Annotated in this window: 22 protein-coding genes and 1 tRNA gene; 17 read left to right on the top strand and 6 right to left on the bottom strand. The window is 46.3% G+C overall.

Features of this window, described 5'->3' with window-relative positions; translation table 11 throughout:
- The first annotated feature begins 426 nt into the window (after positions 1 to 426).
- From CWC03_RS07695 to alr, 5 genes are all read left to right on the top strand, one after another.
- Positions 427 to 978 (top strand): RNA polymerase sigma factor, encoded by a 552-nt coding sequence (locus tag CWC03_RS07695; RefSeq protein ID WP_138581259.1) that lies wholly within the window; start codon positions 427 to 429, stop codon positions 976 to 978.
- Positions 971 to 1,450 (top strand): hypothetical protein, encoded by a 480-nt coding sequence (locus tag CWC03_RS07690; protein ID WP_138581258.1) that lies wholly within the window; start codon positions 971 to 973, stop codon positions 1,448 to 1,450. The genes CWC03_RS07695 and CWC03_RS07690 overlap by 8 nt, the downstream gene beginning before the upstream one ends.
- 10 nt (positions 1,451 to 1,460) lie before the next feature.
- Positions 1,461 to 2,399 (top strand): DUF4097 family beta strand repeat-containing protein, encoded by a 939-nt coding sequence (locus tag CWC03_RS07685; protein WP_138581257.1) that lies wholly within the window; start codon positions 1,461 to 1,463, stop codon positions 2,397 to 2,399.
- A 123-nt stretch (positions 2,400 to 2,522) separates the two neighbouring features.
- Complete coding sequence (gene dnaB, locus CWC03_RS07680) at positions 2,523 to 3,902, top strand: replicative DNA helicase (RefSeq protein WP_017217222.1); 1,380 nt, start codon at positions 2,523 to 2,525, stop codon at positions 3,900 to 3,902.
- Positions 3,903 to 3,921: 19 nt separating this feature from the next.
- Entirely contained in the window at positions 3,922 to 5,004 is a 1,083-nt protein-coding gene (gene alr, locus CWC03_RS07675) for an alanine racemase (protein ID WP_138581256.1), read from the top strand.
- 4 nt (positions 5,005 to 5,008) lie between these two features.
- Here the strand turns inward: alr and CWC03_RS07670 are convergent, their stop codons facing one another.
- From CWC03_RS07670 to CWC03_RS07655, 4 genes are all read right to left on the bottom strand, one after another.
- Entirely contained in the window at positions 5,009 to 5,440 is a 432-nt protein-coding gene (locus tag CWC03_RS07670) for a secondary thiamine-phosphate synthase enzyme YjbQ (RefSeq protein WP_138581255.1), read from the bottom strand.
- Positions 5,441 to 5,463: 23 nt separating this feature from the next.
- Positions 5,464 to 5,934 (bottom strand): chemotaxis protein CheX, encoded by a 471-nt coding sequence (locus tag CWC03_RS07665; RefSeq protein WP_010607100.1) that lies wholly within the window; start codon positions 5,932 to 5,934, stop codon positions 5,464 to 5,466.
- An 80-nt stretch (positions 5,935 to 6,014) separates the two neighbouring features.
- Entirely contained in the window at positions 6,015 to 6,449 is a 435-nt protein-coding gene (gene zur / locus CWC03_RS07660; protein WP_010368795.1) for a zinc uptake transcriptional repressor Zur, read from the bottom strand.
- A 124-nt stretch (positions 6,450 to 6,573) separates the two neighbouring features.
- Entirely contained in the window at positions 6,574 to 9,036 is a 2,463-nt protein-coding gene (locus CWC03_RS07655; protein WP_138581254.1) for an EAL domain-containing protein, read from the bottom strand.
- Positions 9,037 to 9,356: 320 nt separating this feature from the next.
- Between CWC03_RS07655 and ggt the strand changes: the two genes are divergently transcribed.
- The 12 genes from ggt (at position 9,357) to CWC03_RS07595 (ending at position 53,236) form a co-directional block, all read left to right on the top strand.
- Positions 9,357 to 11,051, top strand: a complete 1,695-nt coding sequence (gene ggt / locus CWC03_RS07645) for a gamma-glutamyltransferase (RefSeq protein ID WP_138581253.1) — start codon at positions 9,357 to 9,359, stop codon at positions 11,049 to 11,051.
- Positions 11,052 to 11,162: 111 nt separating this feature from the next.
- On the top strand, positions 11,163 to 13,178 hold the full coding sequence (locus tag CWC03_RS07640) for an amidohydrolase family protein (protein WP_138581252.1): 2,016 nt from the start codon (positions 11,163 to 11,165) through the stop codon (positions 13,176 to 13,178).
- 686 nt (positions 13,179 to 13,864) lie between these two features.
- Complete coding sequence (locus tag CWC03_RS07635) at positions 13,865 to 23,791, top strand: non-ribosomal peptide synthetase/type I polyketide synthase (protein WP_138581251.1); 9,927 nt, start codon at positions 13,865 to 13,867, stop codon at positions 23,789 to 23,791.
- Complete coding sequence (locus tag CWC03_RS07630) at positions 23,791 to 33,618, top strand: non-ribosomal peptide synthetase (protein WP_138581250.1); 9,828 nt, start codon at positions 23,791 to 23,793, stop codon at positions 33,616 to 33,618. The genes CWC03_RS07635 and CWC03_RS07630 overlap by 1 nt, the downstream gene beginning before the upstream one ends.
- The gene (locus CWC03_RS07625) at positions 33,618 to 45,674 is read left to right on the top strand and encodes a non-ribosomal peptide synthetase (protein ID WP_138581260.1); all 12,057 of its coding nucleotides are present in this window, start codon (positions 33,618 to 33,620) and stop codon (positions 45,672 to 45,674) included. Before CWC03_RS07630 ends, CWC03_RS07625 begins: the two co-directional genes overlap by 1 nt.
- Positions 45,675 to 45,706: 32 nt before the next feature.
- Positions 45,707 to 46,675: a TauD/TfdA family dioxygenase gene (locus tag CWC03_RS07620; RefSeq protein ID WP_138581249.1), complete on the top strand. Its 969-nt coding sequence runs from the start codon at positions 45,707 to 45,709 to the stop codon at positions 46,673 to 46,675.
- Positions 46,676 to 46,756: 81 nt separating this feature from the next.
- Complete coding sequence (locus CWC03_RS07615; protein WP_102057604.1) at positions 46,757 to 48,133, top strand: serine hydrolase domain-containing protein; 1,377 nt, start codon at positions 46,757 to 46,759, stop codon at positions 48,131 to 48,133.
- Positions 48,134 to 48,399: 266 nt separating this feature from the next.
- Positions 48,400 to 48,960: a YcjF family protein gene (locus CWC03_RS07610; protein ID WP_010607109.1), complete on the top strand. Its 561-nt coding sequence runs from the start codon at positions 48,400 to 48,402 to the stop codon at positions 48,958 to 48,960.
- Between the two features lie 80 nt (positions 48,961 to 49,040).
- Positions 49,041 to 49,217, top strand: coding sequence for a hypothetical protein (locus CWC03_RS23425; protein WP_017217212.1), 177 nt, complete (start codon positions 49,041 to 49,043; stop codon positions 49,215 to 49,217).
- Positions 49,218 to 49,367: 150 nt separating this feature from the next.
- On the top strand, positions 49,368 to 51,029 hold the full coding sequence (locus tag CWC03_RS07605; protein ID WP_138581248.1) for a cyclic peptide export ABC transporter: 1,662 nt from the start codon (positions 49,368 to 49,370) through the stop codon (positions 51,027 to 51,029).
- Positions 51,026 to 52,105: a prohibitin family protein gene (locus CWC03_RS07600; RefSeq protein ID WP_138581247.1), complete on the top strand. Its 1,080-nt coding sequence runs from the start codon at positions 51,026 to 51,028 to the stop codon at positions 52,103 to 52,105. Before CWC03_RS07605 ends, CWC03_RS07600 begins: the two co-directional genes overlap by 4 nt.
- A gap of 69 nt (positions 52,106 to 52,174) precedes the next feature.
- Positions 52,175 to 53,236: a DUF6765 family protein gene (locus tag CWC03_RS07595; RefSeq protein ID WP_138581246.1), complete on the top strand. Its 1,062-nt coding sequence runs from the start codon at positions 52,175 to 52,177 to the stop codon at positions 53,234 to 53,236.
- Between the two features lie 43 nt (positions 53,237 to 53,279).
- Here CWC03_RS07595 and CWC03_RS07590 read toward each other — a convergent pair whose 3' ends face one another.
- Together CWC03_RS07590 and CWC03_RS07585 are read right to left on the bottom strand one after the other, a co-directional pair.
- Positions 53,280 to 54,026 carry a hypothetical protein gene (locus CWC03_RS07590; RefSeq protein ID WP_138581245.1) on the bottom strand — a complete coding sequence of 249 codons (747 nt, stop codon included), beginning with the start codon at positions 54,024 to 54,026 and terminating at the stop codon, positions 53,280 to 53,282.
- Positions 54,027 to 54,447: 421 nt separating this feature from the next.
- A tRNA-Ile gene (locus CWC03_RS07585) sits at positions 54,448 to 54,524 on the bottom strand.
- Positions 54,525 to 54,526: the final 2 nt, after the last annotated feature.

Below are 54,526 nucleotides of genomic sequence, written 5' to 3'. Positions count from 1 at the left end.
AATTGAATTAATTCTCTAATCAATTTGAAGGGTGAAATAGCATATTAGCTTCGTTAAAAATTTCTCATTTAGAACAACTAAATAGCAAAATTTTTGCCTTGCCTATATGGATATAGGTACCTTAGCGGTAGCAGGACGCGAGAGCGGTGCTACTAAAGCTATTTCCCCGCTTCAAGATAGATCATTTACTTAATACAACTGGTATAAAAGCGCTGAGTAACTTTCCTAAGTGGAGCGTCAGGCTCCACTTTTTACGGCCAAATAAAAAAGTAAAATTTTTTCCAACCCGTTTAAACCATTTCTGATTTCGCCCGCGTCTAAATAAGTACTTTACAAAAGAGTAGAAATTGGCAATTGAGCGTTGGTGACTTTGTTTGTTCCATTCGATATGCGAAGATGAAGGTATCAACCCAAAGGAACAGACGCATGATAATTAATGCCAAAGCGGCATTTACACAAGAACAAACCGATGCGCTAGTGGCTAGGTGCCAGCAAGGGGACCAAGGTGCATTTCGCGAACTATTTGAGCAACATCACCGTCGCGTGTATGCATTGTGTCTTAGATTGCTCGCTGAGCCCGCTCATGCAGAAGATGCATGTCAGGAAGTTTTTGTGCAATTGTGGCAAAAGATAGACCAATTTAAAGGACAATCACAATTTACGACTTGGCTTCATAGTGTGACCAGTAATATTGCTATCAGCTATCTTAGAAAGCAAAAAAACTGGTTACAAAAGGTCGTAAGCTTTGAACAATCCGGACTGGATGAGCAAGGTGCTGAGCAGCTAGGAGAGCTAAACGGCCTAGATAAACTCATTGTCAGATTGCCGGAACGTGCCAGGTTGGTCTTCGTATTACATGCTGTCGAAGGGTATCGCCACGAGGAAATTGCCAATATGTTAAACATGGCCGTAGGGTCGAGTAAATCGCAATATCACCGAGCACGTAACTTATTACAGGAGTGGTACAACAATGACTAAACCATCTTTTGATGAATTTATGCATACCGCACTGAATGACGAACAGTCGCAGCCAAAGCCACAACGTGACTTATGGCAAGGCGTTGAGCGTGCAATCAATCAAGCACAACCGATGCAGCCGCCAAAACAAAGTAATTGGCAAAAGTTATCTGGTATTGCGGCGTGTACTATTGCGGGTTTACTCGCTTGGCAAGTGATTATGAATCAGCCTAAGCAAGACTCACTAGCTAATATTAGCGCTTTTTTTGAGCAGCAAAAGCAGTCTTTACTGGTTCAATATGAAACGCAGCCAGCGCTGACTTCTGATTGGCAGACACAATTGCAAGAGCTCGAGCAGGCGGAACAAGCGATTAAGTTGTCTTTAAAGCAAGATCCTGAGAACGCTGCGCTGTTAAAAATGTTAGCTCAGGTTTATCAGCAGCAACTCGACTTAATCAATAAGGTTCACCAACCTCGTTGGCAACAAATTTAGGAGAATTAGGATGAAAGCATTAATTATTAGCCTAGCGGCGCTACCTGCGATAGTGTTCGCCGGAGAATCTATCGATAAAGAACTGTCGGTTCCTGCAAATGGTAAAGTTATCATCGAGAATCAGCGCGGTGATGTAACGATAAAAACATGGGATAAAAACGTTTTTAAAGTGACTGGCGAGTTAGACGATAAAGCCGAGGGTTATAAACTAGAAACCTCTGGCGAGGTGACTGAGTTTATCGTGAAGATGCCAAGACGCTATAAAAGTTGGGGCGGTGGTGATGGTTCTACACTCACCATTTATATGCCCCGTAGTAGTGAGTTAAACTTTGAAGGGGTGGTGGTTGATGTTGAAGCTGCTGATTTAACGGCAGGCGCCCGTATTAAAACGGTCAACGGCAATATTAAAGCGAGTAAAATCAGCGGTAAAATTGCATTAGAAACCGTAAATGGTGATATTGATAGTCGTGACTTAGATGGCAATATTCAGTTTGAAACCGTCAATGGGGACATTGAGGATATCGCTTCGAGCGGTAAGCTCAGATTTAACGCGGTTAATGGCGAAATTAAAACGCAAACCACTGCAACCGAGCTGCGCTTAGAAAACGTTAATGGCGAAGTCGAGTTAAAAATGGCAGAGTTAAAAGACCTACGCTTATCTACCGTTAACGGCGAAATAGCAGTATATGCAGCAAAGTTACTGGATAATGCCAATATAAATATGGACAGCGTTAGCGGCGATATTGAACTTTATTTCCCTACGGATGTGTCAGCAAGGTTTGAAGTCAACGCGCATTCTGGCGGCCATATCACCAATGAGCTAAGTTCAGATCAAGTTAAAAAAGCCAAATATGGTCCAGCTCGTTCACTTGAATTTGTGCTTAACGGTGGTAATGCAGATGTAGAAATCGATACCGTTAGTGGCAATATTGAGCTAAAGCGTAACTAGTGAAGCAATAGAGCAATAAGAACAACAAAAGGCCAGAGTTTCCCCAAACTCTGGCCTTTTGTTATTTGCACTTATGGGTAGACCAGATACAATAGAGGGCCTTCAATTTCTCAATGTTGTGATATGGCTAAACCAGATATACAAGTCGATACCTTAAAAGTTCCACCGCACTCAATTGAAGCTGAGCAATCTGTGCTCGGTGGCTTGATGCTAGATAATGAAGCCTTCGACCGTGTTGCGGAATTGGTGGTCTCTCATGACTTTTATACCAGAACCCATAAGCTGATCTTTGAAGCAATGGAGAAGCTGGTAGAGCTTAGTCAGCCTATCGACTTAATCACGATATCTGAGAATCTAGAAAAGAATAATCAGTTAGAAACCATAGGTGGTTTCTCCTATCTTGCTGAGATTGCTAAAAACACGCCAAGTGCTGCAAACATTGATGCATATGCGAGTATCGTCCGTGAGCGTGCGGTTGTTCGCGAAATGATTGGTGTGGCGAATGAAATAGCAGAAGCTGGTTTTAATCCTGAGGGACGTGATAGCCACGAGCTGTTAGATTTAGCTGAGAGCAAGGTATTTAAGATTGCTGAGCAGCGCACTAAAAGCACCGAAGGTCCGCAAAGTATTCATAGCATCCTAGAGAAAACCGTCGATAAAATTGAAGAACTTTACCAATCTCCACAAGATGGTGTTACTGGGGTAAGTACAGGCTATGGCGACCTAGATAAGATGACGGCAGGACTACAGCCTTCTGATTTGATCATTGTCGCAGCGCGTCCGTCGATGGGTAAAACCACCTTTGCGATGAACTTGGCTGAGCATGCCGCGATGACGCAAGATAAGCCGGTACTGATTTACTCGCTAGAGATGCCTTCAGAACAGATCATGATGAGGATGCTCGCTTCACTTGGTCGTATCAACCAAACTAAAGTACGTACCGGGCAATTAGATGATGATGATTGGGCACGCCTGTCGTCTACCATGGGCTTACTGATGGAAAAAGGCAAGATGTACATTGATGATGCGTCCGGCCTTACGCCAACAGACGTGCGTTCACGCGCGAGACGAATTGCACGCGATCACGGTGGGATCAGCATGATCATGGTGGATTACTTGCAGCTTATGCGCGTACCGAGCCTTTCGGATAACCGTACGCTTGAAATTGCCGAGATTTCTCGTTCATTAAAGGCACTAGCCAAAGAGCTGCAGTGTCCAGTTATCGCGCTTTCTCAGCTTAACCGTACGCTAGAACAACGTGCAGATAAACGCCCAGTAAACTCCGACTTACGTGAATCGGGCTCTATCGAGCAGGACGCCGACTTAATCATGTTTATTTATCGTGATGAAGTTTACAACGATGATAGTCCAGACAAAGGCACGGCCGAAATTATCATAGGTAAGCAACGTAACGGTCCGATCGGTAAGGTTAGGTTAACGTTCCAAGGTCAATACTCTCGCTTCGATAACTATGCAGGTCCAGCCATGGACGACGAATATTAACTGTCAATTGAGTAGTGAAATGCGACTAGCGAGTGCTGAAATAGATTTAACCGCGCTGAGAGAAAACCTACAGCTAACGCAAAAACTGGCGCCAAACAGTAAGATTATGGCGGTACTTAAGGCCAATGCTTATGGTCATGGTTTGGTTAAAATAGCGCAGCATTTGCAAGATGCGGATGCATTCGCTGTGGCGAGAGTTGATGAAGCGCTCGCGCTTAGAACCGGTGGAATCACTAAACCAATTGTCCTGTTGGAAGGTTTTTTTCACCCTTCTGATTTACCTATTTTACTTGCTAATAATTTGCAAACCATAGTGCATGACATTTCTCAGCTTGAAGCCATTGAGCGTGCTAGTTTAGATGCGCCGCTCACAGTTTGGTTAAAAGTTGATACCGGTATGCATCGCCTCGGTGTTGAGCCTGAAGAGTTTGAAGCGTTTTATGCCCGCCTTAAGCGCTCAAAAAATGTTGCTGATAAAATCCACTTAATGACACACTTTGCTTGTGCCGATGATATCAAAGACAATAAAACCGAAGTACAGCAAGTACTATTTAAGTCTTTAGTTAGCCAAAGTCACGCACCATTGTGTTTGGCAAACTCCGCGGGGGTCATTGGTTGGCCTGAATCTCATGGCGATTGGATCCGTCCAGGCCTAATGCTTTATGGCGTTTCGCCTATGCTTGCGCGTGTTGGCCAGCAACATGGTTTAAAGCCTGTCATGCGTCTGACCACTAAAGTTATTGCCATCAAGCGAGTGAGAGCGCATCAGGCGGTAGGTTATGGCGGACGTTGGCAATGTGAACAGGACACCTATCTTGCCGTTATTGGTGTTGGCTATGGAGACGGTTATCCCAGACACGCTAAAATTGGCACTCCAGTGGTTATTGGTAACCAGCGTTACGGCATAGTTGGCACCGTGTCTATGGATATGATCAGTGTGAATATTGGTGATAATCCCAATGGTATTCAAGTGGGTGACGAAGTGGAAATGTGGGGACCAAACCTGCCAGTAGAAGAAATAGCGCAATGTGCAGGTACTATTCCATATGAGCTGCTGTGTAATGTCACCCCAAGAGTAAGCTACGAATACATCGAAGGCTGAGCGGCTAACCTTTTCTGTCACCTTGAAGCGTTGCGATGACGCGTCTTGCACCGCCATGGTCACGATGCTCACCGAGATAAATACCTTGCCAAGTACCTACACGCAGGCAGCCCTCAAAAATGGGGATCGTTACTTCACATCCTAAGGTGCTGGATTTAATATGTGCTGGCATATCGTCGTCGCCCTCATAATCATGGCGGTAGTAGCTTTGCTTCTCAGGTACAAAATGATTAAAGTGGCTTTCCATATCCATACGTACCGTTGGGTCGGCATTTTCGTTAATTGTTAGGCTGGCGGAGGTGTGTTGTATAAACAAGTGCAACAGCCCTATACGATAGTCACATAGTTCAGGAAGCTGCGAGATAATCTCATCGTTTACCAAGTGAAAGCCTCGCTTTCGAGGCTTCAAGGTAATTTGTTTTTGAGTCCAACTCATAAAGTAACGTGTGTTTTTAGCTGTTAGGCGAGTTTGTCGAAGCTGACTTCGATATTGGCATTACCGTCAGGAGAGGTGAATGGCATAATAAGTTTAGGACCATCGCATTTATGGGTGATGGTATGACCCGGGCCTGAAACGACAACTGGTGTCGCCATATCAAACTCGTAACCTTTTTCGCCGAGTAGATTTTTAGCACCGCCAGTGACCATATTGGTGATTTCCCCAACCATATCAGTGACGTCTTCATTTATGGAGTCTGGGCGTTCACCAAGCATACGCTCCATAATGGTTAGCGCTAGGTTCTCTTCAAAGGTGATCGAAAATGACCCTTTTGTTTGGGGGCCAACCATGCCAATCAGACCCGAAACATCACCTTGTGCGACTTCGTCTTTTTTCACTTTTGGCTTGCCAGGCGTCAATTCTGTTTGCGCCATAGTAGCCAATACATTGATTAGAGATGATAAAAAGGGGTTGATGAATTCTACATTCATATGGACTTTCCCTTACGCATTTTTAATAAATTAGTGTCGCTCTTAGTGATAAGTGTAGTGGGCTTTTTTGCTCACTGCACTTAATCTTTACACTTTTCGCAACGGCCATGAGCCTCGATGGTTTGCTCTGTAACCACAAACCCAGTTTCTGCAGCGAGGCTGTTTAGTTCATGCGAAATCGTGTTTGAGTGTAACTCTTGAACGTTACCGCAGCTATCACAGATCAGTAACTGCACTGGATGTGTGTGATCGAAGTGGTGGCAAAGCATAAACGCATTAGTACTTTCAATTTTGTGGATAAAGCCCAACTCAGAAAGAAAGTCTAAGGCACGATATACGGTAGCTGGTTTTGCAGCCGCTTCCGTCAACTTGAGCTCTTCAAGTAAGTCGTATGCACCAACACCACCTTGTTTAGAGGCAAGTAGTCTAAATACTTTTTCTCTAATAGGAGTAAATCGTGCTCCACGGTTGTCACATACTTGCTTGGCTTTGCTAACTAGTAACTCTATATTCATGATTCAAAATCCTTACACTGCCTTGCAATACTAACATATTATTTTTATTAGTCTTGTGTTTACCCTGATTTATTATCTTAAGTGGATATTCGGGAGCGATGTTACTTTCACACGTTATTTTTTGCTAAGAAGAGCGCTTAACTGATTCGATCTTAGTATGGTAAAAGGTTTCAAATTGTGCTGCAGAAAGCGGCTTGCTGATCAGATACCCTTGACCAAAATCACACTCCAGCTGCTGTAATAAACGCAATTGGTCCAGCGTCTCCACGCCTTCGGCGACTACCTTCATCGATAAATTATGCGCCATGGCAATAATGGTTTTAACTAGTGCTTTAGACTCTTGAGTGATAAGCATATCGCTGATAAAACTGCGGTCGATTTTGAGGAAATCGAAGGGATAATGACGGAGATAATTCAGTGACGAATAGCCCGTACCAAAATCATCCAAAGATAATTTCAATCCTAACTGATGTAATTGAGTTAGGGTCTGTTTTACTTGCGCCTGCCCAGAGATTAGTACGCCTTCGGTGATCTCCAACTCGATAAAGCGATTGGCAATTGGGATATCTTGTACCAATAGTTCTATCTGTTTTAAGAGGCTTGGATCTTTAAACTGCCTTGGTGATAAATTGATTGCGATGCGGATGCCGGGAGCTAAGTGTTGCTGCCATTGGTGTGCTTGGTTAATAGCCGTTGAGAGCACAAACAACCCGATGTCTATGATCAAACCGCTTTGTTCCGCAACGGGAATAAACTCCGCAGGAGAGACATTACCCAATGTTTTACTGTGCCAGCGGAGTAAAGCTTCTGCGCCAAATACATCACTGTCTTTAATATAAAACTGAGGTTGGTAAAACAATTCTAACTCGTTTTCATTCAGTGCTACGCGCAGTGCCTCCTCAATTTCAATACGTCGAGACAGCTGTTGACTCATCTTTTGATTAAATAGACAGTAGTTGTTGCGACCATTACTTTTGGCATTGTACATTGCGGTATCAGCGCAGCTAAGTAGCTCTTGGGGAGAGTTCGCGTCCAAGGGATAGATAGCAACGCCGATACTGACTGAAATATTAAAATCTTTATCGCCAATAATAATGGGGTGGTGAAAAAGTTTGATGAGCATATCGGCAACAGAGGAAATGTCTGAGGTATGTTTAAATCCGCCCATTAACACAATAAACTCGTCGCCACTGAGGCGTGACACGGTGTCTTGTTCACGTAGCGATTGCTTGAGCCTTTCTCCTGAAGCAAGGAGAACTTGATCGCCCATTTCGTGTCCGAGAGAGTCATTGATCCTTTTAAAATCATCCAAATCAATAAAAAATACTACTGCAAGTTCATCGTTTCGTTCGGCGTCAAGTAGTTGTTGTGCTAGCCGTTCCATGGCTAAAAAACGATTTGGTAAATCAGTTAATGTATCATAAAAAGCGTGGTGTAAGATGACTTCCTCTTGGCGCTTTTTCTCTGTGATATCACGCACTGCGATAACCAACTGATCGGTCCCAGGGATCGGAGAGAGCCTAGCTTCGAACAGTTTCGCTTGATCAGCAATAGTTAGTGGATACTCTATTTGGGTTAATTGATGTTGCAGGTTGGTAGACTTGATGGCTTGGCTAAATTGTTTTGCTGCGTGAGAAGGCAGCACCTCCGTCATTTTCTTGCTTATAAAATGCTCAGGTGACGTATACAAGTCGTCTGATTTTCCAGTATGACATTCTAAGATAGTACCATCCGTATTAATGATAAAGAAAAGATCTGGTAATGCCTCAAAAACGCTATTAATAAGTGCGTGACGGCGCTGTAATTCTTGGGTGATTTGTAATTGTTGTTGCCAGTTTTTCTCTAACGTTTGTGCCATCACATTGAATTGTTTTGCAAGGGCTCCAAGCTCGCCATGTCCCACGATTTCGGCTCTACTGCTCAAAGATTTAGAGGATAAGGCATCACCTACTTGGATCAACCTTTTGATTGGTTTGTGAATGAAATAATGGGTGAAGCTTAGTAGCGCAATAATGATGAGTATTAAAAATACCGTCAAAATACTCGCCTTCGTTATTAATTGTTGCTTTAACGAGAGAAAAATGGTGCTTACGTCATAAATTGCAATCAGCCTAGCTAAATTATCGGACTCAGGGACAGGCACTTTAGGTGAAATGGGAATGGCTGCGAGAAAGTGCTGCTGGTTAGGATCAAATGCCACAGTGAGATCAAGTGTTCGTAGTGTTGCAGTGGCTTGCTCCTGGCTGATAACCTGATTAAATATTTGTAGTCCAATCGCTGAATGTTGAGTTTCGTTGATGAGCGTTTTTCCTTGAATAAGGAAAAGCGCTTTGTATTTACTGTCAGAATAATAATCTTCAAGGGTCAGACTGATTTGGTTATTGCTGCCTTCCACAAATTCAGTGTATAGATGTCTACCTAAATGGGATAAATCTTGTCTTAGCTTTGCCTCATAGGTATTGAGAAGCGTGTCTCGCTGGCTGATATATGAAATAGATATAATAAGTGACGAGATCACCAAGCCACAGAGTACCGTGCCCCAAGTTAGTATTTGTTTTAAATTGATAGAAATAATCCGATTACTCATAAATAACCAATTCAATTACCCCGATTCCGATTAGGCTTTTATTTCAATGCTATTACCTATGCTATGGATCTTGCTCTTGCGCGAACGAACGCGTTTATTTTTTCTGCAGAGTGATTTATCACTAGTGTAGTTCAGCCGTAAAATCCTGTATCAAATTTGAGCGAATATTATTGTGGTAGATCAAGCGCTATAGCGATGGAATGTTGAGTTTTCGCATTAGGTCCAATCTCGTTTTCTTTCGCTTTGATCGCAAATGAATTGCTGTAAGCGAATTGGCTTTTTATATTGGTTAAAAAGAAAACAACAAAAAGAGAAAAGTGATGAATAAGGTAGTTAAGTGCACACTGGTTAGTATGCTTTGTGCTTCTGTAAGTTCAGCGGCTCTGGCTTATGATAGGATCACGGGAAAAGCTTTTGCTAGCCGCTCTGAGGTTATTGCAACTCAAGGCATGGCGGCAACTTCTCAGCCGCTGGCAACACAAGTCGCGATAGAGGTGTTGAAGCAAGGCGGAAGCGCTGTAGATGCTGCAATTGCAGCCAATGCTATGCTTGGCCTAGTAGAGCCTACAGGTTGCGGGATCGGTGGCGACTTATTTGCTATTGTGTGGGACGCGAAGCAACAAAAGTTATTTGGTCTCAATGCTTCAGGGCGCTCACCAAAAAGTCTTTCGCTTGCAAAGTTACAACAACAGGGAGATACAATTCCAAGTTATGGGCCACTTCCTGTTTCTGTGCCCGGAGCGGTCGATGGTTGGTTTGAACTGCACGACAAATTTGGCAAGCTGCCAATGAAACAGTTACTTCAACCCAGTATCGACTACGCTAGAAGCGGCTTTCCAGTTTCTGAGCTGATTGCCTATTATATGCAACGCTCGGTGTCGGCTCGTGAGCAATATCCTGGATTTAAAGAAGTATTTATGCCTGAGGGAGAAATGCCTAAAAAGGGAGAGATATTTAAAAATCCCGCACTCGCAAATACCTATGAGTTACTTGCAGAGAAAGGCCGCGATGCCTTTTATAAAGGCGAAATTGCTAAAGAAATCGACCGCTACATGAAGGCCAATGGTGGATACTTAAGTTACCAAGACTTGGCTGAGCACCACAGTGAGTGGGTTGACCCTGTAAGTGCTGATTATCGTGGCTACACCTTATGGGAACTACCTCCCAATGGTCAGGGCATTGCCGCCCAGCAAATTCTCAATATTTTAGAGGGCTATGATATCAAGGCAATGGGGTTCGACAGCCCAGAGTATATTCATACCTTTGTTGAAGCAAAAAAACTTGCCTTTGCGGATAGGGCAAAATACTACGCCGATCCAGACTTTAATGAGATACCAGTCGCGACGCTTATTTCGCAAGCATATGCAGATAAAAGACGTGCATTGATTGATCCAAATAAAGCAGCTAAACGCGATCATGCAGGTCCTATAGAAGGGGATACCATTTATCTCACGACTGCTGATAAGGAAGGGAATATGGTGTCGCTGATCCAGAGTAATTTCCGTGGTATGGGATCGGGTATGACTCCAGCTAAGCTTGGCTTTGTCTTGCAAAATAGAGGCGAGCTATTTGCGTTAGATAAAAACCACTACAACGGTTATGCGCCCGGTAAAAGACCATTTCATACCATTATTCCTGCCTTTGTCACAAAAGATGGTAAACCATGGATGAGTTATGGCGTGATGGGAGGCGCGACTCAACCGCAAATGCATGCGCAGATCCTGATTAACATGATTGACTTTGGTATGAATCTACAAGAAGCGGGCGATGCGCCTCGAATTTTGCATAGTGGTTCATCGCAACCAACCGGTGAAATCATGATTGATGGAGGGTATGTCAGTCTCGAGTCGGGCTTTTCGATGGAAACCCGTAGAGAGTTGATAAAAAAGGGCCACAAATTACAACAAGCAGTTGGTCCTTATGGCGGTTATCAAGCGATTATGCGAGACGGTAAAACTGGAGTGTACTACGGTGCATCCGAAACAAGAAAAGATGGCCAAGCAGCGGGTTATTAACAGCCTGACTGGGTGGTGAAATTAACACGAATTATAACAGTTAAAGCATTTCGCTTTTGTTATCTTGATGTAATATCATTGTTGTTAAACGGAAATTTAAGGAATAAGAAGATGACAAAAATAATAACAAAGCGAAGTGCCTTGTCGACACTCGTTGCGGCGCTTTTAACTACCCAAAGTTGGGCGGTATTTGCTGACACTATTACCAATAATGTTTACTCAGAAAAAGGCTTAGCTGGTACGCTAACCCAAGAAAAAATCGACGAGCAAAACTATAAAGCCAAAATTGAGTTCGGCTGGAACAACCGTCGGATCTTAATTGATGAAACCTTAAAGTTGAATGAAAAAGGACTACCCATCAATTTTAGTCTTAAAGGGCGTTCTGCTTTTGGCTCCGCAATTGATGAAACGTTTAGCTATAACAGAGGCATTGCGCAGTGGAAAAGTATAAATGAATCAGGTATTAAGGCTGATGCGACACTCGATTTCTACGTACCGTCTAATAATCGCCTTGCACTAGATAACGCGACGATGCGTTATGTTCTAAAAAATAATAAATACGAATTAGATGTTTACCCTCAAGGCAAAATGCTTATCGAAAAAATGAAGACGATGAAGTTGGGGGAACAAACCGTTCATCTATTAGTAACGAGTGGCCTTAGTCTTACTCCTAATTTTGCATGGTATGACGACGATGGTAACTACTTCGCACAAAGTTGGGGATCAATGTATGTCTTGCGTGACGGCTATACCAAATCACAGTTCGAAGAACTTGAGGCTATTCAAAAACAAGCCGAGCAGCAGCATTTAGAAAACCTCGCAAGTAAGCTGACACACGATGTCCCTGCATTACTTATTGAAAATGTTGCCGTCTTTGATGGTGAGCAGAAAAAACTGCTGAAAAACCATGATGTGTTGATTAAAAATGGCAAGATTGTAGAAATAACTAAACATATTAAAAAACAAAATGGCGTAGCTAGCCTTGATGGAAAAGGGAAAACCTTGATCCCAGGGCTTTGGGATATGCACGGTCATTTATCAAAAGATAACGGTATTCTTAATATTGCGAACGGTGTTACCAGCGTTAGAGATATGGGGAACGATCATGACAATATTATGGAAATTGAAGCGCTCTTTAATACCAACCAGGTGCTGGGTTCTCGCGTGTACCGTGCTGGCTTTATGGATAAATACAGCGAAAACTCAGCTGGCTTAAGTGTAAAGTCACTGGAAGAAGCGCTTGAGACGGTCGACTTCTTTGCCGATAATGGCTATGTTCAAGTGAAGCTATATTCTTCTATCGATCCGAACTGGGTAAAACCTATCTCTGAGCGTGCGCACAGTCGTGGATTGAGACTTAGCGGTCACGTGCCCGCGTTTATGACGGCAGAGCAAGCCATTGCAAATGGCTATGATGAGATTCAGCACATTAATATGCTGTTCCTGAATTTCCTTGCGGGTGAAGAAGTGGATACCAGAACACAAAAGCGGTTTTCACTGATGGGAGAGCAAGCGTCAGGTTTATCACTCGATAGTCCAGAGATGAATGCGTTCATTAAGCTACTAAGCGATAAGCGCATCGTTGTGGATCCGACGGTATCTACATTCAGAAGTTTATTGATGACAGAAGATCAAAAGATCAATCCAGAATATGCTGCTATTTCAGAGCATATGCCAATTGCATTCGCTCGTGGTTTAAAAGGAGCTGAGATGCATGTTGATGAACAGTTTAAGCTAAGTTACAAAGAGTCGGGTGAAGCGATGCAAAAAATGCTGAAAAAGCTCTATGATGCTGGTGTGCCAATGGTACCTGGAACGGATAACATTGCAGGCTTTACCTTGATCCGTGAGCTAGCGCTTTACGTCGATGCGGGCATTCCTGCGGCTGACGTGCTGAATATGGCAACGCTAGATAGTGCCAAATTGATGGGCGTCGCACATCAAACCGGTTCAATTGCCGAGGGTAAAGTAGCAGATTTAGTGTTGATCGACGGCGATCCTCTTAAGGACATTACAGCACTGCAAAAAGCGGCATTGGTGATCAAAGGTGAGCAAGCGTTTAAGCCTGCTGAAATTTACCAAGCGATTGGCGTGAAGCCGTTTACTACCTCACCTTCGCTAAAGTAATCGTTTGATGCTATAAAACCAGTGCAAAAATATGAGACTTGCACTGGTTTTATTTTCGTAGCCTTGATACCAGGCTAGATTGTATTTCTGATTTTTACCAAAAGTGTTTCTAAAACAGAGGCTTGTTTAATAAGCAAACACATCGTTCTGACTCTCCTATAACTACCTAATAAAAAATTCCTAAAAATGGTTCAGTGTAATCTTGTGTAATGGATTAATTTACTTTTTTGTTAATATGGCGGTTTATTTATCAGTTTCTTGTGCTAGCCTTTTTCAGTACAGATCATGAGTCGTTGATGTGAAGTCACACAAGTTGTGTGTGATTTACCAGCTTCAGTTTGGTCTTTTTTATAACTCTATTTGAGACTTTGATGTCGTCACCCCCGTGTACAAAGGTGGTAAAAAAGTTGCCATATTCAAGCGTTAAAGTGACAGTGAGTAATTACAGCAATGCTGTAAGCAAATAGCAAAAGGTGCTGTTGATTAACTTGGCTCGCGGTTTTGCGGTTAGTTAACCTTTATAGATATACCCTACAAACGTTTTCCTACTTAAGTGGGTACTGTGTTTGTTGCGGTTAAGTAATTGATTGGTTTTTTACAACGTTACTGATGGTTAACTGTCGCAAGCCAAATTGATACTGCTCGCGCTGTTGCCAAAGGAATCCCAACCAAGTTATGGGGATGGCATGAATACAAATATTGTTACTATACTCGCGGGTTTAGCGCGTACTCGATCTCAAGATATTGCCTATCAGTATTTTTACGATGAGGCATTACCAAGTAAAACCATTTCCTACCAAGAACTGCATGAACGTGCAGCATCCATTGCTGAGACATTGAGTGAATATTTTGAATCGGGTGACAGAGCGTTGTTACTGTACAACTCTGGATTTGAATTTATTGAAGCCTTTTTTGCTTGTTTATACGCAGGGATCATTGCGGTACCGGTTTATCCACCCAAGAAGAATCAAAACGTTGATCGTCTGCGCGCTATCATTGAAGACGCAGGTGCCAAAGGTGCGCTTACCAGTGAAAAGATCAATGAAATCGCCAAGCCATTGCTTGATTCTGAGCCAAGCCTAGCGCAGTTAGCACTATTTACTACCGATAACATTGCACTTAAATCGACCACTCAACAGTGGCCTCGAGCGGACATTCATGGTGGGCAACTGGCATTTTTGCAATATACCTCAGGCTCGACGGGCACACCCAAGGGCGTGATGGTATCCCACGACAATATTCTTGATAATCAGTCGCTTATGAAAGAAGCGTTTGGTCATGATAGCAACTCTGCGATTGTAAGCTGGTTGCCTCATTTCCATGATATGGGACTGATTTTTGGCATTATGCACCCAATTTACATCGGTGCGACAGCTGCGCTGATGAATCCGGCTTATTTCCTGCAAAAACCACTGCGTTGGTTAAAGCTGCTTTCCCAAACCAAAGCTTTAACGTCAAGCGCGCCAAACTTTGCCTATGACCTGTGTGTGGACACCGTTAAAGATGAAGACCTTAAAGACTTAGATTTGTCCTATTGGCGCTCGGCATTAAATGGCGCAGAGCCAGTGCGTGCCAGCACGTTAGAGCGCTTTTATCAAAAGTTTAAAGTATGTGGCTTACAAAGAGAGAGTATCTCACCTTGTTACGGCATGGCAGAAACCACCTTATTTGCAACCGGTGGCCGTCTTCTAGAAAAGCCAAGAATATTACGTATTGATGCGACCAAGCTACAGCAGGGTAAAACCGAACTAGTCGCAGATGAAGACGTAGTAGATGTATTTTATGCATTAGATGTGGCTGATGACCAGCAGCCTTATTACGCCGTATCTTCTGGCGTGAGTTGGGGCGAGCATAGCATTGCGGTTGTTAACCCAGAGTCTTTTGAAGTCTGCAATGATGGTGAAACCGGAGAAATTTGGGTAACTGGCCCAAGTGTAGCAAAAGGGTATTGGAATAACCCAGCGGCAACCGAGGCTACGTTTCATGCCAGAATTAAAGGTGCTGACCAGCGAGATTATCTTCGTACTGGTGATTTAGGCTTTATCCAGCGCGGGGAATTGTTCGTTACAGGACGCGCCAAAGACGTACTTATCTTCCGCGGTAAAAACTACTACCCGCAAGATATAGAGCTTACGGTTACAGAAGCAAGCGATAGTTTAGAACAAAATGGCGGCGCAGCGTTTTCGGTCGCCGCTAATGGTGATGAAGAGCGTTTGGTGATAGTACAACAGGTAAAGCGTACTGCACTAAGAAAGTCAAATGCTGAGCAGGTATTACAGCAGATCACCGCTGCGATCGTTGAGCACCACGGCATTACGCCTTATGACATCGTATTGATAAAACCCGGTCGCATTCATAAAACATCGAGCGGTAAAATTCAGCGCCAAGAGAATAAGCGTAGTTACCTAGCAGGTAACTTTGAAGTCATTGCGCGCGCCCGTGAAGAAGCTACGCCACAACAAGCTGAGGCGCCATCGTCCTCGTCGTCACTACAGCAAATTCAGCGGTTATTACAAGATTTAGTCGCACAAGAAATAGATAAGCCCGCGCGTAGTTTGGATATCGACGCGCCATTCTTGGCGTTAGGTGTAGATTCGATGAAAGCGGTACGGATCTCAGGGGAGTTAATGGAAGTACACCAGCTAGATCTTGAGCCTACGGTACTTTACGAATACCCTTCAATTCGCGAACTAGCCCAGTATTTAAGTCAGTTTAGTACGCTAACTCAAGCTCTAGGGCAGACTGAGCTTAACGAGTCGAAAGGTACTAATGAGCAAGCGAATAAGAAGCAAGCCTCCCGCCGAACTGCACATATTGCGGATACAGATATTGCCGTGATTGGCATGGCCTGTCGTTATCCTTCAGCAAATGGATTAGATGCATTTTGGCAGCTGTTAAGTCAGCAGGGCGATGGGATCACCACGCCAGATCCTAAGCGTCAGCAGCTTTGCCCTAACCTTGAAGCTGACCGTCTCGGTGGCTATCTAGAGAATGTCGATGAGTTTGATGCTGCATTATTCGGGATCTCGCCACTCGAAGCTAAGCATATTGACCCCCAACATAGATTACTGCTTCAAACGACTTATCACGCCATACAGCATGCTGGTTACCAACCAGTCACGCTCGCAGGTAGCGATATTGGCGTGTACGTTGGTATATCGCAAAATGACTACTTTTTATTGTCGCAACAACAGCAAAAAAGTAACGCGTATTTAGGCACAGGCACAGCGCTGAGCATTGCTGCAAACCGCATTTCTTATAGTTTTAATTTTACCGGCCCAAGTGTGGCAATTGATACGGCGTGCTCGTCATCGCTGGTGGCGCTTCACCATGCAATTCAAGCGCTAAGAAATGGAGAAACAAACGCGGCATTGGTGGCGGGCGTTAATCTTATTCTGAGCGATGATGTGACTAAGGCCTGTGAAAACGCACAGATGTTAGCAGCAGACGGCCATTGTAAAACCTTTTCGCAGGCAGCGGATGGCTATGTGCGAAGTGAAGGAGTTGGGGTGGTGATGCTAAAGCCGCTACAACAAGCCATGGCAGACAACGACCCGATTGTTGGTGTACTCAAAGGCAGTGCAATTAATCAAGACGGCCGCAGCAATGGCATTACCGCGCCAAATAGTGCCGCGCAACAGGCGGTGATCAATGCCGCCCTTGATAATGCCAAGATGCAGGCGGGAGATATCCACTATGTGGAAACCCATGGTACGGGTACGGAGCTTGGCGACCCTATCGAGATCACAGCATTAAACCGCACGTATGGAGAACACCATAGTCGTCATGATCCAGTTATTCTCGGTGCGGTAAAAGCGAATATTGGTCACCTTGAGTCCGGTGCGGGTATTGCTGGGCTTATCAAAACGCTACTGTGTTTACAGCATGGGCAAATTCCTGCGCAGCGTTATAGTGAGGTGTTAAATCCGCATATTCCATGGCAAAAGCTCCCGTTTATGGTGCCGCAAAACATGCAGACATGGCCCGTACAACAGGGGAGAATCAGAGCCGCTGGATTAAGCTCTTTTGGTTTTGGTGGTACTAATGCCCATGTGATCTGCGCACAGGCTCCAGCGCCTAAATCCGACACACAAGCGGAAGTAACACCGCCTTCGTTTTATCTATTGCCTCTGGCTGCTAAATCGAAAGCAGCATTGCAGCAACTTGCTGGTCACTATAGTGAACGATTGTTGAGTTCGACTCCTCAAGCATTTGATGACTTCTGCGCACAAAATGCCGAGCAAGTGGCGCTTAAAGGTGTGCATAAAACGTTCATCGGTGTAAGTAGAGAAGCACTGATTTCGCAACTGAATAGTCCCATGATTGTTGAACAGTCCTCGGCAAATACTCCACCAAAAGTTGCGTTTTTGTTCACCGGACAAGGTTCGCAATACCCCTTAATGGCTCACGCTTTATATCAACATCACGCAGTGTTTCGCAGGCACTTAGATGACATTGATAGTTTGGTTGGCGAGCGCTTTGGTGCTCGCCTGTTGGATGTGTTATTCGATGAAAAGCATAGTGAACTACTTGCACAAACCCGTTGGACGCAAGTGAGCTTGTTTGCCGTTGAATATAGCTTGGCAAACTTATTGATGCATTATGGAGTAAAGCCATCTCAGCTGCTCAGTCATAGCGTTGGTGAGTATGCAGCGGCTTGCATTGCGGGTGTGTTTTCGCTTCGTGATGGCGTTGAGTTGATTGCAGCGCGTGGTCAGCTAATGCATGAATTACCGATAAAAGGCAGCATGATCGCCGCAAGATGTAATGAAATAACCGCACAGAATTGCTTGAGCGAGTATCAGGAGCAAGTGGTGATCTCAGCCTTCCATGGTGAGGCTGGGGTCGTATTCTCCGGTGCTGATGAAGCAATCACAGCCCTCAGTGATGTGCTTGCAGCACAGCAAATTAAAGTAAAAGCGCTGCATACGGCAAACGCTTTCCATTCTCCACTGATGAACCCCATGCTAGACGCCTTTAGGAAAGTCGCTGAACAGGTTAGATTCCAACAGCCTCGGCTGCCTTTTGTTTCATCCATGACGGGGCAAGTAGAGACCGCACGCATTGCAACAGCTGAGTATTGGGTTGAGCAAACTAAGTCACCGGTTCGCTTTGTTGACTGTGTAACTGCGCTTGAGTCACTAGAGCATGGCTTAGCGATTGAGCTTGGTCCCAAACCTATTTTGAGTGGCTTACTACAAGAAAACAGTAATAACAAAGCGCTCAATTATACCCATGTATTGCACCCCAAAGGCGATGACTGCATGAGGTTCGCCGAGTGTTTAGGCACATACCTTGATTTAGGCGGGGCGCTCGAATGGCAACAGGTGTATGGCAATCGCCCGAGCGCTAGAGTGAGTTTGCCGCAATATCCATTTGATTGCAGCTCATACTGGGTTTTTGGTACTGAACAATCACAGCCCGAAGCTCTGACTGTGGTGGATACAAGTGACCGTGATGCTCAGATCCGCAGCTTTGTGCTCAATACCTTAGCGGGACTCTTGTCGATGCCCGCTGATGCTATCCAAACTAACCTCCCGTTGCTAGAAATGGGGGTTGATTCGTTGATGATTATGCAGGCCGTTAGAGTATATGAGCGGGAATTCGGTTTAGAGTTTAGTGTTCGTCAATTTTATCAAGAGCTCAGCGATGTCGATAAGTTAGTGGCCTATATTCAACGCCATAGTGACTATCTCAAAGCGCCGCAGGGTTCACAACAAGCTGGTAGTTTGCCATCACCTGTATCGATAACGACTGATACGCCAAAAGGTAGTGTAGTAGAGGCTGACAACCACACGCTTGTCGCTATCTATCAGGCGCAATTGCAGGCGGCAAGCACGGTAACCAACGCCGAAGCGAGAGCCGCGTTAGAAGCTGTGGTGGGACAGCAGTTACGCCATATTCAGGGCGTAAAAATTGAAAACAGTGCGGTCACTACGACAGCAACTGTGGTATCAAAACCCCAGCTGAGCAGCGCTCAATCTGTGTTGCCAGGCGCGCAGCAAAAACAAGTGCAGCGTGCCAATAGCAGCCCAGCTATACGCCAACATCTTGCTGTATTGAGTGACTCTTACATTGCGAAAACACACAGTTCAAAAGCGCTAGTGAGCGAATATCGCGCACGCCTTGCGGATTGCCGTGCTTCGGCGGGTTTTAGACTGTCGAGCAAAGAGCTACTTTATCCGGTGTTCTCTAAGCGCTGTGAGGGCGCATATATCTGGGATATTGATGATAATCGCTATATTGATATCACCATGGACTTTGGTACTAACTTATTTGGTCATAATCCTGACTTTATCAAAGCAGCACTGGCGCAACAGCTTGAAGCGGGTATGCAACTGGGGCTTGCAAGTCCTGATGCGCCCGAGGTCGCCGCACTTATCTGTGAGCTGACTGGGCTTGAGCGGGCATCGTTTTGTAACTCTGGTACAGAGGCGGTCATGACGGCGCTCCGCTTGGCAAGAACGGTGACCAAGCGCGATAAAATTGTTCAGTTCTCAGGTGCGTACCATGGTCACTATGATGGTACTTTAGCAACTGAGTCGCCAGAGCAAGGCGTAGAGGCAATGTGTGCTGGAGTGCGTTATGGCGCAATCGCCGATAACCTTGTCTTACCTTATGGTGATGATGAAGCGCTTGAGATCATTACCCGAGAGGCGCAACATATTGCCGCGGTGATTGTTGAACCGGTACAAAGCCGTCATCCTGAAAATCAGCCTTGGGCATTTTTACGTAAACTACGTACGCTCACTGAAGCACATGGTATTGCCCTTATTTTTGACGAAATGATCACTGGCTTTAGAGCACATCCCGGTGGTGTTCAAGGTTTGCTTGGCATTAAGGCCGATATGGCAACCTACGGCAAAATCGTCGGTGGTGGTATGCCTATCGGTGTGGTCGCAGGGGCCGCTACCTACCTCGATGCCATTGACGGAGGCAATTGGCAATACGGAGATGACTCTTACCCTTTGGCCGATACTACCTTCTTTGCTGGGACTTTTTGCAAACATCCAATGACTATGGCAAGCGCCAAAGCGGTGTTGCAAGCTATTCAGTCGCAAGGTCCGGCGTTACAACAAGGGATCAACGACAAAACCGCGGCATTTAAAGCACATCTCAATGCGTTTTTTGAAACCCATGACGTGCCTATTCGAATAGAAGCGTTTGCCTCATTATTCCGTTTTCGCTTTTCGCAAAATCTTGATGTGTTTTTTTATGAGATGCTAGATCGCGGTGTGTTTATCTGGGAAGGACGAAACTGCTTTTTCAGCGCCGCCCATACAGATGAAGACATTGCAGCGGTGATAAATGCAGTTGAAGCCAGTGTACTTAGCTTAAAACGTGCGGGTTATTTTGGTGAAGCGAGCCAACGTGATGACGATGCTGCATTTCCACTTAGCCATAGCCAGCAACAGCTATTAGCGCTGGCGTTGACCTCAAGCGATGGAGCGAGCGCATATCAATTACAAGCGACGGTAAAGCTCTCCGGTAAGCTCGACTTAGCGCGGTTGCAACAAGCCGTTACTGCGCTCTGCCGCGACTTCCCAATCTTGCGTTTTGGTGTTGATAGTGAGCGCTTAATGCAATATTGCCGAGTGGAAAAAGCCGAGCTGCATGTTGAATCATGGAGCGAAGACGACCAAGCAGCATTGCAGGCGCGGTTATCCGCGCTGCGTTATCAACCGTTTGACTTTGCAAAAGACCCACTTTGTAGAGTGACGCTGTTGAGTGATGGCAAAGTGCAGCACTATCTAAGTGTGATGGCTCATCATGTGATCTGCGATGGACTTTCACTACAAATGGTATTGGCTGCAATCGCTGAGCGCTACAATCAAGATGCAAAACAAAATGAAGTGGCAAGCCGAGCGGTTTCCTTTAGACACTACGTTGATAGTTTGCAGGCATATTCGCATTCACCGGAAGCTGCAAAAAACCAAGCTTTTTGGCATCAATGCTTAGCGAGTTCAACACCACTTGAGTTGCCAAAATCAACGACGGTGAGTGCGGCTTCATACCAAGTTAATCAGCTCACATTACCCATTTCGTCGAGTGCAATCCGAAACACTGAGGCCCTTGCTCAGTCTTCTCGCTGTGGGCAATTTGCAACCATGCTTGCACTTTATTGTTTGTGGCTGCACAAGTTAAGTGGGCAAACGGTGATAAGTGTCGGTGTGCCGGTATCAGATAGGCAACGACTGGCATCACAGTTTGAGCCTGAGTTACTCGACCAAGCGTTACTGGGCTATTGCACCAATATCTTACCGATTGTGGTTGATATAGCTGGCCTTAGCACTATCGGTGAGCTAGTACAGTGGGTGCAAAATATTTTACTTGATGCTTTTGATCACCAAACCCACCCGTATGCAAGCCTTGCTGATGACCAGCTTATTCTACCTAGCACCTTGTTTAATCTAGATAAAGTTACCACTTTGCCGAGCTTTAACGGGCTGCAAGTTGAGGTGCAACCAAGTGTCGCTAAATTTGGCCAATTTGAACTGACGACAAATATGACCTGTATTGCGGGGCAGTGGTCACTGTTAGTGGAATATCACACTGCGCAATTTGATACTGAATTAATGACTCAGTATGTGGCTAAGTTTGTCCATTTGCTATCGCAGGTTCAAGGCAGCACACCGATAGGGGCTCAAAATGAGCTGATACAAAGTAGCGATGATGTGTATCGATTGGTTGAGTTGCCACTGCAACAAGAAAAACCGGTCAAAGTCGCGACGAGTTTCATTGAAACGTGGCAGCACAATGTGTCGCGTTGCAGCAAGCGTACAGCATTGGTAACGGATGATGTGAGTCTCAGTTATGAAGCGCTAGATGCGCGTGTTAATCAGCTCGCTCACTATTTGATGAAGCAGCAGGTAACGCCCAATAGTATTGTGGCAGTAGCATTACCACGTCGGGCGGAGCTGTTGATAGCACTTATGGCGGTGATGAAAGTAGGGGCGGCATTTTTACCACTTGATCTTACCTTTCCTGACGAGCGCATCGCGCATATTTTGCATGATGCCAAAGTGAGAGTTGTGCTGTGTGATGCCACCGGTGCGGAGTCTGCGTTATTCAACCATGGTGGTTTAAAGCGAGTTTGCATGGATAGCGATGCGGAAGAAATTGCCAGAAGTTCGACTCGCAGCCCAAGCTTGCTAATTCAAGCTCAGCAGCGAGCGTACGTGATTTATACCTCAGGTTCTACGGGCCGACCCAAAGGCGTTGAAGTCAATCACGGGGCATTTGCTAATTTGCTTGCATCTATGTGTCGTGAGCCGGGGCTGGTGGCAGATGACCGCTTATTGGCTATCACCACGGTGGCGTTTGATATTGCCTTGCTAGAATTGTTTGGACCATTACTGGTTGGTGCGTCTGTGGTGCTGGCAAGTGATGAAAGTATTAGCGATCCTGCTGTGCTTGGCGCGCTTATCGAGCAGCAACAGGTAACTGTGATGCAGGCAACGCCAACGTTATGGCAATTACTGCTAAATGCGGCGCCAGCATGTACCTCTGGCATCAAAGTGTGGAGTGGCGGCGAGCCTTTACCTCAGGCACTGGCCGCGCAGTTACTTAGTCACAGCAAAGCGGTTTATAACTTATACGGGCCAACCGAAACCACGATTTGGTCGGCGGTGGCACATATCGACAATGCCGCAGCGGTAACCATTGGTAAAGCGATACAAAATACCAGCTTATTTGTGCTCCCAACCGAGTGTCATGGTGAAGGGTTGCCTTTACCCGATGGCGTATGGGGTGAGTTATACATTGGTGGCAGTGGCGTTGCTATGGGCTATTTACATCAAACGGAGCTGACCGAGCAGCGCTTTATCAATCATCAATTTACAGCTTCCATTAGCCGCCGTTTATACAAAACGGGAGACAAAGCGAGACGGTTAGCTGATGGCCGTTTTGAAGTAAAAGGGCGCTTAGATAACCAAATTAAGCTCCATGGTCACCGTATAGAGCTTGGTGATATTAGCCATCACTTGGGGCGGATACTCAATAGTAGTGAAGTCGATGTTTGCGTGCAAACACTAGCAACAGGCTCTTGTCTATGTGGGTATATCGTTGATGATGGTGAGCTATCTACCGAGTGGTCTTCGCCTCGGCTGCGCCAAGCGCTCGGTGAGTGGTTACCAAGTTACATGGTGCCAGAGCATTTTGTCTGGTTAAGTCAGTGGCCGATGACGCCAAATGGTAAGCGCGACCGAAAAGCACTGCCAAAGCCAGTGGCAGAAAGAGCCTCAGAAATATGCACGTTGACTCCCCGCACTGAAACAGAAAAACAGCTGCACCAGCACTATATCTCGCTACTCCCTGTTGAGCAGTTGGGCGTCACAGCACGTTTTGTGGATAGCGGTGGCAATTCGGTGATTGGTATGCAGTTGGTATCGAGACTCAACCAAGCTTTCAATATTAAATTGACCATTGGCGACATCTTTGAACATGCCTGTATTGCAGAGCTTGCCGAGTGTATAGAAGCGCTAAAACAAGCTCATGATGCTATTTCGGTGGATACGCAAACGCCAAACGTAGAGAAAGTCAGTGATATTGTGAGCGATCGCGATTTGAGTGCTGCTCTGAGTGATAAATCTATGACGGAGATGGACTTGTAATGATGGATAACTTTGCAATGAAACAGTGGTTAGATGAGCTTGACCGTCAACAGATTTATGTTTATTTACAACAGGATAAATTAAAACTTAGAACACCGCTTAGGCAGGTTCCTGAGGGTATTCTGGATAAGATAAAGACGCACAAAACTGCGCTTATCACCTACCTTCAGGGGCAACAAAAGCAATCTACTGCACTATCTGTTGCGCAGCAAAGAATGTGGTTTATTGATAAGTATGAAGGAGGCACCGCGGCATACAATATGGCTGGGCTAGTTAAATTATCGCAGCCATTTTTAGTCACGGACATTGAACAAGCATTGAGCCGCTTGGTAGCCAAGCACGATATTTTAAGAGCACGATTTACCACGGTTGAAGGGAAGGTGGTGCAGCAAATTGAACCTGCTGAAGCGATGAAAATTGCTGTGATGACCGTGGATGAAGAAGCGCTACCCAATCAGCTAACAGAGTCGATTAAACAGGCTGTGCGGTATCAGTTTGATCTTGCCAACGAGTCGCTGCTGCAAGTGACGGCTTTAGTGAGTAACTCTCACACTGCTTGCCGCTGGTTACTCGTTAACATGCATCATATTATTAGTGATGGCTGGAGCGTGAATGTATTTATCAACGCACTGCTGTATGAGCTAACGGAGATGTATCTTGACACCCCAGCATTACAGTATGTTGACTATGTACACTGGGAGAAACAATTAAGACAATCCCCAGACTATCAACAGCAATTGGCTTATTGGACTGAGCAGTTAGAGGTATTTACACCATTTGAATTGCCCACCAGCTATCCAAGAAAAAAAGAAAAGCAGTACCAAGGTGGCACGGTTCGTTGTACGTTTAATACGGAGCAAATACAACAATTAGATAAAGCCTGCCAGCGCGACGGCGTAACACATTTTACCGCCTTGCTTGGGGGGTTTTACATCTTGCTTTATCGCTACAGTGAGCAAGCCGATATTACCGTAGGGGTGCCGGTTGCAAATCGTCAGCAAAGCGAGTTTGAAGCTATGCTTGGCTGCTTTATTAATACCTTGCCATTGCGAATACAGATAAACGGTGAACACTCCATAAGTGAGGCGATTAAGGCACTACAAGGTCAAGTATTGCAAGGGCTTAGTAATCAAAACGTTGCCGTGGAAGATATCATTGAAGCGCTAGAGCTACCCAAATCCGCAGCGCATTCCGCCTTGTTCCAAGTGTTATTTAACTACAATGGTGTAGCCAGTAATAAGGTGTCGGTAAATAACCAATTAGAAGCCGAGTTAATTGCTCTTGATAATGGCACTGCGAAATTTGACTTAACCCTATCTGTTGATGATACGGATGATGCCCTTGTGTGTGACTTTGTTTATGCAACGGGGCTTTATGACCATGCGCTTATTCAGCAATTTGCCGATGATTATTTGGCACTCGTCCAGTGCTACTGTGCTAAAGAGGCGCTGCCGATTGATGACTTGGTGCTCAAATCAACGAACGTACCGACAAAGGCGGCGGATATCAATCACAACATCAGCCAACCGGCGCTTGTGCCGCAAGCAATCAGAGATATAGCGCAAACCCAAGGTGAGGCGATTGCAGTGGTGGTGCCAAGTACCAATGGCGAAGCATCACGGACCCTGACGTATCAGCAGTTGTATGCCCAAAGTTTGCAAATTGCCAACAACTTAGATGTTCCAGCGTCAATCATTGCGCTGATAACAACGGGCGATATGAGTGACATTGTCACTATGCTTGGCGTAATGCAAAGTGGCCGCGCGTATCTACCTATTGATGGCAATATGCCCACTGCCAGAGCGCTACAAATGCTAGCGCAAGCTAATTGTAATACGGTGGTGGTAAGTGTCGAAACGCCACTTTGCCAAGCGCTACGAGATGCGGACATTCAGACGCTTGACTATAGTGAGCTGAGCCAAAACAAAGAAGCGCCGCAGCAAACTTATTCACCAAGTTTTGATGATAGCGCGTATGTGTTGTTTACTTCTGGTTCTACTGGTGTGCCCAAAGGGGTTGAGATCAGCCATGGCGCGCTGAGCCACTATTGCAGCAGCATCGCGGCGAGATTGAGTTACAACCAAGATACGCGAGCGGGCGTGGTCACAGGGCTTGCCACGGACTTATGCTTAACGGCTGTCTATCCGGTGCTTATTCATGGCGGCACTGTGGTGCTGACTCTTGCAAGCCAAGCGCCGGAACCGGCTGAAATCGCAGCCAAGTTAGTGGCTGAGCAAGTTAACTTGATTAAATTAACCCCTTCTTTTGCCGCGGTGCTTTTGCCTCAGTTTACTGAGCAAAAGCCCGCTATTTCGCAGTGGGTGTTAGGTGGAGAAGCATTGGGTGAGCAGCTTGTTGATAGCATTCGCACGCTAACGCCCTCGGCGCGTATTTTCAACCATTATGGTCCGACGGAGGCCTGTGTTGGAGTGGTTTGTCATGAAGTCACAGACAGCAAGCTAACCGGCCACAGTTACCCAATCGGTACGCCTTTGGCACATGTTACTACCTGCGTACTCAACAAACAGGGGAAGCCAACACCCGCTGGCATGCCCGGTGAGCTCTATATTGGCGGGCCGAGCCTCGCCAAAGGGTATATAAATGCGCCTTCAGAGACCGCAGCTCAGTTTACAAGTAGCTTGCAACATAGTGCCCAATGCGCCCGTTTTTACCGCAGTGGTGATAGCGTTAGGCTGAATGCGAGCGGCGAGCTTGAATTTCTCGGTCGAATTGACAAACAAGCGAAAATTCGCGGTTACCGCGTTGACCTTAATGAAATAGAAGCTGCACTGGTAGCGCTTGATGAGGTATCGCAGGCTGCAGTCGTGGTGCGCAAGCTCGGCAAACAAGATGCCTTGGTTGCTTTTGTGGTAAGTATTGATGGCAGCCAGTGCGCCGCAACTAATCTGCGTGAGGTGATCCGCCAAGGCTTGAAGCGTCGCTTGCCTGAGCCGATGATCCCAAGCTGGATAGAGCTTTGCCAACACTTACCCACCCTGAGTAATGGCAAGGTAGACCGCCAACAATTACAGTCTTTGGCATTAACTTCTCAAAGCAAAAGTAGTGAGGTGACAAGTGCGTTGCAGCGACAGTTAATCGCGCTCTATCAAACCTTAACAGGCGCACCAGAAGTGGGGCTGCACGATAGCTTTTTCAGCATCGGTGGTCACTCTTTATTGGCAATGCAATTACTCAATGAACTAAGAGCCCAGCTCTCGGTGGAGGTGAGCTTAAAGCAACTGTTTGCCAATCCTAGCGTATTTGAACTAAGCGAGATACTGGCTAACTCTCAGTCACAGTCGTCTTTACCAAGTCTACAACCTGCGCCATCACAGCCTAGTTATCCTTTGTCATTTGCACAGCGGCGCTTGTGGTTTGTTGACCAACTGCAAGGGCACAGCAACCAGTATAACCTACAGGGAATATTTCAATTGCAAGGCAAGCTGAATGCTGAGGCTTTAGAGCAAGCCTTTATTGCTGTGATTAAGCAACATCCAGTCTTGGCGTTTAATTACCATCAAAATGCGCAAGGAGAACCGCAGCAAAGCATTAACCTTGATGCTAGATTTACCCTGGTTAAGCACGACTGGACTGATAAATCCGCTGAGCAACAAGCACATGCGTTAGAGCAGGACATCGCAGAAGATTACGCAACTAGCTTCGATTTAAGCCATGATTTGATGTTACGCGCCAGTCTTTATCAGCAGCAAGCCATGCAGGCTACCCTTGTGATCACCTTACATCATATCGCAGCCGATGGTTGGTCTATTGCGTGTTTGAGTGAGGCTTTAGGACTGGCTTACAAAGCCGCGCTCAGCGGCGAAACCTTAGCACTACAAGAGGTGCATTACGTTGATTATGTGATGTGGCAACAGCAGCTGGAACAGAGTTCGCTATGGCAACAGGAGCTCGATTATTGGCGTATGCAATTACAAGGTCTGCCCAAGGTGCATGAACTACCGCTTGATTACCGCAGAGAAGCAACAACCTCTGCGCGCGGCGCGTTAGTGATTGAGCCCATACCTGCGGCGCTAGTCAGCGCGCTTCGAGCGTATCAAACTCGCTCAGGGCAAACCTTATTCGTGTTACTGCAAACGCTATTTTCCTTGTGGTTAAGCCGCTTTTCTCAACAGCGCGACGTGGTTGTCGGGACGCCGGTATCAGGGCGTCACCTTAAAGCATTTGAAAGTATGATTGGTAACTTTATCAATACCTTAGTGCTTAGGAGCAAGTGGAGCGAAGACACCAGTTTTACCCAAGCGCTACAGCAAACCCAAGGCTTACTAAACGACGCGTTGCAACACCAACATATTCCCTTCGATGTGTTAGTGGATGAGCTAGACATTGAACGCTCAAGCGCCCAACATCCGCTGCATCAAATCGTGTTTCGGGTAAATAATCAGGTAAATGAAAACCTTACGCTAGAACAATTGGAAGTGACGCCGTGCCAAAGTAAAGTACGCGGTGCCAAACTAGATTTAGAAGTCGCAGTGATAGACGAGGGGGATGTACTCACCGTTGAATGGCTTTATGACTGCAATTTATGGCAAGAAGCGAGTGTAGTTAGTTTCCATCAACAGTTTTGTTATGTGTTATCGCAGTGTCTTGCTGAGCCAAATATCCCGTTGTCAGCATTGTCATTGTGGCCCGCTGAGCAGCAGTTAGCGCTATTAAAACAGCAGCAAAGTGTTGCAGTAGAAGTGACAGAGCAACAGCCATGGGTGGCTCAGTTTAGTCAGGCGGCTCTTCAGGCTCCACTACAGACTGCGGTGCGCATGGGGGAGTTCTCTTGTAGTTATCTCACCTTAGAAAAATGCGCGAATCAACTTGCTAATAGCTTATTAGAAATGGCATTTGCTGAGCAAAGTCGCATTGCTATTTTACTGCCGTCTTCCAGTTACATGGTGGCTGCGGTACTGGCAATATTAAAAGCGCGCCACACTTATGTGCCCATTCATCATGACACGCCAACCGATACCTTAGCCTACATCATGAATGATGCAGACATCGTATTGACGCTGGCGCTAAGTGAAGATGCCGAGCACTTGATTGAAGCTGGGAGTGACTTTTTGTTGCTTGATGATTTGTTCGAAGCCGAAGGGAACTTTGCATTTTACGATACTAGTTTGTTGCTAGATGAAGACGCAGCAGCATTTAACGAGGCCGAGCTTGCTTATGTTATTTATACCTCAGGTTCAACGGGGCAGCCAAAAGGGGTGCCCATTAGTCATGGCAACCTCAATCATTATCTGCGCTTTGCGTGTCAGCGCTACCTGCCACAATCCGGAGGCATAACCAAGGCAGTGCTCAGTACACCACTGGCATTTGATGCGACGGTGACCGCCTTAGTGCCTATCTTAATGCGAGGCGGTGAACTTGAGTTGCTTCCCACAGACGCCGAATTGTTGCCTGCCTTACAAGCGCAGATTTTTGCAGCTAACGAAGCCAAGTTATTCAAGTTAACACCGGCTCACCTACGCGCGGTATTTGCATTAAGTGACGCACAAACTCGCAGTGTTATTGCCCACCGATTTGTGGTTGGCGGTGAAGGGCTGAGCGCAGCTTTGGTTGATAAGCTGATGGATAAGCTCCCTAACGCCCAATGGATAAACGAATATGGCCCAACAGAGGCAACGGTCGGCTGTAGTATCTATGCTGTAAGCCGTGAGTCGCGCCACCTGTTAGCGGGCCACGAAGAAGTGCCTATTGGTCATGCTATCGATAATATGACCCTTGCGGTGGTTGACGAGTTTGGCCAGCTGGCTTTACCTAATATGCCCGGAGAGCTTTGGCTAGCGGGAGATGGGGTGTGTGAAGGCTATATTAATCTCGCGAGTGTGACGCAAACACGTTTTGTTGAGCAGGCAATGCCTGCATCTGGTACTTTAAGCATGCGTTGGTATCGCAGTGGCGACAAGGCAAAGTGGCAGGCGAACGCGCGCGGAGAGGCTGACTACCTTTGTTATTTGGGGCGGTTAGACGAGCAAGTAAAACTGCGAGGCTACCGTATTTCTCTTATGGCAATCGCCCATCAAATCGACGCGTTGGCGCAGGTAAAGAGCTGCGCTGTGAGTGTTGATGAAGCACAAGAAAGCCTAGTGGCTCATGTGGTTTTAAATGGTGAGGCTAAGCTCACACTCGTGCAGTTGCGCCAAGCTTTAGCGCAGTCGCTGCCCAGTTACATGTTACCTGCCGCGCTGGATATCGTTGCTGATATTCCACTGACTGCAAACGGAAAAGTAGACAAGCAAGCATTACAGCTTGCCTATCAGGCACAGGCGAAAAGCCATGAGGTCGCCGAGGTAATTGATGGATCTAAGCTCACAGATATACAGCGTTATTTACTTGAGTTATATCGTGAACTATTACCGAGCCCAGTACAGGGTATTAACGACAGTTTCTTTGACTTAGGCGGGCATTCGCTGCTGGCCATTAAAGTGATCAGCCGAGTGCGAAGTGAGCAGCGGCGAGATATCACCTTACCACAACTCTTTGATGCACCGAGTATTGCAGCGTTTTCTGAAGTGATAACCGCAAGTTCGATGATTGCGCACAGTAATACCATTGAGCCGGTATCAAGGGCCCAAGCGTTACCCCTTTCTTTTGCTCAGCAGCGTTTGTGGTTAATCGATCAGTTACATGAGCAAAGTCTGCAATACCATATGCCAGCGAGCTATTGGTGTGAAGGAGCCTTAGATATTGACGCTTTAACACAAGCGTTAAGCGCGATTGTTGCACGTCATGAAGTACTCCGTACGGTCATTGTTCCTGCAAGTGGTGATCACGGTGCTGTGCAGCAAGTTCGTGATCAAGTAGCCTGTCCTGTGGAATTAGTAGATTTGTCTGGGCTGAATAACGCAGAGCAACAGCTGCGTTGGCAAACATTGCAGCAGCAATCGTTTAATAAGCCTTTTGATTTATGCCAAGACACTATGCTGCGCGTTATCTGTGTACAGTTTAGTCACAACCAATTTGGACTTTTGTTTAACATGCACCACATTGCCAGCGATGGTTGGTCAATGGCGCTGCTGGCTAAAGAATTTGTGGCGTTTTATCGGCACTTTAGCGAAGCGCCAGCGTATCCGTTGCTAGAGCAATACGCTAAACCGCTGGCGGTGCAGTATGCAGATTTTGCCTACTGGCAGCAACAACAGCAAGATAGCTATCAGGCGGATCTTGCCTATTGGCAAACTCAGTTGCAGCAGTGTCCTGTTGTTCATGAATTACCGCTGGACTTTGAGCGACCACAAGTTCAGTCCCTTGATGGCGAATGTATTCGTCATACCCTTACGACGTCGCAAGTTGAGGCGATAAAAGCGCATTGCCAAGCACAAGGGGTGACCTTGTATATGTGGCTGCAAAGTGCCTTTTCGCTGTTGATGCTTCGTCTTAGTCAAACGCAGGATATTGTCATTGGTTCGCCCATTGCCGGACGTGAGGTGAAAGAGTTAGAGGGGTTACTGGGCTGCTTTGTGAATACCTTGGCTATTCGCGCTCGAAAAGTGGGGTCGCCGTCATTTAACGACTGGCTAAGTGAGCAAAAACAGGTGATCTTGGAAGCCTTTGCCCATCAGAGTTTACCCTTTGAGCAACTTGTTGATGTCATTAATCCACCGCGTAGCTTAGCGCATTCGCCCGTGTTACAAATACTCTTTGCACTACAAAATAACGAACAAAGTGACTTCAAGCTACCTCATCTTAAAATCGAGCAACAGCTTGATCTTAAGCCTGCAATGAAGTTCGACTTAGAAGTCAATGCACAAGAATCTGGCAGTGAGATAACGGTGCAGTGGAATTATGCCAAAGCCTTGTTTAAACACAGTAGCGTGCAGGCGATGGTTGATGCTTTTGTAACCTTAATTGATGCTGCGCTGACAAGCCCTGAGCAAAGCGTAAATACCTTGCCATTAGTTGAGAGTAAAGCAATCAGTGAGCTAGAGCCTGCCACGCAAGCGCAGCCGCAATCTCCTTGGTTTATCAGCGATAAAATACGAGACCTTGCTCAGCATAGTGCACAGCAAAATGCTGTACGAGATATGACTGGCAAGCGGTTAAGTTTTGGCGAATTGGAGTCACAAAGTAATCAACTAGCGCGTTACTTGATTGAACAAGGCGTAACGGCAAGGTCGCAGGTCGCAATAAACTTAGCGCCAAGCTGTGAGCAAGTTGTGGCACTGTTGGCAACCTTAAAAGTTGGGGCCGTGTATGTGCCGCTTGACCCCAATGCACCGAGTCAGCGTCAGCACTATATATTGCGTGACAGTAAAGCGACTTGCCTTATCACCACCTCAGCGCTACTTCCAAATAGCACAGATCTCAGCTGCCGTGTGATGCTAATAGACACCGAGCAGGATTGGCAGAACATGCCTGTAGAGGCGCTTGCGCCATTAAGCGATATTGATGCGCCAGCTTATATGATTTATACCTCAGGCACCACGGGGCAACCCAAAGGCGTGATGATAAGCCATCGAAACTTGCACCTTTATCTTGAGCACGTGAGCCGCAGTTATCTCCAAGGCGATATACACGAGAGTGTTGTCAGCACACCTTTAGCATTTGATGCGACAGTAACGAGCTTATGGGGCGCGCTGGTTAATGGTCTTGGCGTTGTATTGTTAAGCGATGGCGGGCAGTTAATCACAGAGCTAAGTGAGTGTTTAGCGCGCGAAGAGGCGCTGCTGTTCAAGTTGACTCCAGCCCATTTGCAAGGCGTGCTGGCACGATTACAACCGAGCAATGCTGCGCACCATATTGTGGTGGGGGGAGAAGCCCTATCTAGCAGCGTGGTGGCTCAAGTTGGAGCACTGGTGCCACAGGCTCATTTTTACAATGAATATGGCCCAACAGAAGCAACGGTTGGGTGCTGTGTGTATCGCTGTAATGGTCAAGATGCGGTTTCGCTTGCACAGCAATCGCAGCGCTTTGTGCCAATCGGTAGTGCCATTCAAGGCACTCATTTGGTGGTGCTGGATCAGCATCAACAGCCCGTGCCTATGGGCATGCCCGGTGAGCTATACATTGCAGGCGATAATGTGGCTCAGGCGTATTTTGGGTTGCCAGAGCTCAGCGCCAGTAAATTTGTGTCATTGTCTTTGAACAATGACTCACAGCGTTATTATCAGACGGGCGATCAAGTGCGCTGGCTGCTAGATGAACAGGGCTGCCCTAGTGCGCTTCAGTTTATTGGTCGTCGAGACAACCAAGTTAAACTGCGTGGCTATCGCATCGAACTTGAAGAAATTGCGGCTCAGCTTGAGCACCTAGATGCAGTGCAACAAGCACATGTGTTACTTAACGAAAGTAAAGACAACTTACAGGCCTGTGTGGTGCTAACTACACCATCGCACAGTGATGCCATTTATGAGCTTGAACAGACGCTACATACTCAGATATTAGCCTCGTTAGCAGAGGTCCTACCAAGTTACATGTTGCCTTACAAGCTGTATGCACTGGCTGCTATGCCACTTACCAATAACGGCAAAGTAGATGCAGGAGCACTTGCACAACTGGTGCAATCGCAACTGGCGCAAGTGCTTACAGCACCTTTAGCTCCTATGACTGAACTACAAACGCTGCTGGCAGAAATTTTTGCTCAAGTGCTCAATACTCAAGTTCGAGATATTAACAGTAACTTCTTTGAGTTAGGGGGGCACTCTTTATCAGCAAGCCAAGCGGTTGCCTTAATTGAGCAGGCGCTTGAGGTGCCCATTACCTTAAAAATATTGTTCGAGCGGCCAAGCGTAAGCGCACTTGCAACTTGGTGTGAGATCCATCGTGCAGCCAAAGCGGCGGACGAAAACGGTCAGTCTGAGGAGATGTTTTTGTGATGAATGAACAGCAAAGACAGATAGAGGCATTGATCGCAGAAGCATTAGCAGCTGGCGTGACCTTGTATGAAAAAAACGGTGGCTTGGCATTTAAGCAAACCGCTGGGTTTCCTCCACAGTTAAAACAGCAGGTGGTTGAATATAAATCAGAGATCATTGCCTATTTTCAGCAACAAAGCCATGATGTGGCGAGCTCATCGCCGAAAATAGTCGCGCAGCCAAGCGCGGGGAAAATCTTACCGCTGAGCTTTGCACAAGAAGGGTTGTGGTTTATTGAACAACTGCAAGGTAGCAAGCAGTATTATATGCCCGCCGAGTTTTTGCTACGCGGCAAGCTTAATATTCAAGCAATGCGCAGCGCTGTGCAAGATGTGGTGCTACGCCACGACATACTGCGCGCTAGGTTTGTAAAAAATGAACAAGATGGCAAACCTCAGCTGCAAATAACGGATGATATTAGTACGCCGTTCGAGTGGCTTGATGCCAGTGTAGTAGCTGAGGAAACAAGGCAAGCCTACATTGCTTCGCGCATCGCAGCACATCAGAACAAGCCTTTTGATTTGGCTCATGATTGCTTGCTTCGCGTGCTGGTGGTAAGTAATGGCAATGAACATCACCTTGCATTTAATATGCACCATATCGTCTCTGATGGGGCGTCAATGGCGCTACTTGCACAAGAGATAGAAGCTGGCTATTGCAAACACCTAGGTGCACCTTATACACCGCTTGCAACGATGCAGGTGCAATATAGTGATTTTAGCCAGTGGCAGCGAGCACAGCTAACGCCAGATCGCATCGAGGCACCACTGGCGCAACTAAAACAGCAATTTGGCGAATTAGCGCCGTTGCAATCATTGCCTTGTGATTTTGTTCGTCCTGCGGTGCAGTCGTTAACGGGGAAGGTATATCGCCAAGCGCTTGATGCGTCGTTATTTGCGGCGATTTCGACACAAGCGAAGTCGCTCCAACTGACCCCCTTTATGTGGCTGCTCAATACCTTTATGTTGTTTATCGCAAGGCTTACGCAATCGCAGCAGGTAGTTGTGGGCACGCCAGAGCTTGGTCGCCATCACCCCGAATTAACACCGTTAATTGGCTTGTTCGTTAATACCTTAGTGATGCATGCAAAGCTCGAAAGTGATATGCCATTTAGCCAATGGTTGCAGCAACAAAAAGACCTCAACCTAGCGGCGTTTGAATACCGCGATATTCCTTTTGACAAAGTGGTGGAAGCGGTTGGTGCTCCACGAGATTTAAGTCACCATCCGCTAGTGCAAATATTATTTACACTGGAAACCCGTGATGAGCGTGCTTTTACGCTTCCGGGATTATCTGTTCAAGAAGTGCAAAAACAACAGGCGGATAGCATAGCGGTAAAATGCGACTTAGAACTCAATGCCGTAGTTGATGAGCAGGCACTTTATTTACATTGGAAGTTTGATAGCCATCTTTACACAGCAGAGACCATCAAACATTGGGCAGATTGCTTTCACACGCTGCTTCAAGCTTGTGTTACAGCCCCTCATACCGCAATTGGTGAACTTGCTTTACTGAACCAAAAACAGCAACAAGCTTTAATAACGGGCGCTCAATGCCAAGGAGCAACTTGGCCTGAGCAAGACACCATCACCAGTTTATTCACGCGCTATGCCGAGCGCTTTGCCACACGCACTGCCGTGCAAGATAGCACGACTGTGCTGAGTTATCGTGAGCTTAATGATCGAGTCGATGCGCTGGCGGTAATGCTGTTACAGAAAGGGGTCACGCCACGAACTATGTTGGTTGTGAGTGTATCACGCAGCGTTGAGATGATAGTGACCTTGCTGGCAGTGCTTAGAGTCGGTGCTGCCTATGTGCCAGTAGATCCCGACTACCCGCAAGAACGCATTGAGTATATTCTGGGAGACGTGCAAAGCCCATGGCTGCTTTGTGACAACGCTACGCAGGCACAGTTTAGTCAGCTTTCATACCAGCTAATTAATGTGTCACAGGCAGAGCATCAGGCCAGCCGCGAAGCCCTCAAGCAGCTTGATGCTATTCAGATTGAGCCGCAAGACTTGGTGTATATGATCTATACCTCTGGCACCACAGGGAGACCAAAAGGTGTACAAATTGAGCATCGTCATGTGGTGCGCTTACTTCATGTAGAGCCCAACTTATTCGATTTTAATGAGCAAGATGTTTGGACCTTGTTTCATTCCTTCTGCTTTGATTTCTCTGTGTGGGAGATGTATGGCGCGTTACTCTTTGGTGGTCATCTTGTGGTTGTGGATAAAGCGACTGCGCAAGACACTCAAGCTTTTGCTCAGTTGTTGGTTGATGCCCAGGTTACGGTCTTAAATCAAACACCAAGTGCGTTTTACGCACTACAAGCCACGCTACTCAATGACAGTCAACTGGCGAGTCAATGTGCAGTGCGGTACGTGATTTTTGGTGGTGAAGCGTTGCAGCCAAGTAAGCTACAGCCTTGGGCACAGCACTTACCAAATTGCCAGTTAATCAATATGTATGGCATTACCGAAACCACGGTACATGTTACGTTTAAGGCGATGGAACTGGCGGATATGACACTTGGCACCAGTAATATAGGTCGTGCTATTCCGACCACCAGCTGCTATGTACTCGATGACAAGCAAAGGCTCTTGCCGCAAGGTGCCGTGGGCGAGTTGTACGTAGGTGGCGAGGGGGTTTGTCGGGGGTATTGGCAACGTGACGAGCTAAACGCCACTCGCTTTATTCAAAACCCATTTAGTGAAGCACCTGATCAGCGGCTATATCGCTCGGGCGATCTCGTGCGCTTAATGGCCAGCGGTGAGCTGAGCTATGTTGGTCGAATTGACGACCAAGTAAAGGTTCGGGGTTATCGCATTGAATTAGGCGAAATTGAAAACCAGTTGCGCCATCATCCCGAAGTGGCTGAGGTCACTGTGCTGTTAAATCGGCAAGACCCAGAAAATGTCTGGATCTGCGCCTTTGTGGTGTTACACAAACAGGTCGAGTTCGACGACATCACTTTGGTCATGCAGCAGTTTTTAAAACAAAATTTACCCGACCATATGTTGCCTGCCAAAGTGCAATCGGTGGCAGCTATGCCACTGACCAGAAATGGCAAAGTAGATAAAAAAGCACTATTGCAGCAACTTGATACAAGCGTTAACGAAAACACTTATGAAGCACCGGTTGGCGAGCTTGAAACCCAACTTGCAAGCTATTTTGCCGAGATACTGCAGCGCGACTCAGTTGGTCGCTATGACGACTTTTTTAGACTCGGCGGGCACTCGCTACTTGCTGCAAAACTGGCAAATCATATTCGCAAGACGCTGAGCATTGAGCTACCACTGCAAGCGATTTTTACGCACCCTACAGTACAAGGTTTAGCGGCTGCACTTGAAAAGCAAGACACGCAGCTAAGTACTATTGCTGTGGTGGATAAAACCAATGGCGTAGTGCTGTCTTTTGCTCAGCAGCGTTTGTGGACATTAGATCAAATGCAGCAGGGCAGCCAGCAATATCAAATTCAAGCGTTATTGGCGTTTTTAGGGGAGCTTGATCTGAGCGCATTCGAGCAAAGTTGGCAAAAAGTGCTGTCACGGCATCAGGTGTTGCATTCGGCTATCACCAACACTAATGATGGGCCTAAACAGCACCTTGTGGCTTTGCCTGAGCATTTTGTTACGCTTATTGACGTCTCCACACAATCGCCGCTGTGGCAAAATTTGCTTTGGCAGCGTGCGGTACGAGACGACCAAGCACAGTGTTTTGATCTTAGTAAAGATCTAATGATCCGCGCAACTCTGGTTCGATTTTCATCAGGCTATCATCGCCTTATCGTCAATATGCACCACATTGCTAGTGATGCTCGCTCCATTGAAGTATTAATGCGAGAGCTTACGCAATTTTATGCTCATTACGCCCAAGGCTGCAAACTTGCCCATGACTTGATTGCGCCACCTGAGGTGCAATACGCGGATTATGCCCATTGGCATCGAGCACAGTGCCAAGGCGCGCAGCAAAGTGCAGACATGGCATTTTGGTCTGCGCATCTTGACGATGCGCCGCCACTACATCAATTACCGCTCGATACGCCTCGTGGGCAGGCCGTGAACAATAGCGCGCAAGCATTTACTGAGCAGCTAAGCGCAGAGACATGGCAACGGCTACAACAGTTTTGCCAGCGCTTAGGAATAACCCCGTTTATTTGGTTACATAGTGTGTATGCGGTGGTGCTCGCTAAGTTTAGCCAAGTGGATGATATTGTGATTGGTGCGCCATTTTCAGGGCGGCATCACCCACACGTGGAGCAGTTGATTGGCTTTTTCGTCAATGCCTTACCTATTCGCGTGAAGCTCGATTGGCAGCAGAGTTTCAGCCAACTACTCGATATACAAAAAGAGCAAATTGAACAAGTACATCAACACCAATCACTTCCCTTTGAGCGGCTCATTGATCATCTTGGTGTTAGCCGAGAGCTGAGTCACCAGAGTGTTTTCCAGTTGAGTTTTGCGTTTAATCCCGAGCCACAGCACACACCAGAATTTGTAGGCCTTAGCACGGAAGTTTTAACGTCGGAAAACGTGCGTGCCAAGTTTGATCTCGAGCTCAGTGCAACAGAAAGTGGGCAAGGGTTGAGACTGCACTGGCTATACAACAGTGGATTATTTGAAAGAGAAACTGTGGCTAGCATTGCAGAGTGTTTTAATGTCGTGATCGCGCAGTTACTCACAGAGCCTGAGTGCCCGCTTGCGGATATAAAACTTTGCAAGGAGCAGAAGCTAGAGAGTCATGCGATTTCAGGCAAATCAGCGCCGGAACACTTTGAGCAGTCAGTGCTTGAGCAAATTGAGCGACATATGGCAGAGCCTGCACAAGCTGAGCGAGTTGCGGTAATTGACACAAACTCAAATCAAACCTTGAGTTATGGTGAGCTTACTGAAAGAGCCAAGGCATTGGCGGCGTTGTTATTAAGCGAAGGGCTCCAGCCCGAGCAACCTGTATTGATCGCGATGACGGGTAGCGCAGATCTCATTGTGGCGATGTTGGCTGTGTTAAAAGCGGGTGGATGTTATGTACCAGTTGACCCTCATTACCCTCAAGCGCGAGTCAATTACATCGCTAAAGACAGCGGTGCAGCGCTGGTTTTAACAAAGTGTGAGTTTGCCGCTCGCTTTGAGATAGCTGAGTTAGATGATAATCACCTTGAGGCTGAATACTGCTCCCCACATGTCATTTGTGTTGATGACGCCGACGTGCAAGCGCGCCTTGCGGCAATACCACTACCTCAGCAGTTCCCAAAAGTTAAAGCGGAGCAGCTAGCCTATGTGATTTATACCTCTGGCACGACTGGTAATCCTAAAGGCGTGATGATAGCCCATCAAGGGTTGGCGAATTTATGTGGTTGGCACCGACGAGCTTTTGCGGTGGATAATCATAGCGTTGCGAGTCAAACCGCCAACCCCGCCTTTGACGCGGCAACATGGGAAATTTGGCCTTATTTATGTGCTGGCGCGAGCCTCGTGTGTGTGACAAAAGCGGTGCTACAGTCACCGGCTGAATTAACAGCCTGTTTCAATACACACCAAGTCACGCATAGTTTTATTGCAACGCCAATCGCTCAAGCGCTGCTCACTGAGTCTTTGTTTAACCCGCAAAGCTTGCGCTATTTATTGGTTGGCGGCGATAAACTCGGTGCGCTTCAAGCAAAAGAATACGGATTTACCCTAATCAATAACTATGGACCCACCGAAGCCTCGGTGGTCGCGACTTCAGGCGTGGTTGAGTTTGACGAACAGGTGCCAGATATTGGCTTACCCGTCGACAATAGCAAGCTATTTATTTTAGATCCACAATTACGCGCTGTGCCTCAGGGGATGATCGGTGAGTTATATATAACCGGAGCGGGACTTGCTAGAGGGTATTTACATCAACCACAGCTTAGTGCTGAGCGTTTTATTGAGCTACAAGTCTCTCCATCGCACACGGTGCGAGCCTATAAAACGGGAGATTTAGTGCGCCAGCTTAGCAACGGCCGTATCGCCTATATGGGTCGTAATGATGGACAAGTAAAACTGCGAGGGTATCGTATTGAGTTGGCCGAAATTGAACAGCAAATCGGGCTGCTATCGAGCGTACAAGAATGTGCGGTTCAGATAACCACAAGCGCGTCAGGGCAGCCACAGTTGCAGGCATTTGTGGTGGCAAACACTGAGCCTAAAGTGCTTCAAGCTCAGCTAAAGGAAAGACTACCAAGTTATATGGTGCCAGAGCATTTTGTCATGCTCGCAAGGTTACCTTTGACGCCGCATGGCAAGGTTGACCATCGTGCCTTGGCAACGCTTGGTAAAACTCAACAGACTATCACAGTAACCGAGCCGAGCACGGTCAAACCACAGGCTAACAGTATCGTTGCTCAGTTATTGGCGATTTATCGGCAGGTATTAAATACGCCATCCATGACCGCAGAAGACGACTATTTTGCTTTAGGCGGCGACTCTATTTTGAGTATTCAAATCGCCAGTAAAGCCAAAGCACTCAAGTTACCAGTGAGTGCTACCGACGTGTTTACTTACCCCAGTGCTTCGGCGCTTGCAGCAAGACTTACCCAGCAAGATATTCACCTGTCGATAGGTAAAGAAAGGCAGCCATTGGTTGGTCAACTCGATAAATTACCAATTCAGCATTGGTTTTTTGCTCAGAAATTTGCCAAACCCAGTCATTGGGATCAGAGTGTGCTGGTGAGTGTAGATAAATCCGTTACACCAGCGCAGCTTATGGAAGTTGTAAAATATCTGTTCACCCAGCATGACGCGCTACGTTTGGTGGTTGCGGATGAAAATACCCTATTTGTACGTGATGGCATTGATATTCAAAAGGTATTTACGGCGCATACGCTTGAGCGTGACGCATGGCAAGCTGAGCTGAGCGAGTTCAGTGAACAAGTGCAGCAAGGTTTTGCGTTTACTGGCACACCACTGTTTAAAGCGGTGTTATTTGTTACGCCTGACGGCGAAGCCAACAATCGCTTGCTGTTTAGCGCACATCACTTGCTAGTGGATGGTGTCTCTTGGCGTGTGTTACTTGAAGATGTGAGCCAGCTATTACAGCAGCAAACAAACAATGTACCACTGGAGCTTCCAGCCGCAAGTGCAAACTTAGCAGAACTTGCAGACTTTTATCGTGAACTTGCATCTAGTGAGCGCGATTTGCGCAAATGGCAGAAGGTGGCTGCATTGGCTGAAAGCTCACACTTATTGAGCCTAAAAGATACAAGCGCGACCCCAGCCATAGCCAAAGCTCGCCACACGTTATCAGCATCGCACACCCGTGCATTATTGGGATCTGCCAACACCAGTTATGGTACGACGGCGCAAGCACTGCTGCTCAGTGCACTTGCCTGGTGTGCGCAAAAGTGTGGTGCAGGCAGTGAAGTGATCATGCTAGAAGGGCATGGTCGCGAGTTGCTGACCGAGGCACTGGATAGCAGCCGAACCATTGGCTGGTTAACGGCGCTCTATCCAATGCCGTTATTTAGTAATGGCAGCCGCTTGCATGATGTGATTTGTAGTATCAAGGCAGAGCTTGAAAGGAGCGCTAAAGTTGCCAGTAGTTATGGTGCTGCGCGGTATTTACACCCAGAGCTAAACGTTCGCTCAGCGCTTGAGATTGATACCCGAGACTTACTGTTTTTCAACTATTTAGGCCAGCTAGATACAGTTATTGAGCAGCAAGGTTTGCTGGGAGATGCTAGTGAGTCGACAGGCACTTTGGTTGCAGAGTCAAATCTCAGTTACTTTGGAGCGCAGCTAACAGCGGCTGTTGTCGATGGTCAATTGGCGTTAACGCTGGAGTTTGACAGCCAGCGCTTAGCATCTGAAGCAGCAGAGCAATTAAGTAAAGAGATACTCGAAAGTCTAATTGAGGTCATCGAGTATTGCCAATCCCAGCCTCAACGTCATTACACAGTCAGTGACTTTGCACTTCTCAGCGGCATTTCTGAACGGCAGTTACAGCGCATACTTGGGCAGGTTGAAGGGGAAGTTGAGGATATTTACCCCCTAACGGGTTTACAGCAAGGCATGTGGTTCCACAGTCAAACGGCACGTGAGGCGCACAATCAACGCACGCAACCTTACGTCGAGCAAACCAGCTTATTGCTACAGGGTTGTGTGGATATAGAGGCGTTGAGTTACGCTTGGCAGCAGTTGATTAAACAGCACAGCATATTACGCTCGGCCTTTATGGACGTTGCTGGGGAGCCGCTACAAGTGGTCTGTAAACGTGCCGATGTGCCACTCAAACTGCTGCATAGCAACATCATTGCAGATGCGCAATCGCATGTGGTGAAATCACAGGCCGAAGTGGAGCTTGCCGAGCCGCTTAAGCTCTCGCAAGCGCCTTGTATGCGGTTAAGCTTAATCGCTTTTGATGATGGCAATGTTGGAGTGGTGTGGACGTATCATCATCTTATTATGGATGGCTGGTCATTACCGATATTATTTGCTGAATTAGTGGCATTTTATCAAGCTCGTTGCCAAGGTGAGTTACGCCCCATTGTAGTAGATAATTTCCGCGATCATATCGAATATTTGCATACACATGTTGAGTGTGATGAAGCGTTTTGGCGGGATTATTTGGGTGGTGTTAGCGCTCCCACACTACTCAGCGAAAAGATACTACATACTGAAAATAAAGCGGCTGGTGTTAAAGAACTCAGTGTGACTTTACCGCAATCGCTGCAAGATGCCGTGACTCGCTTTACAAGCGAGCAAGGACTGACCGTCAATCAGTTTATCCAAGGGCTCTGGGCTTATTGGGTGGCAAGTTGCTGCAACGAACCGTATGCCTTATTTGGTCAAACCATCGCGGGTAGACCTACAGCGCTTAGTAGAATGGCGCAGCGTGTTGGCTTGTATATCAATACGCAAGCGGTCCATGTCGCGATAGATCAAGCTGCGCGTGTGAAAGATTACCTGCAAGCGGTGAAGTCGCAGCTTACGGCATTGGCGCAGCACCCGCATACACCACTGACACAAGTTCATCAGTGGTCGGGTATTGAGAACGACAGTCCATTGTTTGATTGCTTGTATGTTTTTGAAAATTATCCGCAAGATCCGTTGCAAAATAGCGCTGCGCTGCCATTTATTGCAACAACCTTAAGCGAAGTTGACGAAACACACTACCCATTGACCTTTGTGGTCGGCGTAGGAGCGAGTTTATCGCTCACGCTGAGCTATCAGCAGCAATGCTTTGATGAAGTGTTTATCGAGCAAAGCCTTGCGGCGATGCAGCAGCTGATGTTAGCTGCGACACAACAGCCCGAACAAACACTTGGGAAATTGTCTTGGCAGTCTCAACACGCGCCGTACAGCAAGGCATTGCCTCTGCCTACTTTTGCACTGACGCAAGCGGTGCCATATCAAACGCCAAATTTACCTATTCAGCAATTATTTGCTCAAGTTGCTGCTGAATTTCCTGAGCATATTGCTATTCGTGAATATAGTACCGCCTCTAGGGAGGCTCGCTGTTATCACTATTCACAACTGGATAAAGACGCCAATCAGCTCGCCCATTACCTTGCATCACGATTAGAGCCGAGTACAGCCCCCGTTATTATTGGCCTGTGTTTAGAGGCGAATTACCAGCTTATTGTGGCTATGCTTGCGGTGCTTAAATTGGGTGCGGCTTATCTACCAATTGCACCAACACTACCTGAGCTTCGACGCCGTTTGCTGTTGCAAAATGCCAATGCAGCCATGCTGGTTACTAAAATAGAATATTGGCAGGGTAGCTCGGAGCAGGTGGTGCCTCAAGTCGATTTAGATAGTATTCAGGGCGCTTTGGCCGAGCAGGCTAGTCGTTGCTTTACTGCGCCATGCCAGATTGACGACCTCTGTTATGTAATTTATACCTCGGGCACCACGGGCATGCCAAAAGGGGTGATGGTGGAGCATGCCAGTGTCGCCAATTATGTGCAGGCATTAGCCTCGCAATATGCAATGACGCCAAGCGACAATTACCTGCAATTTGCTAGCATGAGCTTTGATGTGTTTGCCGAAGAAGTCTTTTGTACTTTACTTTGTGGTGCAACCTTGGTGATGGCACCGACAGACGACATGTTGGATCCCAACAAGCTGGCGCAATTAAGCCAAGATGCCGAGTTAACACTGATGAGTTTACCAACGGCGTATTGGCATCAACTTGCAGCAATTTCAGTCACCTTGCCAACCTCGCTGAGGATCATCACCATAGGAGGCGAGCAGATGCAGATTGCCGCGCTCACCGATTGGCAGCAGCGCTACGGCGACCGTATTCGAATTATTAATGCCTATGGCCCGACCGAAGCGACTATTTCGGCAACCCTTAATGACGTCACACACTTCAGCGGTGCACGCGTGCCGATCGGTCAGCCCGTCGCGGGTTTGTCTTTATATTTACTCGATGAACAGCTTCGAGCGGTGGCCACCGGTGTGGAAGGGGACTTATACATTGCGGGTATTGGCCTTGCCAGAGGCTATCTCAACGACGAGGAAAAGACGCAGCAAGCCTTTATTATTGAGTCAAATAGCGGCCAGCGACTTTATAAAACTGGCGATCGCGCTTGCTGCTTAGCCTCAAATGAATTGCTGTATCTAGGCCGTGGTGATGACCAAGTTAAAGTGCGCGGTTACCGCATCGAATTGGGTGAGATTGAACGGCAACTTCAGCTGCTAGACGAGGTTGCTGCTTGTGCTGTGGTGGTGCGTGAAGATAGCAGTAACAACGCGCAATTGGTGGCATTTGTGCAGCCAGCGCAGCATACGGAAGTGAGTGATGCAGCTCTGCGAGCGCAGCTACGCGCAGTACTACCCGCTTACATGGTCCCTGAGTTGTTCCAATCAATTAGCCAGCTTCCGCTGACAACGAACGGCAAAGTCGATCGCAAACAGCTCATTGCGCTGGCCGGATCATACACTTCGCCTCAATCCTTGCGGCAAGAGGCTAAGCAGGAAAGGCTCACACCACTACAAACTCAATTAGCGCAGCAGTTTGCCCGTCGTTTGCTGGTGGATGGCGTGTGCCTTGACGATAACTTCTTTAATTTAGGTGGTCATTCACTATTAGCGATGCGTTTAGTGGGTGATATTAATCAGCATCTACAACTCAATTTGCCGCTGTCGGCACTGTTTGAGCATCCAACCGTGCGTGGGCTCAGTCAGTATGTTCAAGCATTGAGAGATGGTCTTAGCGAACGCGATGGCAAACCCCAATCGCTTGAAACCTTAGTGTGTTTGCAAGAGGGGGAGCTTGGTTTTACACCTGTGGTGTTGATTGCGGGTGCGGGAGGTTGGCTAATGGCATTTCATGCGTTAGTGAATGGGCTTGATAGCCGTATACCCGTTTATGGCTTGCAGCCAGAGGCGCTCGCCGAGGAACCGGAGACGCTAACTTCTATTGGCCGCACCGCAGCGTATTACTTGAGTGTATTAGCAGGCGCTGAACTTGGTGAGCAAGTGCATTTGGTCGGACATTCTTTTGGCAGCTTTATTGCCTATCGACTTGCCACTTTACTTGAGCAACAAGGTCGCATTGGCTGCTTGGTAACTGTGATTGATACGCCTGTACCGAGCAATCCAGCGCTTAACTTAGATGGAGCGCAAATCGCACAAATGATGCTGGATAATCTGGTGGCGTTTTTCCGCCTTAGTGTCTCTGATGCTGAAATCAGTGCCTATAAGCAAGGTGATGCTTCAGCACGCATTGCCTATCTCAATCGCTGGATACATCAAGCTGGATTTAATTTTAGTGATGCGCATCTACGCCACTTTCAACAAGTTTTTAGTGCCCAACTGCGAGCAAATATTGAGGTGCCGTCTATGCTTAGCGACACCCCAATCTGCGTTGTAAAAACGCAGCAAACGCAAGAATTTGAAGGCCGTCCTGTGAATAAAGACATGGGATGGAAACCATTTAGTCACTCTCTCTCTTGTTATGAAGTCAAAGGAGATCATTTGTCCTGCCTGCAAGCCGAGCAAGTAGGGCAGTTGGTTAACATAATTGAGCGCAACTATGTGTTGCACTAGCAAAAGTACTTACTTTTAAGGATGGGAAAACAATGGATCACGCACTTTCTTTGGAATTGGATCCGACAACGATTGCAGCAGACGCTCGGATACATGACTTATCTGAGGTTAAACAAAGCGGCATGGCATGGGTGAAAAACCACGTTCAAGAGGTGAATAACTGGGTTGAGCGAGATGGTTTTGCATTGCTGCGTGGCTTAAATATTGTGAGCACGAATCAGTTTAGCGCCATACTTGAGACCTTGTTTGGTGAGCGTTTAAGCCAGTATGTTTATCGCTCTTCACCACGAACGGCACTGAACAACAATATTTACACCACCACGGAATATCATGCCGATCAAGTGATCCTGCAGCATAACGAAAATGCTTACTCCAATGTTTGGCCGATGCGAATGGGCTTTTTTTGTGTGATCCCAGCAACTACAGGAGGGTGCACACCACTTGCCGACAGTCGTGAAGTATATCGTCGTATTCCCGGTGAATTAAGAGACAAGTTTGAGCGTTTAGGTGTGCAGTACGTGCGTAACTACGGTGATATTGACCTACCTTGGCAAGAGGTTTTTCAGACCGAGAGTAAAGCCGAGGTTGAGCAATATTGCCGACAAAATGAAATCGAATTTACTTGGCTTGATGATAAAAGGCTACAAACCAAGCAATGGCGTCCGGCGGTCATGCGTCATCCAAAAAGTGGTGAAAAGGTATGGTTTAATCAAGCTCACTTGTTCCACTGCTCGAGTCTAGATAATCAACTCAGTGCACAAATGCGTGACAGTATCGGCAGCGAATTTTTACCTCGTAACGCCTTTTTTGGTGATGGTAGCGAAATAAGTGACCAAGACATCAAGCTCATCAATCAGGTTTATCAAGACCTCAGTTTTGCTTACCCATGGCAAAGAAACGATATTTTGCTGCTGGATAATATGCTGTTTACTCATGGTAGAGAGGCCTACACAGGCACTCGTAAAGTACTAGTTGGCATGGCAAATATCGCGTCAGCATAACTAGTTGGTACTCATTCCGATGAAAGTCGGGCAACAACATTTGTTAGTGGTTACGTGGTTGGCAATGTAAGGAATGAAAAAATGAAATGGCTAATACAACTACGGCTAAGAATGATGATGCTATTTTGCATCACCTTAGCACTGGCTTCTTGTTTGCAGAAAAAGAGCGTCGCAGATAATCACACCATTATGCCTAATCAATTAGAGATGATAGCGGCGGTGGTGAAGGAATATTGCGATGCCAACCTATTCTTTGGCACGGTTTATATCACCTCGGTTGATAAGGTGGTGTACCAGTCCAACTGCGGACCACAGAACATGCAATATGATGTTGATAACAGCGTTAAGTCTAAGTATCGTATTGGTTCCAATACCAAAGCGTTTTCGGCTGCTATTTTAATGAAGATGCTAGATGGTAAGGACTTACGGCAGGAAACCATTGGTGATCACTTGCCTTGGTACCCAGATAACCAATGTGCGGATGTTTCGCTGCATCATTTGCTTACCATGTCATCAGGGATCAATAACTACAGCGACAACGAAGCCGTATACGATAACTACGGTTGGCGGCCTTATTTATATAACTCGAGTCTAGATCTTAACGGTCCGGAAGATTTTAGTAATCGCTTTTGCACTTGTGGTGCCGAAGCGGGGCAAAGTGGCTCACCGTCATTTACCCCGGGTAGCAAGTATGAATATAGCAACTGTAACTACTATCTTATCGGTAATATCATTGAGCAATTAGCGGCTGGCAAACAAGGCAATATCGGTCGTGAGTATTGGTTTGCCAATATCGTTCAAGAGCAAATTCTAAACCCGCTTAGCATGACGGACAGCGGCTCTTACAGTGCGATTGGTGTCTATTCAAATATGACCACAGGCTATATCTATAATCAAAACCAATACTTACCCCTTGCCAATGGTCGTCCACCAGCTACAGGTGGACCTGCACCTTACGAAGACATTTTAGTGAATCCATATAGCAACCCTTTGGTACTGTATTCCGCTGGAGATTTATATTCCACAGTGGAGGACATGCATAAGTGGGATCAAGGCTTGTATGGCACTCAAATCTTAAACGATACCCAGAAGCTAGCAGCCTTTGCTCCCTACTCTAACACTGGTAGCAGCGACGAGTGTGAATACTATGGCTATGGCTGGTTTGTCACTTATGTTGACCCAAACCAGTACGGCAAAGTGGCAAATTGCCCCGAAAACCCAGCCGATGCAAATCTCAGAATGTATGAAAAATTCTTACAGTACTCTGGTAGTTACCCCTATTCATGGGTGACCAGCTTTACTCGTTTACTGGAACGAGATCAAAGCATCATGGTGTTTAGCAACTATGTAAAAGAGGGGATTGAGTCAGATTGTATCGCCAAGGAGATCCGCAACATTATCTTCTATAGTGATAAACACCGTACCGAGCAATGCCAGCAAGATTTGAATCAGGCATAACGCGGTAGGGGAAAATATCGAGCTTTCGCGCTCGGTTAAACAAATTAATAGAACGCCTGCAGTAGGTGGCAACGTTTCGCTCAGTTGTATTTGTGACACTGTGCAAATCCTTGGTTGTTCTTAGGTTTACTTCTTCATCATGGATGAAGGCGGTAAAGCTCAGAGTTGAATAAGTGCAACTTGTTTGATTTTGGGTACTAGGGCAAGTGCCAACATGGTGCTTGATGAGTTCGACAACTGTTTAAATAAATCATAGAGGATGAATTATGGCAGTGACAAAAACAGCGAAGGATGACAAGGCGAGCGATGCTCCAGAACAACAGGAATCACAACTTGTTGCTGATGAAGACAGAGCAGCCGTTGCTCAGCTGATTGTCGACAAATACACAAAATGGTCGTTTGGCTCTGGGTTTATTCCCGTTCCTGCGGTTGATTTAGTGGCGTTGACAGGGATCCAAATGAAGATGATAGGCGAAGTAGCAAAGGTCTATGGTCAATCATATGGAGACAACAAGCTGCGTGGCACAGTAAGCGCGTTGATCGGCGGCTCTTTTCCACAAACCTTAGGGGGCGCGGGACTAAGCAGCTTTTTGAAGGCGGTTCCTGTCCTTGGCACGTTAAGCGCAATCGCATTTATGCCAGTTGTGTCTGCGGCATCAACACACGCAGTAGGCGCAACTTTTGTTCGACACTTTGAAAATGGCGGCACGCTGATAGACCTGAATCTAGCAAGTATGAAAGGGGATATCGCAGACATCGCAGCTAAGTATCGTGCAAATAAAGGGAATGCGGACGCAACAGCTACAGCGGAAAAAGCCACAGTATAACCGATACTGGCTGACATAAACCGGCAGGCAACTGCTGGTTTATTCTTCGCACCGAATTTATCAACAACTTGGAGAAAATTATGCTTATCGCTTTATATTTAGTGTTATGCATTTTAACTGGTTATTGGGGACGAAACACCTTTGCAGGGCCCGTGGGCTTCTTTTTAATTTCGTTAATGTTTACGCCTATTGTTGGCTTGATCATTTTACTCGTTGGGCAAAAGCGCAAGCCCACAGAGGTGAATGACGAGGAATGAGAGCTTGCTGGTAAAACTGAACGATTTATAAATATAACTTAATGTTTTAATGCAGTATTTATTTAAATCCAACAGGCAGTTTTGATTTTTAGGGACTATGCTAAGTAGCATGCGCGGGCAGTAGCCCAATAACAATAAAAGATAATAACAATGGTATTGTACGAATTAATTCGCCGACATATTCAGATAAAGAAAAGGACCTTTATTGCACTGGGGTGCATTTCTGGTTTGGCCAATGCGTTGGTGCTTGCGCTTATCAACAACGTAGCAGCCAATATCTCTGATATTAATAAAGAAAATCATATTCTTTACTACTTGGTGCTATTTACACTGACGATTGCAATATATGGTTTCACTCAGCAAAGACTGATGACTAAAGCCGCGCAAATGGTGGAGCGTGCTATAGACAAATTGAGAGTCGATCTGTTTGAAAGCATTCGTCATACCGAGCTGTCAACGCTAGAGAAAATCGGCAAAGAGCGGATCTTTAATACCATCAGCAAAGAGCTACAGACCATATCTCAGTCGGCGCAGCTGTTTGTGATCATTGGTCAATCCATCAGTTTGGTGTTTTTCACATCTCTCTATATTGCCTGGCACTCTTTTGTGGCGTTTATGGTTATCTCGACACTGATTTTGGTCGGCGCCAGTATTCACCGTTTACGCGCCAATGAAATCCAGCGCAACATGCGCATTTCTTTTGAAAGCGAAAATCAGCTTATTCAACGCTTATCTGATTTGCTCGATGGCTTTAAAGAAGTAAAGCTCAGTGAGCCAAGAGCGGAAGATTTAGAACATGAGTACCGCCGTGATTCGAATCGTGCAAGGCGTGCAAAAACCAAAACCCAAACCTTGTTTGCAACCGACTTTATTCTGTCGCAAATCACCTTTTTCGCAGCGACAGGCGCGATGGTGTTTATCGTCCCTATGCTCTCTGACGTGTATACCGATGTGGTCATTAAAGTTACCACCGCATCGCTATTTTTAATCGGCCCTATTACCAGTATTGTTGGTGGGATCCCCGTTTTCACCACCGCAACAGAGGCGGCGCAAAACGTCTTAGCATTGGAGCGCGATTTAAAAAATATTCAAGATGAGCAAGAGGTTAAACGACATGAACCAGCTGAAAGCTTAACCTCATTCAATGCCATCACCTTAGCGGGGGCGTTTTATCAACATCAGAAAAAATCGAGCGATCGTCCGTTTGCTGTGGGGCCGGTGGATATCACCTTTGAACAAGGAAAAACCACTTTTATTACCGGTGGTAATGGTAGCGGTAAAACAACATTTATCCGGATGTTGACTGGCCTTTATGAATTGCAAAGCGGACAAATCTTGCTCAATGGCAAAGCGGTTACGGAAGACAATCGCCTTGCTTATCGAAGCCTATTTACAGCCGTTTTTGCAGATTTTCATTTGTTCCAGCAGCTCTATGGAATTCGTGATTTGAGTACTGAAGAAATCGACGAATGGTTGGACTTTTTAGAGATGCGTGCCAAAGTGGCTATTCAAAATGGGGCGTTTAGCACCATAGATTTATCATCAGGCCAGCGCAAGCGCTTAGCGCTTTTGAGTACCATTTTAGAAAATCGTCCCATTTACATCTTTGATGAGTGGGCGGCAGATCAAGATCCTATCTTTAGGCGAAAATTCTATGAACAAGTGCTACCTCGTTTAAAAGCGCGTGGTAATACCATTATTGCCATCACTCATGACGATGCCTATTTCCATTTGGCCGATGTGCACTTAAAAATGGAGGAAGGTCAGTTGTTAGCACACCACGACAGTGAAAGTAACGGAGTACCATCATGAACATTAATATTTCAGGGGATTTTGCCTTACTCGTCGCCGGCGGCTTAATACTGGCACTGATCCTATCTAATTTGCTCATGCGGGTGTTAAAGCGTTACAAGCCCAAGTGGCATAAGCGTATTTTGTCTTGGCGTTTTCGTGCTGGTGTGACGTTGCTTATTTTATTATTTATCGCCGTTGCATTGGTCAAAGTCATTTTTATCAAGGTTGATTCGGGACAAGTTGGGGTACTGTGGAAGCGCCTTGGCGGTGGTACGTTCGTAGAGCATCCATTTTATGAGGGGACGGTGCTGGTTTATCCTTGGGATACATTGACGATTTATTCGAGTCGATTCCAAACCGCGACCACAGAGATCCACGCCATTACTTCCGAGGGGCTTAGGATCAAAATGGAAATAACAGTGAGGTACCGTCCCGTTGTGGAGCATATTCCTTACTTACATAAGTTAGTCGGGACTGACTATCTTGATGAAATTGTGCTCCCTGAAGTTGCATCAGCGGTTCGCATGATCGTTTCTGATTATACCGCTGAAGAGGTCTATGCTCATCAGCGCTTAAAGATCCAAGATCAGCTGTTAAGCACTGTGTTGAGAGAAGTTCAGCTACAAGAAAAGTCGATACTCAAACAAGAAAAAAGCGAAATGCAAGGGCATAATTTGGTGAATTTAGACGATATGCTTATTCGTCAGGTTGATATTCCTGAAGGCGTGCATAGTGCGATTGTTGCGAAGGTGAATCAAATGCACTTATACCAAGAATATAAAATGCGTTTAGATGTTGCTGAAAAAGAGGCTGAGCGAAAGAAAGTGGAGGCTCAGGGGATAGCCGATTTTCAAGAAACGGTGAGTGGCGGGATCTCTGAAACCTACTTAAGATGGCGCGGCATAGAAGCAACCATAGAATTGGCGAAATCTAATAACGCGAAAGTGGTGGTAATAGGTAGTGGTAAAGATGGCCTACCGCTGATTTTAAATACAGAGGGAGGCGCACCGACTCTACCTGCCTCGGGTAACCCAAATGCTACGGATCCACAAAGCCAAGAGCCACAAACGCCCAATGCGATTAAATCAAAGTAAGGAATAGTTACATTTTTAGTGTCACGGACTACACTGTGGCGGTAAAGGAAAAGAGAAGGACAGCGAAAAATGCAAATTGATTTACATCATGGCATGACGTGGGTGGTCGCACGCGCGGCAGGGTTCACCGAGCAAGAGGCTGAAATTATTGCTCACGCGGCACAATACGTAGATGATGCAACAAACTATGGTCACATCAAGTTTGATAACGGTGCTGCTTATGAGCGCATCGCAACCGCCCATAAAATGCTCGATTATAAAAACCTAGACAGCTTAAAGAACATGAAAGTGTGGGTACCTTTTCATTTCCTACCGGGTAATGGGGGTTTACCTGCTGGGCAAAATCCGTCTGGCACCTTTATTCAAAAGCTAGTTTGCAAGCCACATTCCCATGTAGCAAAAGATATGATCGCTGAGTGTATTGCTGATAAGCATAGGCCTTATGGACTACACCGCCTTGGTATTACCTCTCATGTATTTATTGATACTTGGGGCCATCAGGGATTTGCTGGCATACAGCATAAAGTCAATGAAGTGGCTGAAATAACGGACTTAAATGGTGAACCAGAAGAGACTTGGCGAGAGCGAATAAGCGAATACTTTTCTGATGTTTTTCAAGATGATATTCCAAGTTTAGGACACGGACAAGCGCTTTCTCACCCTGATCAGCCTCATCAGCAGTGGAGTTACTTCAACGGATTGGGCGAAAAAGTAGTGCGAAATAATCCAAGCGATTTTCTGGTCGCGGCCGATGAGCTTTGCAAAGTCTATCAAGACTATCGAGGCGAGACTATCAGTGGCTTGAGTGAGTCATTAAAGCAAAAAATAGCGCAGTGCTTTGCTGAATTTGATATGGATGATGGTGAAGAACGTCATCAACTGTGGCTTGATGCCATTGAAGCGAACCGATTTGGACTTGGAAGTTATACCCTAACTTACATTGCAAAAGGTGAGGGGTCGTGGAAACACCAAGCGCTGGGTACAACCCGTGCTAAAGGTGACGACGATAGCTATTCATTTCGCAGTGAATTCTTAACTTCTAACTGGAAGTATTTTCACGATGCAGCCAAAAAGCATCGCCTCTGTATCATTGATGATATTTTGCCCAAATACGGAATTTGTGTGAGCTAAGCTTCAGTAAAGTAAGTGCAGCTAGGCTGCACGATTTTTGCGTTTAAAATAGCTCGGAAGAAAGCTCACGAGATTGCGAGTTTTGATTTATATGCCAAGTTTCGACAAGACGAGTCGTACCGCCCGAGTTTTTACAAATTAATTCTGTCACCAGCACTTTATAAAAACCACTGTATTTAGCCTCGCCCGCAACATTCAAGACATCGCTATAAAATCCACCTTGATGTCTTTCATTGAAAAATTCTGGGTTACCACTGACATAGTTGGTTTTACGGCACAGGCCTTGGTGCGAGTTGTTATTAATATTAATCAAGCCAGTATATTGAACATCTGCAAAATATCCTGGGCCATTGCTCGGCGTTTGCCAATCAGCCACTGTGATTTCACTGTGCCATACAACAACGGGAGCCTTGGGTATCTTGTGATAAACAATCGCCTCTTCACCTGAGGGTAAGGTGCAGCTGAGTTTAACCGACTTTTCTGTCAGCTTATGCTCCGCAGGCAGTGGGCCAGAAATAAAGGGCGCGTTGAATGTGAGAGGAGCAATCAAATCGCCGGTTTGTGTATTAACCACTTCAAATTGATGGCACTCATCCGCCGCTAAGCCGCCCGTGAGCGCATTAAAGTACTCAGTTGTGCCTGCACGAGCTGAGATAAAATCAACAGGTGCGCCCTGGTACTGGGAATGATCTCCCGCACCATCCTGATCATAAAATACCTGAGTAGCCAAAACAGAAGTTGAACTACAAGCCAATGCAATCGCAAGCAGTCGAGTGTTGAATGTAACCATATATTTTTCCTTTACAGTTGTGTTTGTTTTTTATTCAGTCTCAATATAAGGTAAATGTAACTTCATGCAACTTTTTGATTTTTCTGGTTTTGGCAACTATCTAATTACTGCAACCGCTATCTGTATTGGTACGTGATGTGGATATAAATGCTTAGAGTTTAGCTAACGTTAGATGAATGGAGTTCAAGTGGGTAGGGGTTCGAGTTATCTGAAGCTCTAGTTACTAGGTTTCAGTGTCTTATATGATGTGGATTGAAAGTTGTGTTTGTACCTGCTTTGGATTAAAGCTGTGCAACTTTAAAATTTAGGGCTAAGGAGTTATGGGGCCAATATTTTTATAGTTTGTAATCAAATAGGCTTTTGAATATTGATTTCAGTAGTACGCTAAAAAAGAGTATAAGAAATGTAAGGTAAGAAAAAATGGTGGCCCCACCTGGACTCGAACCAGGGACCTAACGATTATGAGTCGTGCGCTCTAACCAACTGAGCTATAGGGCCAT

Source organism: Pseudoalteromonas sp. S2755, assembly GCF_005886535.1.
In the GTDB taxonomy this organism is placed as follows: Bacteria; Pseudomonadota; Gammaproteobacteria; order Enterobacterales; family Alteromonadaceae; genus Pseudoalteromonas.
The sequence above is the reverse complement of the archived record's forward strand: the minus strand, read 5'-3'. Positions and strand labels throughout refer to the sequence as shown.

Coding starts and splice junctions, on each gene's coding strand:
- CWC03_RS07630 (WP_138581250.1), top strand. CDS start 23,791: ATGATGGATAACTTTGCAATGAAACAGTGGTTAGATGAGCTTGACCGT.
- CWC03_RS07655 (WP_138581254.1), bottom strand. CDS start 9,036: ATGAGTAATCGGATTATTTCTATCAATTTAAAACAAATACTAACTTGG.
- CWC03_RS07635 (WP_138581251.1), top strand. CDS start 13,865: ATGAATACAAATATTGTTACTATACTCGCGGGTTTAGCGCGTACTCGA.
- CWC03_RS07605 (WP_138581248.1), top strand. CDS start 49,368: ATGGTATTGTACGAATTAATTCGCCGACATATTCAGATAAAGAAAAGG.
- CWC03_RS07625 (WP_138581260.1), top strand. CDS start 33,618: ATGAATGAACAGCAAAGACAGATAGAGGCATTGATCGCAGAAGCATTA.
- CWC03_RS23425 (WP_017217212.1), top strand. CDS start 49,041: ATGCTTATCGCTTTATATTTAGTGTTATGCATTTTAACTGGTTATTGG.
- CWC03_RS07640 (WP_138581252.1), top strand. CDS start 11,163: ATGACAAAAATAATAACAAAGCGAAGTGCCTTGTCGACACTCGTTGCG.
- CWC03_RS07595 (WP_138581246.1), top strand. CDS start 52,175: ATGCAAATTGATTTACATCATGGCATGACGTGGGTGGTCGCACGCGCG.
- CWC03_RS07665 (WP_010607100.1), bottom strand. CDS start 5,934: ATGAATGTAGAATTCATCAACCCCTTTTTATCATCTCTAATCAATGTA.
- CWC03_RS07600 (WP_138581247.1), top strand. CDS start 51,026: ATGAACATTAATATTTCAGGGGATTTTGCCTTACTCGTCGCCGGCGGC.
- CWC03_RS07670 (WP_138581255.1), bottom strand. CDS start 5,440: ATGAGTTGGACTCAAAAACAAATTACCTTGAAGCCTCGAAAGCGAGGC.
- CWC03_RS07695 (WP_138581259.1), top strand. CDS start 427: ATGATAATTAATGCCAAAGCGGCATTTACACAAGAACAAACCGATGCG.
- dnaB (WP_017217222.1), top strand. CDS start 2,523: ATGGCTAAACCAGATATACAAGTCGATACCTTAAAAGTTCCACCGCAC.
- CWC03_RS07590 (WP_138581245.1), bottom strand. CDS start 54,026: ATGGTTACATTCAACACTCGACTGCTTGCGATTGCATTGGCTTGTAGT.
- zur (WP_010368795.1), bottom strand. CDS start 6,449: ATGAATATAGAGTTACTAGTTAGCAAAGCCAAGCAAGTATGTGACAAC.
- ggt (WP_138581253.1), top strand. CDS start 9,357: ATGAATAAGGTAGTTAAGTGCACACTGGTTAGTATGCTTTGTGCTTCT.
- CWC03_RS07615 (WP_102057604.1), top strand. CDS start 46,757: ATGAAATGGCTAATACAACTACGGCTAAGAATGATGATGCTATTTTGC.
- alr (WP_138581256.1), top strand. CDS start 3,922: ATGCGACTAGCGAGTGCTGAAATAGATTTAACCGCGCTGAGAGAAAAC.
- CWC03_RS07610 (WP_010607109.1), top strand. CDS start 48,400: ATGGCAGTGACAAAAACAGCGAAGGATGACAAGGCGAGCGATGCTCCA.
- CWC03_RS07685 (WP_138581257.1), top strand. CDS start 1,461: ATGAAAGCATTAATTATTAGCCTAGCGGCGCTACCTGCGATAGTGTTC.
- CWC03_RS07620 (WP_138581249.1), top strand. CDS start 45,707: ATGGATCACGCACTTTCTTTGGAATTGGATCCGACAACGATTGCAGCA.
- CWC03_RS07690 (WP_138581258.1), top strand. CDS start 971: ATGACTAAACCATCTTTTGATGAATTTATGCATACCGCACTGAATGAC.